Origin of the sequence: Providencia sp. PROV261 (assembly GCF_028477945.1) — a bacterium.
Lineage (GTDB): Bacteria > Pseudomonadota > Gammaproteobacteria > Enterobacterales > Enterobacteriaceae > Providencia > Providencia stuartii.
In genome coordinates this window covers 1-57,671 of sequence record NZ_JAMPMC010000013.1, presented here as the reverse complement: position 1 = coordinate 57,671, position 57,671 = coordinate 1, and the positions used below count along the sequence as shown (strand labels likewise).

The 57,671-nt window shown below is 37.8% G+C and carries 52 protein-coding genes and 4 pseudogenes (1 of these 56 running past the window's edge); 35 read left to right on the top strand and 21 right to left on the bottom strand.

Annotation, left to right across the window (positions count from 1 at the left end; translation table 11 throughout):
• Nucleotides 1-793: the 3' portion of an MFS transporter gene (locus tag PR675_RS08775; RefSeq protein ID WP_060561015.1), read on the top strand. It extends 629 nt beyond the left edge of the window; 793 of the gene's 1,422 nt are visible here — the last part of the coding sequence; its start codon lies off the left edge, out of view; it ends in the stop codon at nucleotides 791-793.
• 61 nt (nucleotides 794-854) lie between these two features.
• Here the strand turns inward: PR675_RS08775 and yghU are convergent, their stop codons facing one another.
• Together yghU and PR675_RS08765 are read right to left on the bottom strand one after the other, a co-directional pair.
• Entirely contained in the window at nucleotides 855-1,694 is an 840-nt protein-coding gene (gene yghU / locus PR675_RS08770) for a glutathione-dependent disulfide-bond oxidoreductase (protein WP_004919841.1), read from the bottom strand.
• Between the two features lie 48 nt (nucleotides 1,695-1,742).
• The gene (locus tag PR675_RS08765; protein ID WP_272582729.1) at nucleotides 1,743-2,900 is read right to left on the bottom strand and encodes an iron-containing alcohol dehydrogenase; all 1,158 of its coding nucleotides are present in this window, start codon (nucleotides 2,898-2,900) and stop codon (nucleotides 1,743-1,745) included.
• Between the two features lie 273 nt (nucleotides 2,901-3,173).
• Between PR675_RS08765 and PR675_RS08760 the strand changes: the two genes are divergently transcribed.
• From PR675_RS08760 to PR675_RS08740, 5 genes are all read left to right on the top strand, one after another.
• Nucleotides 3,174-4,370, top strand: coding sequence for an anthrax toxin-like adenylyl cyclase domain-containing protein (locus tag PR675_RS08760; RefSeq protein ID WP_040133136.1), 1,197 nt, complete (start codon nucleotides 3,174-3,176; stop codon nucleotides 4,368-4,370).
• Between the two features lie 138 nt (nucleotides 4,371-4,508).
• Nucleotides 4,509-5,774: a M24 family metallopeptidase gene (locus PR675_RS08755; protein ID WP_004919852.1), complete on the top strand. Its 1,266-nt coding sequence runs from the start codon at nucleotides 4,509-4,511 to the stop codon at nucleotides 5,772-5,774.
• 21 nt (nucleotides 5,775-5,795) lie between these two features.
• The gene (locus PR675_RS08750) at nucleotides 5,796-6,458 is read left to right on the top strand and encodes a CerR family C-terminal domain-containing protein (protein WP_004919855.1); all 663 of its coding nucleotides are present in this window, start codon (nucleotides 5,796-5,798) and stop codon (nucleotides 6,456-6,458) included.
• A gap of 383 nt (nucleotides 6,459-6,841) precedes the next feature.
• Nucleotides 6,842-7,726 (top strand): 4Fe-4S binding protein, encoded by an 885-nt coding sequence (locus tag PR675_RS08745; protein WP_040133138.1) that lies wholly within the window; start codon nucleotides 6,842-6,844, stop codon nucleotides 7,724-7,726.
• A 339-nt stretch (nucleotides 7,727-8,065) separates the two neighbouring features.
• Entirely contained in the window at nucleotides 8,066-13,006 is a 4,941-nt protein-coding gene (locus PR675_RS08740; RefSeq protein WP_060561017.1) for an RHS repeat-associated core domain-containing protein, read from the top strand.
• 62 nt (nucleotides 13,007-13,068) lie between these two features.
• Here PR675_RS08740 and PR675_RS08735 read toward each other — a convergent pair whose 3' ends face one another.
• Nucleotides 13,069-13,554: a MarR family winged helix-turn-helix transcriptional regulator gene (locus tag PR675_RS08735; RefSeq protein ID WP_060561018.1), complete on the bottom strand. Its 486-nt coding sequence runs from the start codon at nucleotides 13,552-13,554 to the stop codon at nucleotides 13,069-13,071.
• Between the two features lie 81 nt (nucleotides 13,555-13,635).
• On the opposite strand from PR675_RS08735, the gene PR675_RS08730 reads away from it, so the two are divergent.
• Nucleotides 13,636-14,517, top strand: coding sequence for an EamA family transporter (locus PR675_RS08730; protein WP_400494660.1), 882 nt, complete (start codon nucleotides 13,636-13,638; stop codon nucleotides 14,515-14,517).
• 86 nt (nucleotides 14,518-14,603) lie between these two features.
• Here the strand turns inward: PR675_RS08730 and PR675_RS08725 are convergent, their stop codons facing one another.
• A complete protein-coding gene (locus PR675_RS08725; RefSeq protein ID WP_036940279.1) occupies nucleotides 14,604-16,793 on the bottom strand; it encodes a glycoside hydrolase in 2,190 nt (729 codons plus the stop codon).
• Between the two features lie 418 nt (nucleotides 16,794-17,211).
• On the opposite strand from PR675_RS08725, the gene alkB reads away from it, so the two are divergent.
• The 4 genes from alkB to PR675_RS08705 all read left to right on the top strand — a co-directional run bounded on the left by alkB (nucleotide 17,212) and on the right by PR675_RS08705 (nucleotide 20,591).
• Complete coding sequence (gene alkB / locus PR675_RS08720; protein ID WP_060561020.1) at nucleotides 17,212-17,844, top strand: DNA oxidative demethylase AlkB; 633 nt, start codon at nucleotides 17,212-17,214, stop codon at nucleotides 17,842-17,844.
• A gap of 220 nt (nucleotides 17,845-18,064) precedes the next feature.
• Complete coding sequence (locus tag PR675_RS08715) at nucleotides 18,065-19,090, top strand: threonine aldolase family protein (RefSeq protein ID WP_060561021.1); 1,026 nt, start codon at nucleotides 18,065-18,067, stop codon at nucleotides 19,088-19,090.
• A gap of 202 nt (nucleotides 19,091-19,292) precedes the next feature.
• A complete protein-coding gene (locus PR675_RS08710) occupies nucleotides 19,293-20,048 on the top strand; it encodes a DUF4184 family protein (protein ID WP_060561022.1) in 756 nt (251 codons plus the stop codon).
• Between the two features lie 81 nt (nucleotides 20,049-20,129).
• On the top strand, nucleotides 20,130-20,591 hold the full coding sequence (locus PR675_RS08705) for a YaiI/YqxD family protein (protein WP_004919887.1): 462 nt from the start codon (nucleotides 20,130-20,132) through the stop codon (nucleotides 20,589-20,591).
• 94 nt (nucleotides 20,592-20,685) lie between these two features.
• Here the strand turns inward: PR675_RS08705 and PR675_RS08700 are convergent, their stop codons facing one another.
• From PR675_RS08700 to PR675_RS08690, 3 genes are all read right to left on the bottom strand, one after another.
• Entirely contained in the window at nucleotides 20,686-21,258 is a 573-nt protein-coding gene (locus PR675_RS08700) for a class I SAM-dependent methyltransferase (protein WP_004919889.1), read from the bottom strand.
• A 36-nt stretch (nucleotides 21,259-21,294) separates the two neighbouring features.
• Nucleotides 21,295-21,537, bottom strand: coding sequence for a zinc ribbon domain-containing protein (locus PR675_RS08695; RefSeq protein WP_004919892.1), 243 nt, complete (start codon nucleotides 21,535-21,537; stop codon nucleotides 21,295-21,297).
• A 359-nt stretch (nucleotides 21,538-21,896) separates the two neighbouring features.
• Nucleotides 21,897-22,319 (bottom strand): VOC family protein, encoded by a 423-nt coding sequence (locus PR675_RS08690; protein WP_036940287.1) that lies wholly within the window; start codon nucleotides 22,317-22,319, stop codon nucleotides 21,897-21,899.
• A 306-nt stretch (nucleotides 22,320-22,625) separates the two neighbouring features.
• On the opposite strand from PR675_RS08690, the gene hxsD reads away from it, so the two are divergent.
• The 5 genes from hxsD to PR675_RS08665 are packed head-to-tail and all read left to right on the top strand — an operon-like array spanning nucleotide 22,626 to nucleotide 26,280.
• Nucleotides 22,626-22,901 (top strand): His-Xaa-Ser system protein HxsD, encoded by a 276-nt coding sequence (hxsD, locus tag PR675_RS08685; RefSeq protein ID WP_004919898.1) that lies wholly within the window; start codon nucleotides 22,626-22,628, stop codon nucleotides 22,899-22,901.
• Nucleotides 22,898-24,283, top strand: a complete 1,386-nt coding sequence (gene hxsB, locus PR675_RS08680; RefSeq protein ID WP_060561023.1) for a His-Xaa-Ser system radical SAM maturase HxsB — start codon at nucleotides 22,898-22,900, stop codon at nucleotides 24,281-24,283. Before hxsD ends, hxsB begins: the two co-directional genes overlap by 4 nt.
• The gene (hxsC, locus tag PR675_RS08675) at nucleotides 24,276-25,379 is read left to right on the top strand and encodes a His-Xaa-Ser system radical SAM maturase HxsC (RefSeq protein ID WP_060561024.1); all 1,104 of its coding nucleotides are present in this window, start codon (nucleotides 24,276-24,278) and stop codon (nucleotides 25,377-25,379) included. Before hxsB ends, hxsC begins: the two co-directional genes overlap by 8 nt.
• Nucleotides 25,376-25,945, top strand: a complete 570-nt coding sequence (gene hxsA / locus PR675_RS08670; protein WP_004919908.1) for a His-Xaa-Ser repeat protein HxsA — start codon at nucleotides 25,376-25,378, stop codon at nucleotides 25,943-25,945. Before hxsC ends, hxsA begins: the two co-directional genes overlap by 4 nt.
• A gap of 32 nt (nucleotides 25,946-25,977) precedes the next feature.
• Nucleotides 25,978-26,280, top strand: a complete 303-nt coding sequence (locus tag PR675_RS08665; RefSeq protein ID WP_004919911.1) for a hypothetical protein — start codon at nucleotides 25,978-25,980, stop codon at nucleotides 26,278-26,280.
• Nucleotides 26,281-26,360: 80 nt separating this feature from the next.
• On the opposite strand, the gene PR675_RS08660 is transcribed toward PR675_RS08665, so the two are convergent.
• A complete protein-coding gene (locus tag PR675_RS08660) occupies nucleotides 26,361-27,368 on the bottom strand; it encodes a DUF481 domain-containing protein (protein WP_040133142.1) in 1,008 nt (335 codons plus the stop codon).
• A 357-nt stretch (nucleotides 27,369-27,725) separates the two neighbouring features.
• Between PR675_RS08660 and PR675_RS08655 the strand changes: the two genes are divergently transcribed.
• A complete protein-coding gene (locus PR675_RS08655; RefSeq protein WP_014658383.1) occupies nucleotides 27,726-27,989 on the top strand; it encodes a DUF3811 domain-containing protein in 264 nt (87 codons plus the stop codon).
• An 82-nt stretch (nucleotides 27,990-28,071) separates the two neighbouring features.
• Here the strand turns inward: PR675_RS08655 and mnmH are convergent, their stop codons facing one another.
• Both mnmH and aadA36 read right to left on the bottom strand, forming a co-directional pair.
• Entirely contained in the window at nucleotides 28,072-29,166 is a 1,095-nt protein-coding gene (gene mnmH / locus PR675_RS08650; RefSeq protein WP_004919920.1) for a tRNA 2-selenouridine(34) synthase MnmH, read from the bottom strand.
• 641 nt (nucleotides 29,167-29,807) lie between these two features.
• The gene (gene aadA36 / locus PR675_RS08645; protein ID WP_072197214.1) at nucleotides 29,808-30,602 is read right to left on the bottom strand and encodes an ANT(3'')-I family aminoglycoside nucleotidyltransferase AadA36; all 795 of its coding nucleotides are present in this window, start codon (nucleotides 30,600-30,602) and stop codon (nucleotides 29,808-29,810) included.
• Nucleotides 30,603-30,879: 277 nt separating this feature from the next.
• Between aadA36 and PR675_RS08640 the strand changes: the two genes are divergently transcribed.
• The 3 genes and pseudogenes from PR675_RS08640 to PR675_RS08630 form a co-directional block, all read left to right on the top strand.
• Nucleotides 30,880-31,479 carry a TetR/AcrR family transcriptional regulator gene (locus tag PR675_RS08640; RefSeq protein ID WP_004919929.1) on the top strand — a complete coding sequence of 200 codons (600 nt, stop codon included), beginning with the start codon at nucleotides 30,880-30,882 and terminating at the stop codon, nucleotides 31,477-31,479.
• A 53-nt stretch (nucleotides 31,480-31,532) separates the two neighbouring features.
• On the top strand, nucleotides 31,533-32,630 hold the full coding sequence (locus PR675_RS08635; protein WP_053110187.1) for an alkene reductase: 1,098 nt from the start codon (nucleotides 31,533-31,535) through the stop codon (nucleotides 32,628-32,630).
• 164 nt (nucleotides 32,631-32,794) lie between these two features.
• A pseudogene (locus tag PR675_RS08630) lies at nucleotides 32,795-32,911 on the top strand (ArsR family transcriptional regulator); the annotation flags it as partial.
• Nucleotides 32,912-32,920: 9 nt separating this feature from the next.
• Here the strand turns inward: PR675_RS08630 and tnpA are convergent.
• Nucleotides 32,921-33,184 (bottom strand): annotated as a pseudogene (gene tnpA / locus PR675_RS08625) (IS200/IS605 family transposase); the annotation flags it as partial.
• Nucleotides 33,185-34,094: 910 nt separating this feature from the next.
• On the opposite strand from tnpA, the gene PR675_RS08620 reads away from it, so the two are divergent.
• The 10 genes from PR675_RS08620 (at nucleotide 34,095) to PR675_RS08575 (ending at nucleotide 43,559) form a co-directional block, all read left to right on the top strand.
• Nucleotides 34,095-34,622 (top strand): fimbrial protein, encoded by a 528-nt coding sequence (locus PR675_RS08620; protein WP_004919941.1) that lies wholly within the window; start codon nucleotides 34,095-34,097, stop codon nucleotides 34,620-34,622.
• Nucleotides 34,623-34,702: 80 nt separating this feature from the next.
• Nucleotides 34,703-35,431, top strand: a complete 729-nt coding sequence (locus PR675_RS08615; RefSeq protein ID WP_004919944.1) for a fimbrial biogenesis chaperone — start codon at nucleotides 34,703-34,705, stop codon at nucleotides 35,429-35,431.
• Nucleotides 35,409-35,963 (top strand): fimbrial protein, encoded by a 555-nt coding sequence (locus PR675_RS08610; RefSeq protein ID WP_014658388.1) that lies wholly within the window; start codon nucleotides 35,409-35,411, stop codon nucleotides 35,961-35,963. The genes PR675_RS08615 and PR675_RS08610 overlap by 23 nt, the downstream gene beginning before the upstream one ends.
• 21 nt (nucleotides 35,964-35,984) lie before the next feature.
• Entirely contained in the window at nucleotides 35,985-36,515 is a 531-nt protein-coding gene (locus PR675_RS08605) for a fimbrial protein (protein WP_014658389.1), read from the top strand.
• 19 nt (nucleotides 36,516-36,534) lie between these two features.
• Nucleotides 36,535-37,284 (top strand): fimbrial biogenesis chaperone, encoded by a 750-nt coding sequence (locus tag PR675_RS08600; protein WP_014658390.1) that lies wholly within the window; start codon nucleotides 36,535-36,537, stop codon nucleotides 37,282-37,284.
• Entirely contained in the window at nucleotides 37,275-38,024 is a 750-nt protein-coding gene (locus PR675_RS08595) for a fimbrial biogenesis chaperone (protein WP_004919958.1), read from the top strand. Before PR675_RS08600 ends, PR675_RS08595 begins: the two co-directional genes overlap by 10 nt.
• Complete coding sequence (locus PR675_RS08590; RefSeq protein ID WP_060561026.1) at nucleotides 38,021-40,588, top strand: fimbria/pilus outer membrane usher protein; 2,568 nt, start codon at nucleotides 38,021-38,023, stop codon at nucleotides 40,586-40,588. The genes PR675_RS08595 and PR675_RS08590 overlap by 4 nt, the downstream gene beginning before the upstream one ends.
• 17 nt (nucleotides 40,589-40,605) lie before the next feature.
• Nucleotides 40,606-41,664: a hypothetical protein gene (locus PR675_RS08585; protein ID WP_042116599.1), complete on the top strand. Its 1,059-nt coding sequence runs from the start codon at nucleotides 40,606-40,608 to the stop codon at nucleotides 41,662-41,664.
• A 439-nt stretch (nucleotides 41,665-42,103) separates the two neighbouring features.
• Entirely contained in the window at nucleotides 42,104-43,159 is a 1,056-nt protein-coding gene (locus PR675_RS08580; protein ID WP_014655981.1) for a hypothetical protein, read from the top strand.
• Between the two features lie 103 nt (nucleotides 43,160-43,262).
• Nucleotides 43,263-43,559 (top strand): hypothetical protein, encoded by a 297-nt coding sequence (locus PR675_RS08575; protein ID WP_131728125.1) that lies wholly within the window; start codon nucleotides 43,263-43,265, stop codon nucleotides 43,557-43,559.
• Between the two features lie 126 nt (nucleotides 43,560-43,685).
• On the opposite strand, the gene PR675_RS08570 is transcribed toward PR675_RS08575, so the two are convergent.
• A complete protein-coding gene (locus PR675_RS08570) occupies nucleotides 43,686-44,321 on the bottom strand; it encodes a GrpB family protein (RefSeq protein ID WP_036940309.1) in 636 nt (211 codons plus the stop codon).
• Between the two features lie 359 nt (nucleotides 44,322-44,680).
• Here PR675_RS08570 and PR675_RS08565 point away from each other — a divergent pair.
• Nucleotides 44,681-44,833 (top strand): annotated as a pseudogene (locus PR675_RS08565) (helix-turn-helix domain-containing protein); the annotation flags it as partial.
• Here the strand turns inward: PR675_RS08565 and PR675_RS08560 are convergent.
• The 5 genes and pseudogenes from PR675_RS08560 to PR675_RS08540 form a co-directional block, all read right to left on the bottom strand.
• Nucleotides 44,830-45,858, bottom strand: a pseudogene (locus PR675_RS08560) (fimbria/pilus outer membrane usher protein); the annotation flags it as partial. The pseudogenes PR675_RS08565 and PR675_RS08560 overlap by 4 nt on opposite strands.
• A gap of 1 nt (nucleotide 45,859) precedes the next feature.
• Nucleotides 45,860-46,948 (bottom strand): extracellular solute-binding protein, encoded by a 1,089-nt coding sequence (locus tag PR675_RS08555; RefSeq protein ID WP_088499265.1) that lies wholly within the window; start codon nucleotides 46,946-46,948, stop codon nucleotides 45,860-45,862.
• Nucleotides 46,949-46,971: 23 nt separating this feature from the next.
• Nucleotides 46,972-47,814, bottom strand: coding sequence for an ABC transporter permease (locus PR675_RS08550; RefSeq protein WP_014656019.1), 843 nt, complete (start codon nucleotides 47,812-47,814; stop codon nucleotides 46,972-46,974).
• Entirely contained in the window at nucleotides 47,811-48,674 is an 864-nt protein-coding gene (locus PR675_RS08545; protein ID WP_004919984.1) for an ABC transporter permease, read from the bottom strand. The genes PR675_RS08550 and PR675_RS08545 overlap by 4 nt, the downstream gene beginning before the upstream one ends.
• A complete protein-coding gene (locus PR675_RS08540) occupies nucleotides 48,671-49,753 on the bottom strand; it encodes an ABC transporter ATP-binding protein (RefSeq protein WP_040133177.1) in 1,083 nt (360 codons plus the stop codon). Before PR675_RS08540 ends, PR675_RS08545 begins: the two co-directional genes overlap by 4 nt.
• Nucleotides 49,754-49,975: 222 nt before the next feature.
• Here PR675_RS08540 and PR675_RS08535 point away from each other — a divergent pair, with 222 nt between their 5' ends.
• Nucleotides 49,976-50,806: a glycerophosphodiester phosphodiesterase gene (locus tag PR675_RS08535; RefSeq protein WP_060561030.1), complete on the top strand. Its 831-nt coding sequence runs from the start codon at nucleotides 49,976-49,978 to the stop codon at nucleotides 50,804-50,806.
• 22 nt (nucleotides 50,807-50,828) lie between these two features.
• Complete coding sequence (locus tag PR675_RS08530) at nucleotides 50,829-51,938, top strand: ROK family transcriptional regulator (protein WP_060561031.1); 1,110 nt, start codon at nucleotides 50,829-50,831, stop codon at nucleotides 51,936-51,938.
• A gap of 193 nt (nucleotides 51,939-52,131) precedes the next feature.
• Here the strand turns inward: PR675_RS08530 and PR675_RS08525 are convergent, their stop codons facing one another.
• From PR675_RS08525 to PR675_RS08510, 4 genes are all read right to left on the bottom strand, one after another.
• Nucleotides 52,132-52,500 carry a hypothetical protein gene (locus tag PR675_RS08525; protein ID WP_060561032.1) on the bottom strand — a complete coding sequence of 123 codons (369 nt, stop codon included), beginning with the start codon at nucleotides 52,498-52,500 and terminating at the stop codon, nucleotides 52,132-52,134.
• A 730-nt stretch (nucleotides 52,501-53,230) separates the two neighbouring features.
• A complete protein-coding gene (locus tag PR675_RS08520) occupies nucleotides 53,231-53,770 on the bottom strand; it encodes a hypothetical protein (RefSeq protein ID WP_004920003.1) in 540 nt (179 codons plus the stop codon).
• 334 nt (nucleotides 53,771-54,104) lie between these two features.
• Complete coding sequence (locus PR675_RS08515; protein ID WP_239686462.1) at nucleotides 54,105-54,530, bottom strand: hypothetical protein; 426 nt, start codon at nucleotides 54,528-54,530, stop codon at nucleotides 54,105-54,107.
• A 223-nt stretch (nucleotides 54,531-54,753) separates the two neighbouring features.
• Nucleotides 54,754-55,203, bottom strand: a complete 450-nt coding sequence (locus tag PR675_RS08510; RefSeq protein ID WP_060561034.1) for an NUDIX hydrolase — start codon at nucleotides 55,201-55,203, stop codon at nucleotides 54,754-54,756.
• A gap of 339 nt (nucleotides 55,204-55,542) precedes the next feature.
• Here PR675_RS08510 and PR675_RS08505 point away from each other — a divergent pair, with 339 nt between their 5' ends.
• Nucleotides 55,543-56,085, top strand: coding sequence for a dihydrofolate reductase family protein (locus PR675_RS08505; protein ID WP_060561035.1), 543 nt, complete (start codon nucleotides 55,543-55,545; stop codon nucleotides 56,083-56,085).
• 1,266 nt (nucleotides 56,086-57,351) lie between these two features.
• Complete coding sequence (locus tag PR675_RS08500) at nucleotides 57,352-57,594, top strand: hypothetical protein (protein ID WP_004920016.1); 243 nt, start codon at nucleotides 57,352-57,354, stop codon at nucleotides 57,592-57,594.
• Nucleotides 57,595-57,671 lie beyond the last annotated feature (77 nt).

The following is a 57,671-nucleotide window of genomic DNA, read 5'->3' as shown; positions in this document are numbered from 1 at the left end:
TTTATTGCCATTGCTTATGTTACCCGTATGGGGTTGGTTAAATACAAGTAGCCTATTACTCAGCAGTGGGGGCTTACTGTTGGCCATCTTTGCTTATTATGAAATCCGATTAGAGAAACAAGGAAAAGCGCCATTATTCAGTATGCAAATTCTGCGTAATCGCCCCTTTGTTATTGGATTACTGGTAGTAATGAGTGTTTATGCAACATCTTCCGCTTTCCCTTTAATGTTATCTCTATTACTGCAAAAAGGGATCGGCTTAAGCGCGTTTTTGTCAGGTATGATTTTTGTACCTTCTAGCATTGGATTTGTAATTTCATCGGTAATCACCCCTCTTTGGGTTAATCGCTATGGTGAAAGAACAATATTTTGGGGCGCGCTATTTTATGGCTTAAGCTATATGCTGTTACTTGTGATGCTATATTGGTTTTCATCGAATAGCTCAGCACTATGGTTGACGCCGGTTTTATTCCTTGTGGGGTTTACACAAGGTATGATCATGACACCGATGCTAAATTTAGTTCTTGCTAAAGTGAGTGTTCAGATAGCGGGACAAGCTTCAGGCTTTACTGCAACATTGCAGCAAGTCGGAGCCGCGATAGGTGCCACTATGGTTTCTGTGATGATGCAGTACGGATTAACTCACTTTTCGGCTCAATTTCCCTTTGAACAACTTAAAAATGCGGTCAGCTTCGGGTTAGGTTTTAACTTTTGCATGGCGATATGCTCTGCAATTTTATTGCTAATGATCACTCGCCGAACGCCCACGCTGACCATTTCATCCTGCGTATAAATAAAAGAGCCTTATACAAATCGCATAAGGCTCTTAATAAAGTCATACAGGTTAAAACGCGCTATCGAAGATCACTTGCATCATGGCGTTCGCGGACTTGTTGTGCGGGGTCGCCATGTAAACGGTTAACTCGACGCCCTCGTTGTACCGCTGGGCGTGCATAAATTTCGTCAGCCCAACGGTTTAGGTGTTGATATTCGTGAGTACTGAGGAATTCATCAGCATCATATAACCAGCCTTTGACTAACGCGCCATACCATGGCCAGATTGCCATATCCGCAATAGAGTAGTGTTCGCCTGCAATATAGTGGTTATTGGCTAAACGCTGGTCTAATACATCAAGTTGACGCTTGGTTTCCATCGCAAATCGATTGATGGGGTATTCAAATTTTTCTGGTGCATAGGTGTAAAAATGACCAAATCCACCGCCAACAAAAGGCGCTGAACCCATTTGCCAAAAGAGCCAAGAGAGGGTTTCTGCTCTTTCCGGTTGGGTGGTTGGTAGGAATGCTGAAAATTTTTCAGCTAAATAAGTCAAAATTGAACCGGACTCAAAAACACGGATAGGTTTTTCGCCACTTCGGTCAACTAATGCTGGAATTTTAGAGTTAGGGTTAATTTCGACAAAACCTGAGCTAAATTGATCACCTTCTCTGATATTGATCAGCCAAGCATCATATTCGGCTTCTTTTATACCCAGCTCGAGTAATTCCTCTAACATGATGGTGACTTTTTGCCCGTTAGGTGTTCCTAAAGAGTAAAGCTGTAGGGGATGTTTACCAATCGGTAGCTCTTTTTCATGCGTCGCACCTGATACTGGTCGATTGATATTTGCAAACTGTCCGCCATTACCTTGTTCCCATTGCCAGACTTTCGGTGGGGTATAAGTTGAATTATCCATTTTTACCTCCAGTTAGTGATCCCACCACAAGGGTGGGAGCGGGGTTTATTATAGAGATGCTACATAAACTCGGCGACTGACTTCAGGCGTAATATCATGATGCTCACCCAGTGCCGTCATTCCATTTTGGGTCAAACTTTCAATAAGAGGATCAATCACGTCGTCATTGAGGTTATAATCGCTAAAACGCGTTTTGACATCCATGCGCTCAAAAAACGCTCTTGTTAGCTCAATAGCTTGCAGAGCTTTTTGCTCCTCAGACCCTTCGTTGATCCCCCATACTTGCTGAGCATATTGAACCAGTTTAGCTTGTTTCTGCGGTAATTTTTCCTTCAACATAGAAGGTAAGACTATCGCTAGCGTTTGAGCATGATCTAAGCCGTATAGCGCTGTAATCTCATGGCCTAACATATGTGTCGACCAGTCTTGTGGTACACCCGCGCCGATAAGGCCATTTAGTGCCAAAGTGGCTGTCCACATTAAGCTTGCACGTAAATCATAGTCATGCGGAGTAGCTAACGCTTTTGGCCCAATATCAATTAGCGTTTTTAATAAACCTTCTGCAAATGCATCTTGTACATAAGCATGAGTAGGATAAGTTAAATATTGTTCCATTAGATGAACAAACGCGTCAACAACACCATTGCTGATTTGACGTGGTGGCAGCGTAAAGGTTTTTACAGGATCTAAAATAGAAAATTGTGGATAGAGGCTGTCATGCATAAAGGCGCGTTTAGATTGCGTCGCTTCACGGGTGATCACTGAGCCTTTATTCATTTCGGAGCCTGTGGCAGGGAGCGTCAATACGGTGCCAAAGGGTAAGGCGGATGTTACTTTGGTTCCACCACTGGTCAAAATTTCCCAGAGGTCACCCTCAAAATTAACTGCCGCAGCAACAAATTTGGTGCCATCAATGACTGAGCCACCACCAACTGCGAGCAGATAGTTGTAGCCTTCTTGGTGAATTTTATCTACCGCTTTGATTAAAGTTTCATAGCGAGGGTTCGCCTCAATACCGCTGAATAGACCAACTTCACGTTCACCCAATGCTTGTTCTACTTCGTCTAATGTTCCTGTTTTACGTGCACTTTCACCACCAAAAAGAATTAGAACTTTAGCCTCTTTGGAGACCAATCTATTCAATTCAGCAATTTTCCCTTTACCAAATACAATACGTGTTGGGTTATAAAATTCGAAATTGTTCATATATAGACCTTATTTCAGAATTGAAAGAGACGTTCTTTGCTTGTCATATCGTGCTGACAAGCGGGGTAAAGGACGACGAGATAATGAGAATACATTAACTAACATAACTATATTATACATGCATAATTTGGCTTTGTATTATCTCTATATGTCATTTTAAACAATTAAATAATTGATTTTGAAATCAAATGTCAAGCATTGTTTTATTAAAGAAATGAGGTGAAAAGTTTGATAGAAGGGAGGGAATTAGGAATAAATAAGTAAGGAAAAGTAATGATACAAACACATAAGAGCTACAACAAAATCGGTTATGAGCCTCTTCAAGCTGTAAATGAGCCTACCGAGCAAAAAACAACGCATTCTATAGCGCAGTTAACCGAGTGTATTAGCCAAAATACTGGATTGGTATCAAGCCATTTGCTCCCATTGCAGCAAGTTGCTAAGGAGCAAGATAGCATTATAGGCGTTCGGCCTGTAGACCGCTTTGCGACAGATTTAATTGCGGCGGGCTACCCGACAAAAAACTTTCATATCAAAGGTAAAAGTGCTTCATGGGGGGCTCAGGCAGGGTTGATTTGTGTTGATCAGCGTTTTAGTAAATTAGAAAACAAATCTGAAGATCTCATTGATAAATATAACGGTTTTATTCGTCGTTGTATTGAAAAAGGTCATGCTCGGCCGATTCCTCTTGAAATAACAGAGGAGCGATTACACACCTTACTGCAAATGGGAGCGATTGATAACCTTAGTTTAGAAAATTCACAAGGGGTCAAACAATTTACCGCGAAAGGGCCTAGTTTGAAAAGTTATCAATTTGAGGCCAAATGGGAGCCTCAGCAACAAAAGTACCGAATTTATTTTGAGAAAAAATATCTTCAAGTATTAGCACCTATTGATAGTTGCCTACCTATCACTGCTGATTATGATTTATTGTTAATTGGCCCACACATGAGAGATTTTGGTCATCAAGATATGCTCCCTGTACCCGATGTTGCCCATTCGGTATATCGCCAACGTGTTGAAAAGTATCAACGCTTACCAACAGATGCAAATTTGAGCCAAGCTTATAGAGATGAAAACCATTTTTATCAAAATGAAGACAGTGAAATTGGTAATGCATCACCACGAGTGAGAGAGATGATTTCTTTAATTAATCGCGCATTAGTGGGTGAGGCAGAGAAAGTCGTGCATCACAGTGTTGATGCAACAAGTCCAGTGACGGATTTAGATGCTAATTTTCCAGCAACGTTTGCTTTACCCAAAAAGATAGGGCGTTTTGATGAGTTATGCATCATAACGAATAAAGAAGAATTAGTTGAGTTGATAACAACGTCTAAAGCGGAGGGTTATCACATTAAAACTAACCCGTTATGGGAAAAAGAGTTACCCACGATCAGGCGGCCAAGTTTTGAATATGCGAAACGGAGGTTGTCGACAGTCAGTTTAAACTCAAAAATAACACATTTTTAAATGTTAATTTAAGTTAGTTTAAACAGAAAGTTAGAGTCATTTATCTCGTTCATTGTATAGGATGGTGAAAATATTTTTGACAGGAGAGCAAATTTTGATCTATATTTAATTCATTCAAATGAATTAAATGAGGTTGTTATGAAAAATAGAGTGATCCCAAACGCATTTACAATTAATGAGCGTGATAGAAGGTGGGGGCTTGCGCGCCAAATTATGCAAGCCAATGATCTAGAAGTATTAATGGTATATGGTGACAGAGAGTCTGCTGCACCAGCCCCATTTTGCATCGATCATTACTTTACCAATGACCGACTAGGATCAGTGGTTTTATTCCACCTTGATAAAGCGCCTGTCGTTGTCACGTTTGCACCTATGATGGTTGCTGATCATATGCAAGCTGCCATGCGTGGTGATATGCAGTGGATTGCGCCTGAACAAATCGTTGTTGGCAAAACAGGGCATAACATTGCACAAGTATTAATTGATTTAGGTGTATCTTCTCGCGCAAATATAGGCGTAATCGGTTTGGAACCATATCCCCCTTTTTATTTTGATGGTGCAATGCCGTTTAACACCTTAACAGGAATTAAAAAAAGATTGCCAAATGTCAATTTTGTTCCGGTATATAAACAGTTTTTCCAGCTCGCTTCCGTTAAAAGTGAAGAAGAACTTGAGCATATTAAGCATGCGGCCATGATCGGTGAAGCTATGAGCGAGGCCATGCGAGCAACCGCTATTCCAGGTAATACGGAAGCCGATATCGCTGCGGCAGTAACCTCTACATGTTTGTCTATGGGAGGATTCACCGCGGAAATATTAATGGGCTCAGGTCCTGAATATATCGGTTGGGGGCAACCTGCGTGGCAATACCGTTCGCAAAAGCCTCGTGAAATTCAAGAAGGTGATATTGTATTAACTGAGATATTTGCATTATATGGTATGTATGAGACACAGCACCAAGCTGCTGTCGCAGTAGGTAAGGTACATCCAAATATTGAAAAAGCGGCTGAAATTTCACGGGAATGTTATGAAATTGGCGTCGAATATCTAAAAGAAGGGGTCACCTTCGGCGAAGTTGTCGATAAAATGGAGCAACCATTATTAAGATCAAAAGGTTGGCATGTGCATCCTCTGATCCACAGTATTAACCCTTACGGGCCAATTGGTTTTGGTACTGCACCCGGTATTGAATCATTGCCGATTGCACAAAAATATCGTCAATTGGAGAGATTACCCAACCCAGGCAGAGAGTTAGTGCTAAAAGCAGGTATGACGTTTGCGTTTGAACCTAATTGTGCGTTTGGTTATCATTTATGTAATCTAGGCGGAACAGTTGTCGTTGGCAAAGAAAAAGGGATCGAATTGAACAAAAATTCCACCTATTTGATGCGAGCCGATATTTAACCCATAGGGCCACAGCGGGATATGACAGAGACCAATAAAAACACGCTTTCATCTGAGTCAACAAAAGAAAAATTGATAAACGAAGGGATCAAATTATTTGCTCTTCATGGAATTGCTGGAGTGAGAACCCGACAATTAGCAGATAATGCCGGGGTCAACCAATCAGCCATTCCTTATCATATGGGAGGAAAGCTGGGCGTCTATTCCGCTGTTATTCAAAAAATTGCCAATGACCTCGCGGCCGCTAGCAATACTCATGAATTTGACCGTACTTTTGCAGAGCTGACAGCGCAACGTCCTATACAGACGGAACGGGCTAAAACATTACTTCATATGTTAATGGGGGGCCTTGGGCATGCTCTGCTGCTCCCAGAACACAATTATTACTCTGTACTGATCTTAAGAGAACAGCTTGAGCCGACAGAAAATTACGAAATTATTTATCGTGATTTCATCGAACCTTTCCATATGCGTTTATCAAGTTTGATTCAGTTTATCAATCAAGTTGATGAACAAACCGCAATTATTCGTGCACATGCACTTATTGGGCAGGTATTGGGTTTTGTCGTCGCTAAAAAACCGTTATTAAAAAGACTTAATCAATCCCAAATTACTCAGTCATTGCTTGATGATATTTTGCAGCAAATAGGTTTATTGGCTAGTCGAGCGCTACTTAGTGATTAACCTGTCATTCAGGGCGATAGGGATAAATTTAGGATATATAATGGCTGTTCTTATAGTGCAAAAATGGTAGAGCCTAAGCATTTATATGTTCAATAAGTAAATGTTAGTATTGATGAGTATATAGTTTGATAGTCTACTTGTATCGTATTAGGTTACAAAATGGTGACCGTTAGGTTATAGGCAATAATCGAGGTTATTGTTACCTGTCCATGATCAATCATTTACCTACTATAATTCCCCTAAATTCTGATTAGTAGGTATAATAAAGTCCTCAGCTTAAGTCGCATTCGCTCATATTACGAGAAGAAAGCGATTTTTTAACTCGGTTACTGAGGGTATTCAGTCGTTTTATATTTTATCGTTACATCATGGAGTTTGGTTGTATGAGGCATTTTATTAGGATGGATCTTCCTCCTGAACCCATTATCAATGATAAATGTGTGAGGAAACGCCTCAAAAATAGTGTCTGTGATAGTTGTTCACAAGTTTGCCCTGTAGGGGCTATCTCTTTTGAGACGATGAATGCAACTATCGATAACCAGCTTTGTTACCAATGTGGGAACTGTTTGTTTTCATGTCCTGTCGATGCAATCGAAAATATCTCGCCGCATGAACGTACTTATCATAACAATCATCTGGTTATTAGCCATGATGAGCCTTTGGCAAGTGTGGAAGAGTTATTAGTTTGGCATAAGCAATACCAGATAAATGGGGTAGAAATTGCGGAGCCACTGGTAGAAAAATGGTTGCCGGTGCTGGCGGCGCTTAATATTCAGCTAAAAACGTTGCAAGAGCCTATTTGGCAATTGGTAGTAACACAACCACCAGAAATTGATAGTGGCCGTCGCTCCTTATTCTTTCGTCAAAAACTGGATGAGAATCCATTAAATAAAGGGCAAGTGAGAACGGGTTTAAATGCCCGCAAACAACTCTATCCGCAAGACAGTTGGTTCCATATTGAACTTGATGTCTCAAGCTGTATTTTATGTGGTGCGTGTGCCAAAGTTTGCGATGAACAAGCGATCCTTATTGAAGAAAATCAATTTATCTTTGATGAAAAACGTTGTACTGGCTGCATGAGCTGCCAAGTGGTGTGTTTTCCAAAATCAATTGAAGTCAAATCCCAAGTCGCCAAAAATAACCAGCCTACGGTATATCACTACTATGATGCTCAGTGCGAAAAATGTCGATTGGCTTTCTTGTCTTGGCAGCCCAACGCGCATTTATGCCCGATTTGCGCACAGCATCAGAAGCAGGGATGGTTATAATAAAAAAGCGAAACGTGCTTTTTTATTTTTTCTTGATTAGTGATCTATTATGAAAACTTCTTTATTCGATAGGTGATGAATAAGGAAGTTTGCTATTCCCCCTAGTAAGTATTCAACCCTATTGATTGCTGGCATTAAGTCTGAATTTAAAATAGATAAGATAGCACCAAGACAAAATTAATATTTTGTGTTGTTTTTTATTTTTTACTTTAAATTGAGTCGCTGATTATCATGATAAGAGAAAATGGATATTATCATGTTTGCTATTTGATTTTAAACATTAAATATCATTCTAACTAAATTTAGTGCTACTTTTCTATTTTTTATTAAAGGGGAACTATGAGTACTCAATTCAGCAGCGAGTCGGGTAATTTCTTAGGGAAGTTAAAGACAAATGTTGATGTCAGAACAGGACAGTTTCTTGTCAGCATACCTTTCGTTAATATTATTGCTAATCAGCGTTCTGGGCCGGATCTTGCTCTATCTGTATCCTATTCGCCACTGCAAGATGCTAACTATGGTTTTGGAAGAGGGTTTTCAATAGGGATAACGATGCTCTGTTTGCGTAATAATACATTAGAGCTAAGCAGTGGCGAAAGTTATAAAATAACACCAGGAACAGTAAATGTTATAAATAAAAGGCTTAAACACTTTATATTAAAATATACAAATAATACCAATAGTCATGATGGTTATACTGTTATTTGGAAGGATGGGAAATCTGAGAGCCTCACTCTTATCGGTGAGGATTATTATGTTACCACAAAGATTATGTCAGAATTAGGCCGTGAATTATTCTTATCATGGTCATGGAGTGGTGAATACCCATTATTAAAAAGGGTTAAAGACGAATTTCAAACACTTTGTGAAATAAACTACTCGCATTATGTTAGTATTCGTGTTTTTCCAGAAACCAATGATGAGTACTTAATAAAATTTTCATTAATTAATCATGAGCAACTTAACTATATTGCTTGTGAATATGAAGATAATGCGTTTATTTATTGGCGTTTTGGCTATGAGGCATTAACTGAAAGCAATAAGCATTATCTAACGCAAATTATTTATCCTACAGGACTGACTGAGCAGGTCGAGTACAGTGAGCTGTTTGGTTTTCGTTTCCCAAGTAGCTCGGGTAAAACAGGGCGGTTACCGGTTGTTACATCATATATCATTAATCCAGGTTTTGGGCAGCAAAAAACGGTTAAACGCTACAAATATAGCGAGCATAATTTTTTAGGTTTTAATGGCGACTTTGGTGATTGGACGAGTGATAGTGATTATATTTATAAACTTTTAACAGACTATACTTATAGCTCTACAGAAACAATTTCTGATGGCAGCAGTGAAATTAAAACCACTCGTGTATTTAATAATTATCATCTGCAAATTAGTGAGGAAATAGAGCGAGATGGCTGTAAAACAAAAAATGAAATAGAATATTATGCTCAAAAATATACGCCTATTCATTTTCAGCCTGAACAGTTCCAATTAATGAAAACACAGGTTATCACGATCACTGATAACGAGGGTAACCAAAGAAAAGAGATTAGCGAATATGAATTTGATGAACAAGGCAATCAAACTTTACAAGTAACACCCGATGGCACTCGAGTGGTCACAACATGGTATAAAGCCGAAGGGGAGGAGGATTGTCCTGCCGAAGTTAATGGGTTTATTCGGTATATGAAAGAAAAAATCACTTACCCATTAAGCAGAAAGCATAATGAGCCGATTAATAAAATCTATTATAGATATGAAAATTTGGCGAATACCTCTATTGCAGTAATCGCAAAACAACTATTTTATTCAGATGAAATACTATTTAAGTGTCTCTCTTTCAGTTATTTTCAAGATGCTAAACGCCTAGGATATGGTACGCCATCATTAATTAGAAGTACTCAATATACTTTGGGTGAAAATTCACAATATTTCACATCCTATCAGCAATTTGATTATCAGTTAAATGGCGATACTATTATAAAAAAGAATACAGATATTAGCTTTGATAATATCATTACCACCACCACTCAAACGATGTCGATATTACGAGGTGTTGTACTTGAAGATATAAATCAGCTTAATGTCGTTCAAATTTATACCTATGATAAATTAGGACGCCCATCTTATAAAAAATCGGCAGTAAATACGCCTTATGAAACCTCAGTCTCTTGGAAATATTTAAAAATAGAGGAGGGTGTTATCACCATTGAAAAAGATAAATGTGGGAGTCAGTTTAAGCACTATTTTGATGGTTTAGGGCGGAAAATTCGTACAGATGTATTAGATGCTTATGATAGTAAAAAGTGGCATAAAATAGAATCTTGCCAATATGATGCATTTGGTAAAATAGTTAAACATTTGCAATATGATCACCATTTATCTGGCTTAAATACAGCCGAATTTATCTATCAAACGACGGCAAACTATGATGGCTGGGGAGAGGTTACCGCATTAACACAATCTATCGGCGTTACGGATATGATAAAGATAGACCCTATCGCCTTAACCAAAACAACATATCCTATCAATACAGAAGTAGCCTCAGCATCCCGCCACGGGAAAACGGTAATTACGCTGAATAAACAAAATCAGCAAATTGAATCTGAATATTTATTAGGTATCGATGGGAAAGTCGCTGCCGCCAAATATTATAAAAGTGACTCCCTTGGGCGCCTGTTAAAAATAACCGATGAGTTAGGGCACAGTATTGAGAACACTTACGACTGTTTTAATCGCATCGTGACTCAAAAATATGAAGATGGCACAGTGATCCATCGACAATACGCTCCCCATTCCCAGAATGAACTGGTGACGGCAATAATCGTTACTGATCGCTCCCAACAAATGTGGTTACTTGGTGAACAACAATTTGATGGCTTAGAGCGCCTAGTAAGTCAAACTGTAGGAGGAAGAACAACGCAATTTCAATATGAAAACGTTTATCCGGAACCCAGTGTAGTCATATTGCCTTCGGGAGAAAAAATTCACTTCGAATATATTCCTGAATTAGATTGTCTGACAAAAAAAGTGATGACGAGTGAAACGACACAGCAATTTGATTACGATGTAGCCACACAAAAAATAGTCTTTGCAAAATCGGAGAGCACACTCAATATAAATAAATTAAATCAACAAGGTGACTTAATAGAAGAGTATTTTTTGATTGATGACCAAGTGCGAAAAACACAATATGAGCGCACTGTTTTAGGGACCGTCGCCAAATATACAGATATTGATAACAATGAAACTCGGTATATATGGCGAAAAGACGGGCAAATAGAATCCATAATCGATGCAAATATCATCGTCACTTTTGAATATGATGAATTAGGGCGAACCGCTATCCGTAAAGCAAAAAGCACTAAAGCAGATGAATATGTAGAGATTAAATATGCTTATGATGAGTTTAATAAGGAAGTGACACGGGAAATTATTGATAGTAATGGTACGCATTTTATTATCAATAAAAGTTGGTTAGCGAATGGGTTACTCGCAACTCAAAACACATTTCGAAATACACGATTAATCCGCAGTGAGCAGTATCAATATGATGTGAGGAATCGTTTAACAAATTATTTTGTGCAAGGCAGTGAGCTTCCAAAAGATAGCACGGGAGCGAATGTTATCGAACAATTTTTTGAATACGATGCACTGAATAACTTGCGTCAGGTTGTGTCTGTATTTTCGGGGCAACAAGAAAATATCAGTACTTACCATTATGAAAATACGTTAGATCCAACTCAATTAACACGTATCACTCACTCTAACCCTCATTATCCTGCAACTGTTTTTACATATGATGCTTGCGGTAGAATGATATGTGATGAAGTAGGAAGAACATTAAAATACGATATGCTGAACCGACTCATGGATGTCAGCGTCAATGATTTAGTGAGTGCTAAGTATGGTTATAATGCCTCTAATCAACTCGTTAAACAGGAAACTCACGATAATGGCACCTATTATCTCTATTATCGTGATGATGAACTAGTTCATGAAATTAATACAAGCAAAAAGCAAAATACTCGCCTGATTAAGTCAGATCATGAGTGCTGTGCGGTGGTTGATGATAATCAACTGGTCTTTATGGCCGCGGGTCATAATGAAAGTGTGTGTTGGTCTCGTCATTCGAAAATGGAAGAAGGGGATACACATACATTTTTGCCCTATGGAGATAGTGAAATTAAAGAAAACACCTATGTGGCTTTTAATGGTGAAAGAAAAGATCCGCTGACTGGCGTTTATCATTTAGGTAATGGCTATCGTGCTTATAATCCAACGATTATGCGTTTTAACTGCCCTGATAGTTTAAGCCCATTTGGTGAAGGGGGGATCAATCCCTATGTTTACTGTAATGGAGACCCCATTAATTATACTGATCCTACGGGCCGAGCACCGGCGGCTGCTATAACTGGAATACTAGCCAACTTGGCATCTGCTTCGGCGAATATTGCATTTGCTTATATTACCTCATCATTTGCTTGGTTTGCCGGTACTACTTTTTTAACTGTGGCAGGCGAGGCACTCGGAATTGCTAGCATAGCGACCCATGATGATTCACCTGAAGCATCGAATCGGACATCAGCAAATTTGGGATGGGCTTCTATTGCACTTGGAGTGACTTCCGTTATAGCGACAAGTGGCATGTTTATATGGCGGCTAGAGAGAATGCCTATGCCAGCACCGCGTTATAGAGCACATTCTGTAGGAAACGGTCAAATTCAATTAAGAAGAGCCTCGGAAGTAGAGCATCACGACTTTTTTGCACGTAGAATGGGGCGGCGCGGCGCTATCGCTGGAGGGGAGGGAACAAGCGCAGAGAGTGGTATCTCATCAATGTCATCAAGACGCTCTTCTGTATCTTCTAATCGTGCTCAAGCAGGCTCTTTCGGATCTGATAGTGCACACTCTCATGATAGCGGGCTTTCTAGAGTTAGCCACTCGGGCGTTTCCTCTTCATCCCAAGAAGTAGAAATGATCCCCCCTTCAGCTAATAGGCGTTTAAGTGCAGAAAGTTTAGGCTCATTACAGCCAAGCCAGCAGTATGCTCAAGCATCAACTTCGCGTGCGGTTCCCTCAACATCGCGCAGTATGTATACAAATAATAGCCATATTGGCCAGCAAAAAATTAGTAATGACAAGTTAATGGGAGGAACAGCGAAAGTACAATTGGAGCGTGCGAGTGGCTATGTGACGTTGTACCCTGAAAATAGGGGGAACACACAGTTGAGTTTAATACGCCCTGATTTTGATATTTTCCGTCGAGCCTCATTTTAGTGAGGTTGAAAATATTTCAGAGATGAGTAATAAAGGAAAACAGTCGTTATTTGGCTGTTTTTTTATTTTTCTAAAGATACTAGAAATACTTTAAGAAGCTGATTTAATGCGTTTTGTTCGTCAGTGCTCAACCCCGCCACTAATCTTGCTTGATTAGCGACATGTGCTTCAATCGCTTGGTTAATTAAGGATAAGCCATCATCGGTTAATGACACCAAAAAGCCGCGTCCATCTTCTGGATTGGGATGGCGTTTAACTAACCCAGCTTTTTCAAGTTGATCAATACGATTGGTCATTGTGCCAGATGTCACCATCAGTGTAGCCAACATATCACCTGGTGAGAGAGTGTATGGGTGACCCGCGCGACGTAGTGTCGCTAATACATCAAAACTAGAGCGGTTAAGGCCAAATTGTGCGAAAACCTTCTCCATTTCACGGGTGAGGTGGAGAACAATATTACCTAGTCGACCGATCAGCCCCATCGCGCTGATATCTAAATCAGGGCGTTCACGTGCCCATTGTTGAATGATTTTATCTATACGATCCATAGGCCAATCATGACAACTATTTATCTTGACGTCAAGTTAGTTTAAAACTATCTTGATATCAAGATAAATGAGAAGGGTTTTATGATGAACCGATATACGGCTTTGTTATTAACGGCATTAGCGCCGATTGTTTGGGGAAGTACCTATTTGATTACTACTGAGATGTTACCATCGGGCTTCCCGCTAACATTGGCAGTATTAAGGGCATTACCTGCGGGATTGCTATTATTGATTTGGCTGCGTAAATTACCTCAAGGGATTTGGTGGTTACGAGTAACGCTATTAGGGATTTTAAACTTCTCGCTGTTTTGGTGGCTCTTGTTTGTTGCTGCCTATCGTTTACCCGGAGGCGTCGCGGCAACAGTAGGGGCGATACAACCACTGATTGTATTATTCTTAAGTTATTGGTTATTAAAAAGCCCACTTTCCGCATTGTCTATAGCCTCGTCTTTTGCAGGGATTGCGGGTGTTGCAATATTATTATTGACCCCTAATGCTGCACTAGATCTAACGGGAGTGATCGCGGGTATCGCCGGCGCTTTTTCAATGGCGGCAGGTACCGTGCTGAGTCGTCGTTGGCAACCACCAGTAACGCCATTGATATTTACAGCATGGCAATTAACTGCTGGCGGGATCGTTTTATTGCCATTCGCTCTGTGGTTAGAGCCTTCATTACCATCATTAACGGTTATTAATATGATAGGGATAAGCTATCTGACTTTAATTGGTGGCGCATTGACTTATGCTTTATGGTTTAGAGGACTTGCCTTGCTAGGCCCAAGCTCAGTCGCTTCTTTAGGGTTTTTAAGTCCAGTTAGTGCTGTCATATTAGGTTGGGTAGTATTAGATCAGAGCTTAAGTTTATTACAGCTTTTAGGTATGATGGTGATATTAGGCAGCGTATGGACAAGCCAACAATCAGAAAAACGATTAGCACAGCGTAGATTACAGCAGCTAGCATAACTAGCTAAACGACGTAGTATCTATGTGGCATAAAGGGTAAGTTGCATATGAAACTTACCCTTTAATGTTATTTGAAGATAATGAAGCTAACGAGCGTAGTTCTGCTTAATGACCCGTCCGTCAGACAAAATGGCTTTTAACGATTGTGGAGGTAAATCTTTAAATACTTGCTTAGAAAAATTGGCCATGATTATTGAGCCATCACTGAAGCGAGTTTCTTGTACCCAGCCTTGATTATCAAGCCATTGAAAGCCGACCATTTTTTGATCCCATAAAGCCTCGTGTAGTGGCCGATAAACACTGTTAGATTTCATCATGGCGGGGAGGCGCTGGTGAAGGGTGCTACGGCTTAAATTGTATAAAGGCGCGGTATTATATAACTGGCTGAGTAACTCTCTCGTTACCTGTACTTCGGGGAATTTGAGGTTATCAAAGGTCCAGTGATGAGTACTAATAATAGTATCATGGAAGACAGCTTGGTACATTGGGAGACGCCAACGGGGATCAAATACAACGGTTAAATAAGGTTGTTTTAATTTTGCTTGTTTAAAAAAGGTCGCTGGTTCACTTTCAGGCCACCAGGCACCTAAATAGTAAGGAGAATGCTTATCTTTATGGATACTAGGATCGCCCCAACCAAAACCCCACGTTTCCATCCCATGGGCAAACATTAAATGCTTTGCTGTTAAGGCATTGCCATCTTCAGATCCTAAAGGAATTCTAAGGTTTTTTTCAATCCACTGCATACGTGCATTACGGGCGTGTGTCATTTGCTCTGCACTTGTGCGATTTTCTGGATTATAGTCATTTGTTACCATCGCTGTACCATCGACATCAAGGAATAAACTATTCGTTGATGAAAGCTCAAGTAATTTTCTGATCCTATCTTGTGAATAACTTAACATGCAGCCTGGATTCAGGTAGTAACCTTTGCCACTAAACCCAGCTAATTTGGTGCCTTTTTCCTGCACAATGGCGCATTTTTCGCGTAATTCGTTGGTGACTTGAGCGGTAAGCCATTGGTCATTTGTACCAACAGGGATCCCGGTATCATAGGAGTCATAACTGCCAATTAAATAACCCAGCTCGATGGCTTGTTCAACTGCTTGAGGCTGATAAAAGGTTACGGTCCAATTATCAACTCCTAACCAAAGTTTATCTAGTCCTCTAATGTTGAGCTGGTTAATCAGTGGAATTGATAAACCTTGCCCCCAGTTTTCGCTTGCGATTAACCATGGCCCTAACTGCTGTGTAACAACTTGCTTTATTTTTTGTGCTTGTAGCTTCTGAGAGTATAAAAAATCACTATCGTCAGGTGTTTTTTGATTAGGAACGATACGCTTGAAGGCTTCATTCAAAGCTCCAACTAAGTATGGTTGCTGCCATTTTTCAGGCGGTGAGAGCTTAATCTTTTTGAATGCTTCTTGCGCTTCTTGTTCTAGTGCATCCCAAATAGACTGACCATTCGGAGATTGTAAATATTGGCTTAACCCTTGCCAATCTTTAATATCTTGCTGATCAAGCAACCCTTTACCCCATACATAAATGTGAGTCGCACCAATTAGCTTTTGTCCATCGGGGATATCCGCGAATTTTTCTCGTAATGTTTTAATTTCACCCTTTGATTCTAAATATTGGCGGTAAGCGAAAGCGCCATCCAATGGGGTATCGCCAATTGAGAGTATTACATCAAAGGGACGGTTTAGATTAAATTGGTCAAAGACATGACGAGCAGACATTTTCAGCTGTTTAGATTGGGTCGTAAAATCAATCTGATTACCAAATGGATTTGCCATTAACCAGCTATAAACGTGTTTTTGCTGTTGGCCCCATAATGGGAGTTTAAGGTCATAGTTAGTATCAATCCCATTTTGTTCATTGATTAAATACTGTTGCCATATGGGATTGTCAGTGGGGATGTGACTGCCTTCACCTAACGGCAAATATAGCGCTGAAACTGTGATAGGAGATTGATACCAAAAGAGTTGTTGAGTTTGTGTTGTGGTAAAGCGTAAATGAAGTTGTTTACCTTCAAGATGAGCCGTCACTTCCATCTGTTTATCTGGCCAATACCACTTGGCGCTATCTGCACCCGAGTTAAGCTTTTCAACAGGGGTATACTGAGTGCCTTCATTAATGATCTCATCTTGATAAGTCATTTTTAAGGTTTCGGGTTCAATGGCGATAGAAAAATCAGTATTTTCTAGCGTTATGCCGTGAGCGATTGAGCTAATAAATAGTAGGGCTACGGTAATTTTGCAGGAGTATTTGGTCATTTAATTATAAACTCTACTTTTATAAAATATTTTAATGTGATTAATGAAATTCTAACTTGAGCGAAAAGAAATCAAAATCAGATTTAAGTATAGATAAAAACTCGAATTAATCGCGTTAAGTTGAATATATTGGCTAATCAAATTATTGCTTATTAAACAATAACTGTGACATTAATCGTCGATGTCTGCTGTTAATATCGGCCGGAATGTTTGAAATGATTAATTTTTGTTTACCAATAATGGGAGAAAAGTCGGGATGTAGTACTATAAGAAACGAGAAAATAGCTTGGTATACCTGTGCTTAATCGCTTTGAACCATCAGATTAAAAAGCAATGATAATGTAGTTTTGTGAGAAGCGGATCACTCATTACCGGTTATACTATGAACGTTATTTAGTTAATTTGGATTGAGGTGAATATGCTGTTTTCGGATGAAGACAATAGGTTGTTAATTGCCGAAGATGCTTTCTTATTAAAAGGTTTTTTATTAGGGAATGGGCAGGCATTGATATCAGCACTTGATGAGGTGGTAGAGCAATCACCTTTTCGATATATGGTGACACCGGGTGGATATGGTATGTCAGTGGCGATGACCAACTGTGGCCCTTGGGGATGGGTAACTGATCATAAAGGTTATCGGTACCAAAAGAGTGACCCTGTCACAAATAAGCCTTGGCCCGAAATGCCGACAATTTTTATCGAATTAGCAAGGAAGGCCGCTGAAATGGCTGGTTTTTATCATTTTTCACCAGATGCATGCTTAATCAATCGTTATTCTGTTGGGGCAAAATTATCACTACATCAAGACAAAGATGAAATGGATTTTTCTCAACCGATCGTCTCTTTTTCTCTAGGGCTACCTGCAACATTTGATTTTGGTGGCTTAACTCGTGAAACGCCCAAGACAGCACTACTATTAGAGCATGGTGATGTGGTGGTTTGGGGGGGAAAATCTAGGCTAAATTACCATGGCGTACGTAGCATTAAAGCAGGATGCCATCCGGTTTTAGGGGAATTTAGAATCAATATCACTTTTCGGCGTTGCCAGTAAAAAAGGACGTCGCTGATAAGCTAATAATGTCTTACAGATAAAAAGAATATAACCCCTTATTTTGCTCATAAATTTTTGTTGTAATAATTTTAAAAACTACTTGAGAAAGTTTAAACAGCATTAAAACGACTGATGTCGTTCAGGCTATTGAAGATTGCTGTGTATCCGAATATAAATAGTGCTATGAAAAATATTAACAAAAACAGCACTGGGAATAATGATGTACAGTTTTCAAAATGATTATAATGAAATAGCACACCCCGCAGTCATGAAAGCGCTAAATGATTTAGTTGGAAGCCGTTTTGATGGTTATGGAACAGATAAATATACTCAACAAATTGCGGAGAAAATTAAGTCTAGAATAGGGCGTACAGACGCAGATATTCACTTTTTTAATGGTGGTACGATCACCAATTTAACAGCCATTTCCCATGTTTTGCGTCCACATCAAGCCGTAATTGCCGTCGATTCTGGGCATATTGCGACCCATGAAACAGGGGCTATTGAAGCAACAGGCCATAAGGTCCTCACCGTTAGCTCAGACTCCGGTAAACTTGAACCAAAGCATATTCAGGCGGTACTTGGCGAGCATAGTGATGAGCATGCAGTACAACCCAAATTAGTCTATATCAGTAACTCAACAGAAATAGGTACTGTATATCGTAAACATGAACTTCAGGCTCTAAGGGAGGCCTGTGATCAATATGGTTTGTGGCTATTTATGGATGGGGCGCGTTTAGCATCTGGATTAATGTCGAACAAGAGTGATTTAACAATCGAAGAAATCGCTCAAATGACGGATATGTTCTATATCGGTGGAACAAAAATAGGCGCTTTTTCAGCAGAAGTATTGGTGCTTTTAAATCCTGCACTTAAGTCTGATTTCCGCTATACCCTAAAACAAAAAGGCGCTTTGCAAGCAAAGGGTTGGTTGTTGGCGGCACAATTTGATGCACTGTTTAGCGATGACCTATTTTTTCAATTGGGGGCATATGTTAATGATAAAGCGACACAGCTAGTGAACCTTTTTGAGGAAAAAGGTTTTGGTTTCCTTGCGCCACCAGAATCTAATCAAATTTTTGTGGTTTTACCTAACGAACTTGCGACTAAATTGATGTCTCATTACGTATTGCGTAAGATTTGTGAGCCTGAAGCAGGGAAAAGCTGTTTGCGCCTTTGTACTTCCTGGTCAACAACTCAGGAAGATGTTGATAGATTTATTTCAACATTTAACTCATTAATTTAATGGCAATTTATCAACCCTGAAATTAAATTTGGGGTTGATATGCTTAATGCTATAAGAGCGAATGGAGTTAGCTTGTTAGCTTAGCACTCATAGCGTAATAGGAAATAAGCTTAATATATCAATGGCTTTACGATTTATCTCATAATACAAATCGGATCATGAGTGCAAAATAAACGTTTTTCTGTTGTAAGGGATTGTTTGTATGCCATGGACTTTTTCTCACCCAGCAGTGGTGTTTCCATTAAAACAATCTAAGCTTGGTCGATGGCTTAGTTTACCAGCACTAATTTTGGGGAGTTTAAGCCCAGATCTGCTTTATTCTTTTGGGCTGTATCAAATAGCGGCACAAGCCCATCATGTCGTTGGATGGTTTTATACGGGGCTGCCAATTTGCTTGATTATTTATGTTGTGACTTATTGGCTCCGAGTTCCGTTATCAAAGGTGGTACCATTTCAGTTTCCCCAAAATTGGCGGTGGAGCACAAAAAATGGCGCCATCCTGATATTTTCATTTTTTCTCGGAGCGCTAACACACATTATTTGGGATTCATTTACTCATGATACAGGGGCTGTTGTTCGTCATTTTACATTTCTTAAATCAAATTTAAATATTATGACGGATAGCCAAGAGATTGCTATTTATAAGCTATTGCAGCATGCGGGCTCTTTATTCGGTGCACTGTATCTGTGTTATAAATACTGGCAGTACCATTATCGACAAAGCCAAGAAAATCAATGGGAAAATATTCATAGACTTAAAAACCTTTTTGTTATTGCTATTATTTCGGCCTTTTTAGCGGCACCGCTCGCGTACTATTTAGTGCCCAAAGAGCCACATTTGCATATTAACCGGTTGGTCTACCTCGAATTAACATTAGCGGTTCCATTTTTCTTTGGTTTATTAACTGTGTTTGCCTTATGGAAACAATATACCCTCATCACCGTGAACGAAAAGTAAAAGTGCTATGTAAAATAAAACTCACCTTGCTGTTATATCTTGGTAAGATAGCCTTTAATATTGTAGTTACGGGGTAACTTTATGTTTATTTGGGTAGATGCTGACGCCTGTCCGAAAGTGATTAAAGAAGTGCTGTACCGCGCGGCAGATCGCGAGAAAGTTCAGATAACGTTCGTCGCTAATCAACGGTTAACCGTTCCTCCTTCAGCCTTTTTGCGTACCTTGCAAGTTCCAGCAGGGTTTGATGTGGCAGATAATGAAATAGTACGTCGTGCACAATTGGGTGATTTAGTGATTACTGCTGATATTCCTTTAGCGGCGGAAGTGATGGAAAAAGGCGCTATTGCGTTAAATCCAAGGGGAGAGCGTTATAGTGAAGCGACCATTCGTGAGCGTTTAACAATTAGAGACTTTATGGATACGATGAGGGCAAGCGGTGTACAAACAGGGGGACCTGCAAGTCTAAGTCAACGTGACCGGCAACAATTTGCAAATGAACTAGATAAATGGTTATTGCAACGTAGGAAAGCATTAACCCAATAATGGTTGGGGTTTATGATGTCACCTTAAAGCCGTTAAAACCGTTCTAAGGTGACATGTCATATATATTCATTACGGTACTCTTATTATCCGAAGATCAGTCGTCACTGTCTAATTTTGGTTTACAGGTGTACACCCAGGCTGGTGGAAAATTTAGATAAACCCTCTTTTTGGTAAAGGAAAAGTAACGTGAGAACATGGACTCACACCCTTGAGTATATTGAAATAATATAAGGCTTCCGTTGTTTTTTATTAACCTCTCTTGTACCTTTTTGAGAATTTTCATCCCCATCTTCTTTCTTAGTGAACGAAAAGGGATCCCTGAAATAACAATATCATAATCACCCGATAGATATTCTGCTGAGCAATGATGAATTGTTGTTCGATGATCGTCTATCTTCTGCAAAATTTTAATGAAATCATTATTGATTTCATAGAGTTCTAAATATGCTAACGATGACATTCGTTGCAAAATATATTGCGTTATAACACCGTTACCCGCACCGATTTCTGCGATTTTATAACTGTTTCTCCAATCAATATTGTTGAGCATGGTATTACATAACCAACGAGAAGAGGGCAAGACAGTTCCCATCTTAGTTGGCGATGCGATAAAATTTTTCATATAAAGTGGATAGTGATTTATTTGGTAAAAAAAAGATATTTTCATATTGTGTACCTATAGTAGGGTTTTTTAGGCTCTTATTTATACCGGTAGACCACATTCACTACAGAATTTCGCTTCTTTATTTAAGATTGAGTTGCACTGTTTACATCGCATAATATTTTGATATTGCTGATTAACATCAGAGTAGCTATCGCGATTTTGATATTCATATTGGTCATGTTGGCGACCATGTTTAGAATAACCGCCATGACCTGAATAACGCCCATGTTTTGAATATCGAGAATGCTTGCCTAAGCCAAATAACCAACTGAGAAATGACATGATACAGTCCTCCATCGTTGAACAGGTTTATACTATAAACCTTGGATATAGCACCAAGCTCAATAATTTTTATGCATAATTACAATTAATTACACTGAAAATTTATTTAATAACAAAATTTGACGCTAATAGTTAAATCTCTATAAGAAATAAGAAAGATAAAATATGAGGTAGGCTTAATGGCAGGAATAGATTAATTTTATATCAGTGTATGGCGTACATATTAGGGTCATTTATTTAACTTATGCATATGAGATATAAAGTCTCAAAGCGCTTATTGTAAAACAGTTATAAGCGCGAGAGAAATTAAGCGCTGACGCTATTAAGATGTTGGGTTGTCAATGTGTTTTGTACTGCGGTTATTGGCCCTCATGATTTGGGCGGTGATGAACATATTCAATAACTGTGCCATCGGGATGAACTGCATTAAAAGCCCTTCCGGTTGGTACATCTTGTAGTGGGAAAATAATTTTCGCGCCTTGTTCGACTAATTTATCGTAATAAGGTTGCACATCATCAACGAGGAATGTCGTATGAGTACTCGTAAAGGGGGCCAATTTGTCATCTGGCCCTTCAATGATCAAGAAAGCACCTACCATGGCAAGACGCAGTTGGTGCTCAGGGAAAGGGAAAAAACCGTCTATAGTGACTTGTTGCAGTTGTTCGTAAAACGCAATGCTACTTTCTAATTCACCTTGCTTCACGAAAACACGAGCCATCACACGTGGGGTAGTTAAATGCTCGCTTGAAGGGTGCTTGCGCCAAAGTTGTGTTAATTTCATTGCTATCATTTCCTTTTTGGGATCCAGCCACTTTGAAAATACAAGCAAATTAATAAAATATCGAGGGCGTTTTGAGTCAATTTTATTCTAATATCTATCAATAAGGTATAAGTTACCCATCGATGTTATTACGCTATTGAGAATGGCAGATGAGCAAAATTTAAATAGATTTAAGATGTTGGATTTTATTGTTAACTATAAGTAAAAAATTGGTTGGTATTATTTGCCTTAGTCTTTAAGAGAATTCCAAATTAAATCCCCTTAAACTTAAGGTATATTTTTTAATTTTATAACTAGTTATGTACAATGAATAGACTAACCCTACAAAAAGAACAGTATTCGATCTCTGTCATAAGACAGTCGTTATACTGGATGACATCAATAACAGAATGGACATTGACAGAAAAAGACACTACGTATGAGGTGTCCTTTAAAGACTGTAATGATGATACTTTATTTCAATTTAATCGCCTATTGAATGATTATACTTTAAGAGAACAGATTGATATAAAGACAAGAGATATCAGAAGCTCGATTATGAGTAAAGTATTGGCCAGTATTGATGAGCGTTTATCTCAATGAATCTTTTACCTTTTAATTTTGAAAAAATAAGTGAAGAAGATTTTTTCATAAGTAATCTTGCAGGTTATTCGACCACGCTAAAGTCTGAAAATTTTTTTGAGTTAGTTAACGAACATGCAACATCGAATGAGCAACTAAACAAAGAACTAATAGAAAAGCTATTTATTAGCAATAATGTTTTGTTAGCAGAGAAGATGCTTTCTTCAGCACTTGGAAAAAAAATAACAAATGAGATCAAATTTTCTCCTATTTTTATGATAGTACCGACTCTCAGATGCGATCATACGTGTAAATATTGCCAAGTTAGTCGCGCCTCATTATCAGCCAAAAATTTTGATCTTAAAGAAGAAAAAATCCCTAAAATAATATCATTAATAAAAAAGCTTTCATCTAAACCATACAAAATAGAAATTCAGGGAGGGGAGCCTCTACTACGTTTTGATTTAATAAAAAAAATATATCAAGAAGCCGTGATAGTACTTGGGGAAGAAAATATTGAATTTGTTATTACATCAAGTCTATCTTTGCTTAACGATGATATGATTGATTGGTCTATCAATAAACCTATCTATTATTCGGTTTCTCTTGATGGAACGGAATCTATCCATAATAAGAATAGAATTTTACCCAATGGCAATTCATTTCAACTCGTTGAAAACAATATTAAAAAATTACAGAGAGCGCTTGGTAAATCACATGTTGCAACAGTGACCACAGTGACAAAAGCTTTACTTGACTCCCCACATTTGCTACTGGATGCACATCAATCGTTAGAAATATTCGATATTTTTATTCGGCCTATTAGTCCTTATGGATTCGCTAAAAACAAAGAGGATTACACTATTGATGAGTATCTTGCTTTTTATTCCAAACTATTAGAGCTTGTTCTTGAAAAAAATAAGCAAGGAATTCCATTTGTCGAACATTCTGCTGCAATCCACATTAAAAGAATAAATAATCCAAATTTTGCTGGATACGCAGATTTGAAATCACCTAGTGGATTGATTTTCAATAGCTTACTATTTAATTATGATGGAAAGCTATATGGTAGTGATGAGACTAGAATGTTACAAAAAGTCCATCCTGATATTGATTTTTCCATTGGAGATATAGAGCAGCTTATATTTTCACAAAATCCTATCTACCATCAATTGCTGTCTGACTCACTGAATATGCTCCATGTCGGATGTGATAATTGTGCGTATCAACCTTTTTGTGGCGTTGACCCATGCCAAAATATTAGCCTATTCGGTGAGCCTATCGGTAATAAAAGCTTATCGCGTTTCTGTTTATATCATAAAGGTATGTTTAATCTCTTATTATCTAAAATAATAAAAAACAATGAAGATGCAAAGATTCTAAAGGAATGGTCTTATGCCTAACGTTGTAAGAAATGATCAATTTATATTACTTGAGCCAATTCCTGCTGGATATTACCAACTATATAAGGACCAGCTATCGAGCCCTGAATTTTATTTTGATAATATCCTAGTCGTTAAGGAAAAGAGTGCAGAATACCATACTGCTGGAGTGAAACATGTTATAGCGGATGAAACATTATATCATTCAATCGAAAGTGGTGATATTGCTTCTGTAACAATGAACAAAATGAGAATTATTCTTTCTAGAAAAGCCAATCATAATACGCTATTGCTGACAGAAAGATGTAATAACTTATGTTTATTCTGCTCTCAGCCACCTAAGAATATATCCGATAGTTGGTTATTAGATGTTGCTACACAAGCGTTAGCTGCATTTAAATTAGAAGGAGTTATTGGAATTAGTGGTGGTGAGCCTTTGCTTTATGGAATTGAATTTATTGAGTTTTTGGAGGATGTTAAAAATAATACGCCAAAAACAGCATTACATATTCTGACGAATGGCAGAGCATTTAAAGATTTAATGTTTACAAAACAAGTAGCAAATATTGCAAAAGAGCTTCCTATTACTTTTGGGATCCCGCTATATTCAGCCTCAGCAAGTATACACAATAAACTAGTATCAAGTGATGGTGCATTTGAAGAAACAATATCAGGCATTATCAATGCTGGTAACAGTGGATTAAACATAGAATTAAGATTTATTCCTACAAACTATAATTATTCAGATCTATATGCTGTTGTTGAAATGGCAGGACGTGTTTTTTCAAACATCAATCAAATTTCAGTGATGAATTTGGAAGCGACAGGGTGGGCTCGTAAAAATTGGAAATCGCTTTACGTAAATCCTGAGACCTATCTTGAATCACTACAAAAAGCGATTGATATCGCAGAAAGATCTCAATTACCTATTGTATTATTTAATTATCCTCTCTGTCATATCTCACAGGATCTATGGCAGTATAGTGTTCAATCAATATCTGATTGGAAGAATTACTATCCTGATGATTGCCTTCACTGCAAAATGATGGGCGAATGTGGAGGGTATTTTAGTTCATCTTATGGTCAATACCACCAACCACCGAGAGTTATAGTATGAAAAAATGGAATTTAGCAGCATTATTACCTGGGTTTCTTGTGCTAAATAATCAAGTATTTGCAGACTCTGCGATTACGTTTAAAAATGAACAATCTTATCAACCCGATGATCTTATTTTTGCTCCTTTAAATACTGAAACGCCAATATATATTGCAGGTCATCGAAGTCATAGTTCACATCGAAGCCATCGTAGCCACAGTTCTCATCGTTCTTCCTCGGGTGGTGGTTATTATCGTTCGGCTCCTGTAACACCATCTTATTCGGCTCCAGCGACAAATAATCAGCAGCGTAATTTATCTGGAAATGCACAAAATTCAGCTAACAAAAATGACTATGCAGCAAATATTAGGCAATCAACACTAACAGCAGAACAACGTAAAAGATTGGTGATGCGGGTTCAATATGCACTTTTTGAGAGAAATTATTTTGATGGGGTAATAGATGGTGTGATGGGGCCTGCAACTAGAAACGCGATAACGCGTTATCGACAAACATACGGGTTACCGCTTAATGTGTTTATAGATGCAGAACTACTGAATTCCTTGGGAATATATGCATCAAACTAATCAAGGCTAATGTTGCCATGTAAGGATATTTAATGAAGGGCTATTTTCTTTTTATATTAACATTCTTTTTTTCTGGCATCGTATATGCTGATGATTACCTCTACAATTATCGTTATGGTACAGGTTCACCATATGGGTATAATTATGATGTTTCTGGAACTGATGATTATGGTGAAAGTGTCAGCGGGAATATTGATATTCAAGGGAAATACGGAACAGGTATAATAACTAATTCAGATGGTGAAGAAGTGGATGTTGATGTTGAATGGGATGGTTATGGCGAACTTATCGCTGAAGATGCTGATGGCAATAGCTATGAATTATCAGTTGATTAACCTAAGATCCAACATAACAGATATTAACTAAATATCACTCAGTGTAAACATCGTATGTATACGATAAACAATGATAGCAGTTACCATTTATATCCAACACCGATGGTATAGTTGGTATTGTTAGAATCACCTTTATCTGCATTGATTTTTTCTCTAATAATACTGGCATTCAAATTTAGTCCATCGGTTAAGTGATACATCATGCCAAGTCGAGCATTTAAATCGAGGCTCACATCATTATTAAATCCTCGACCAATACGACCTTTGGTGTAGATGCTTATTGTTTTAGCAAATAGGTATTGGTTAAAATCCCAAGCCAATGACCCTTGCATATAATTATCATTGACCCCATTGCGATATGTCATGTGTTGATAACTGAGAAGGCCAGTAAATGAAAGCGAACTTAGCTCGGTATTCCATACTTGCCAACCAGGGCCTGTGCCAACACCACCTTTGGATTTTATGTCTTCGATCCAATCATGTTGATAATTAAGTGAGCCACGCCAGAAGAAAGATGGATTAATAAAATAGTCTAATTCATAACCTAAATTGTAGTAATAACTACTGACGTTATGGTCATCTTTATTCCGGAGCATTGCACCATTTAATCCATGGCGCCAATCTTTCGCCGATATTTGCATATTGGCATCGAATGAATATTTCTCACTGCTTGAGGCCCCTTTATTATAGGTAGCGCCTGCATTTATTCCACCCGTGATTTTTGTTTGTTTTAGGGGAGTACCCTCTAGTTTTTTACTTAAAACCAAATCATCGTTAATTCTCATTTTTTGATGCTTATCACCACTAATTAGGATTATTTCGCCTTCTTTTGACGCTTCAATTGCATCGATTTGTTGCCATTTATCTGGAGAACGCAGTTTGATAACGACCGGTTCATCAATATCAAATGTCTTTATATCATTTAGTTTGACCCTTAATTCTCCAGCATAACTGGTTTTAATAAGCACCTTATTATCATCAATAATACTTATCATTCCTGACAGAGAATCTCCATTTTTCAAATAGATATTATCAGCATAAGCAGAGGTTGTAATTGAACCTATAATTAAAATTGCTAAATATCGCATTAAATTAAACCTCATGCTGTGCTAGTGATATCAATCACTTAACCGTAACGCCGATAAAATTCGATATCAATAGCCTTTACTCAACTAGGCGGTATATTTATTTTCATTTACTAAAGTATAAATTTATTTAACTCTCAAAGAGGGTGAAAAATAAATATCACTTAAGTATTTTTTGGTTTGGCATTAATAAAAATCCCATTGGTTTGCTTTTAAAAAATCACGGGTATTTATCAAGCTAGGGTCAATAAGGCCATCAGAAAAAGAATGATTGATATCGTAAAATTGATCTATATGACCACCTTTTTAGCAGTTTGAGTGCTATATTATTAACTCCTACGCGATGACAGAGGTGAACCAATGAAAATGTTAACGCTGCAAGAAATGACCGATGCTCAACGGGTTAGAGTAAATACGCGGCTCGGTCAAGAGAGAAAGAAATTGGGGCGTGAATTAACCAATGCGGAGCACAGTAGGGTAAAAAATGAAATTGTTGCTGAAATATCAAGGGAAGTTGAATTAGCAGCGAAAAAAGCGAGGGCACAAAAAAGGAAAGACAAGTTAGCTGCTAGTGATGAAACATACAGTTGGTCAACACATAACCATCGGCGAGGTTTCCGTTAACTGTACTACCTTGAATTGACCAATAGAACTTATTACTACTTACAGAGGGATGAGATTGGCTCTGTAAGTAGGCTCATTTCTTTTAAAACGCATTAGCGGTAAGCCACTGTAAAACATCCTCATAGCAACCACGATATATAATTCGATCTTGTTTTTTCTCGAGTTGATAGTGGTACATTGGGTCGTAATATTCATGAAGTAGGGGGCATAACCAAGCAAAATGGGCCTCTGTTGAGCCGCTTTTTTGTTGTTCGATTAATGCGCTATCTAGCAAGGTGCTGAGTTCTGCCGCGCGTTGTGTGCCTAAACGACGACGAATTGCCGATATGCCATGATGCAAGTATTCACTGTAAGCCTCCCAGCCTTGCTCTTCACCATAAGTACTTAAAAAGTCGTGAGTCATACGATCAAAATACTCAGCTTTAAGCCGCTCTAAGCGTAATTCAAATGGATCTTCAACGACCACTAATGATGCTTGTGCCATTTGGGTACGTAAAGGTTGAGGGAGGCTATTTGCACCAATTGCACGGCCTTCATCTTCGATGACCCAGCGGGAATATTGTTGTGATTTTTTCAGCAGTTCAACAGCAAGATGATTTTCAAATGTAGCTTGCGAATATTGCTGTTGTAGTGTGCGACCAAAAGAAGAGCCTCTATGATGAGCGATACCCTCAAGATCAATACCATCGGGCAGTTTACGTACCATTGTTGTTTTTCCACTACCAGTACACCCACCAATAAGGACAATCGGTCGTTGTACTAACTCTTTTGTTAACTCAATAACTGTCTGTCGTAAGGCTTTATAACCACCAACAATTAATGGGTATTCAATACCGATTTCACGTAGCCATTGCTGAACAATGTGTGAACGCATGCCACCTCGAGCACAGCAGATATAGCCTTGGGGAAATTGTTGGCAAGCTTTATGCCATGCAGCTAGTCGTTCTGAGCGAATGGCACCATTAACCAATTGGTGGCCTAATTCGACCGCTTTTTTCGAACCTTGCTGTTTGTAACAGGTCCCAACAGCTGCACGCTCTGCATCATTCATTAAAGGCAAATTATGAGCTGCTGGCATTGAGCCTTGTTTAAATTCAATAGGCGCGCGAACATCAATTATTGGTGTATCTGTGGCTAGGATCTGTCGAATATTTTTCACTAAAGGAGTTAATTCCATAATAAAAACGGTGATATCAATCCAATCGAAGCGACTACTATACTCCCATGTTGGAATGAAGGCACGCAATCATAAGGCTGGCTCTTAGACAATCAGCCAGCCACATTAGTGACGCTGTCACATTTGTTATGCTATTTTGTATTTTAAGAGATCTTTTCTAAGATCAATTTCACTATTTCTTCTAAGGGTAACATACCGTCAATAATGTAATCACTGTCTTTTTTTTCTCTTTCCTGTATCGCAACATAAGAAGGCCGCGAAACTATTCGCTGATATTTGCAAAAATTTCATGGCGAATTGCGTTTTGGCGGTTCCGTAAAATGCGTCGAGATAAAGTGATATCTAATGGGGTTTCTAAAAGAAGGCATATGAAATTTTATTAGCTAATACAGGATGTGCTTTTGCAAAAGGGTAACCTAAGAGGATGTAATTAAATTTACCTTAAGCAATTTTGTCATCAATACAGTGGATGAATGGTGTAATATCCCATTCATCATAATTTACACCACAGGTAATCCAGTCATCAATATCTGACGGGGCAGTTGGATAATCATAACCGTCAGCAACTATGAGGGCGTATTTTTGCTAGCCCTTGTGTTTTTGTATCATATAAACGCCATAGAAATGATTTTTTTGAGTTTTTACTTTGCAAGCCGCTCTTCACATTGAGATTTTATTGTAAGAATAAAATCTTCGATTGCTTTTGAGTTTGAAACATCAAAGGTCTCACCGGTTAAATAGGTTCGTTGTGCCGCTGACAACAATTGATAGTGTGAGGGGGTATTAATCCTATGTAATAACCAATCCGCAGCCTCTGATTTGGAGGCAATTTTTTGTGTCGACAAGGTATACAAAATGCGTGCTAAGGCGAGAATAATATTACATTCATCATGTTCCCAGTCGTCCTGATCGTTCCATTGTTCTAGTGTCGCTTTTAGCGCTTTTGATAAATCACTGAACGGAATAGGCGGAAAAGAGTGAGCAGCATCGTTACCTAGTATTGCAATGCTGTGCTGGTGAACTTTAGTCAGTAAAATAGCGATATCAGGGTCGATTTGAGGCGGCTCAAATATCCCTGAAACAATATCATCTCTAAGCCACTCGCCAAATTGTAATTCACGGCGAGGAGGGTAATGCCATTTCTTAACTGATTCATTAAGTAAGACTGTTACCTCTAACGCGCGTTGTTTTGGATCGGAACCTGGCCAAGCCGAAACCGTTAAAAGTTCGCTCATCAATTGTTGACGTTGCTGCTCTGAAAGAGGGGTATCGACAGTAACGAGTAAGTCAATATCACTAAGAGGTTTTAGGCCACCATGTAATGTGGAGCCATAAAGGTAAATACTATTTAGTATCTCGCCAAGGTGTTTGTCAATGAGCTGACAGGCGGATTTAACTTGTTGCAGTATGCTAGTATCAATATGTTCAAAATTCATATTAGCTTTAGTGTCTTTGTTATTAATTTTATCAACAGGATCATACACTAATAAGTCATCAACAAATCAGAATATGGCAGAATGAGGATTTGGGTAATTACAGTATTACATTTTCAAAATACTGGCGCGTTTAATACACGCCCATGCTACCACGAGTAGTACAAATAAAAAATTTTACCTTTGAAAACCTGTGATATTTTCAGAGTTAATAATTTTGTCATGTATAATAAACAAAATAAATCTTGCATCAGACCGATCGGTCTATTACATTGTCGATATGAACAGAAAGACTGAACATGATACCCGGGAACATCTTCTTGTCACTGGTGAGCGCCTTTGTCTTCAGCGTGGTTTTACTGGAATGGGGCTAAGTGAGTTGCTAAAAACGGCAGAAGTACCAAAAGGGTCGTTTTATCATTATTTCCGCTCTAAAGAAGCTTTTGGTGTTGCGATGTTAGAGCACTATTACGCCGGCTATCTACAAAAGTTGGTGAAGCACTTCGAGCATGGAGCAGGTAATCATCGTGATCGTTTACTTGCCTATTATGGAAAAATGTTAAACAACACTTGCCAGTTTGATCATACAACAGGCTGTTTGACGGTGAAGTTATCAGCAGAGGTATGTGATCTATCAGAAGATATGAACATTGCGATGGATCAAGGTGTGAGCCAAGTCATCGCGCTACTGGCACAAACACTGGAAAATGGGCGTGATGAAAAATCACTGAATTTTTCAGGGGAGTCGCTATCTATCGCACGGGTTCTTTATTCTTTATGGTTAGGTGCAAATTTACAGGCAAAAATATCGCGTAGTAATAAGCCGATGGAAAGCGCACTGGCCTATGTGGAAAAAATGATTGCAGCGCCTGAAAGTTAATAGGCGTTTTTATTTACTCAATTACTAGTCGACCGGTCTAATCTGGAGCTTTTATGTCACAGAAAAAACTATTTACACCTCTTAAAGTGGGTACACTAACCGCACCAAATCGTATTTTTATGGCACCACTAACCCGTTTACGTAGCATTGAACCCGGCGATATTCCGACTCCATTAATGGGGGAATATTATCGCCAACGTGCCACCGCTGGGTTGATCATTTCAGAGGCGACTCAAATTTCTGCACAATCAAAAGGCTATGCCGGAGCTCCAGGGCTACATAGCGCCGAGCAAATCGCTGCATGGAAAAAAATCACTTCAACGGTTCATGAAGCAGGAGGGCGTATTGCTGTTCAATTGTGGCATACCGGGCGAATTTCTCATGTTAGCCTTCAGCCTAATGGGTTAGCTCCCGTCGCACCTTCAGCAATAAGTGCAGGAACACGGACATCATTACGCGATGAAAATGGCCGCGCTATCCGTGTCGATACATCCATGCCTCGTGCATTAGAAACAGAAGAAATTCCAGCGATCGTTAATGACTTCCGTCAAGCGGTTGCTAATGCACGGGAAGCAGGTTTTGATATGGCTGAATTGCATGCTGCTCACGGTTATTTACTGCATCAATTTCTCTCTCCATCCGCGAATCACCGTACTGACCAATATGGTGGAACAAGGGAAAATCGTGCTCGTTTTCTTTTAGATGTTGTTGATGCAGTTTGTGCGGAATGGGGGTCTGAACATATTGGGATCCGTATCTCACCTATAGGTACATTTCAAAATACCGATAATGGGCCGAATGAAGTTGACGATGCCCTGTATCTCATTGAAGAGCTAGACAAACGTCATATTGCCTATTTGCATCTGTCTGAACCTGATTGGGCGGGCGGTCAACCATATACTGATGATTTCCGTCAAAAAGTGCGTGAACGCTTCCACGGTGTGATCATTGGTGCTGGCGCTTACACTACAGAAAAGGCAGAAAATTTAATCGAGAAAGGGTTGATTGATGCTGTTGCATTTGGTCGTGATTTTATTGCTAACCCTGATCTCGTCGTTCGCCTTAAAAATAAAGCTGCACTCAATCCTCAGCGCCCTGAAAGCTTTTATGGTGGTGGCGCAGAAGGGTATACAGATTATCCATCTCTCTGAGTATTAATGTTGATAGCGGCGATAACTCGCCGCTAATATTTAACACTCACATATATATGAATTAACGTATATGTTAGGTTGGTATAAATTGATAACATGATAAAGAAGTGGATGTGGAACCATTACAATTATTCAAATTATTAAGTGACCAAGCGAGATGAGATATTGTACTGCGGCTAAACGTATCGGGAGAGGTATGCGTATGTGATATTTATACGGTATTAGATTTTTCTCAGCCAAAAACATCTCGCCATCTTGCAATGCCACGTAGCTCCGGTTTATGACTTGATTCAAAACACGGTACATAGATAAGGGGTCGACAATTGTTTACCCAATTTATCCTGTTCTAATTGATGTTTTATGTATTCTTGTATTCGTTTCGTATTCTTACCCACCGTATCAACAGAGTATCCTCCGCACCAAAATTCTCTTTTACGATATTTAAACTTTAAATCGCCGAACTGTTCATAAAGCATTAGGCTACTTTTCCCTTTTAAATATCCCATAAAGCTCGAAACACTCATTTGAGGCGAAATGTCCAACAGCATGAGTATTAGCAACTGATTACTAATACCTTATCTAACTAGAAATGCTTTCGATACACTACATAATAGTAACATTACTTCACTATATGATTTTTTTAAATTTAAGGATACGGATTGAGTATTTACACATCATTTTATACTTAAGGGATATATTCTGATATTTGGCAGTAAAAAAATTCTAGTTAAATTAAAAAAATACTCAGAAAATAGGTTATTATATTTATGTGTTAGTAAATAAATGTAAACATATATTTCAATAAAACAATAAAAAATTTTAAGAAAAATCTGTTTTTAATTCAATACTAAACCTTAATAGCGGGGTTTATGAGTTTCAATTTTTATTATGCATTATGTGTTGTTTTTTTGTTGATGATAATTTTTTAAGTCAAATCATTTTAAAGTTAAAAGATTAAAAATGTCTTTTTATTCATATGATTATTGTTCATTGGTGGTGGTGCGCACAATATGAGCAAGTTAAGTGGGTGTTAAATTATAGTTAAGAACAACTATAGGGACAATTGAACGTTTAACTCTCATTTTTAATGAAGAATATTTAACGATTGAATTATTAAAAATAAAAGACAATTACATTTGCTTACTCACTGCATGAATATTCACTCTAGAAAAAAATTTTTTTTGGATTAGAATCTTCGCCAATCCCGTTAATTAAGTAAGTTAAGTTTTTTTCAATTAATTAAACGTGGATGTCAATATGGAAATATGAGTGTATATGGAAAACATGAATTTAGAGTTTAAAAATAAATTTCTTTAAAAGAAAACAGGAAAAGAATCGATCAGCCTATTCATTAAGTTGAAATCAATTCATTTCTATTTAAGTCCTGCGATTAAAAAGGGTGTTGTAATCGTAGGATAAATATTAACTTACACCCAATTATTAATAAATATTTAAGGTCTTATTATGTTTAATCAAAAAAATATGATTGCTCTATGTGTTGCTGCTGGCTTAGGATTCGCTGGTGCTGCTTCTGCAGGTCAAAACGCTCAAGTAAATGTTTCAGGTCAAATCGCAGCTGCAACCTGTGATTTAAGTGTTAGCAATCCTAATATTGACTTAGGTACTCACATTTCTGCGGATATTACAGCAGCTGGTGATATTGCTTCAAGTGCAAAAGACTTCACTCTACAATTAACTAATTGTAGCAAAGATCAAACCGGTGCATCAGTTCAATTATTTGCTAAAGGAACTGCATTGGACGCGAATGGTGATTACTTCAACAACACTGCAAATGCAACTGTTGGTGTTAAATTAACTGCTGATTCTAAACCAGTTAAACCTAACACAAGTGTTGATTTAACTTCTGTGACTGGATTAGCTCAAGGTTCTTCTGCTTCAATCGCAATGAACGTTGGCTTATATTCAACAGTAGGAACTCCTGCTTCACAACGCATTGATGCTCCAATTACATTCTCTGTAAGCTACGAATAATAATTATTTAAATGAGATGGCAGAAATGGCCATCTCATTTATTACTTGTTACTTAATAGAATGACTATTGGAGATAAATTATGAATTTGATGTCAACTATCAGATACTCAATAATTGGAATGATGATATTTGGTCTTGAAATTACAGGACTATCAGCTGCTGGGGTAGGCCTTAATACTACTCGAATTGTTTTTCCACAAAATAGCCAATCTATTCCGGTAACTGTTCGCAATAGTACAGAGAACGAAGAATATCTGGTTCAGGTATATTTAACGAAAACACCTAGTGATTCTACCCAAGAGAAGGTATTTGATATTCTTCCTCCTATGCTCTATTTGAAACCGGGACAACAGCGAGATGTTCGTATTACTGAAACCTCTAGCTCAATGAATTTACCGAAAGATCGTGAATCAATTTATTACTTACATGCAAGAGCAATCGCACGCAGTGAAAAAAATTCAGAGTTGGATGTTTCAAATATGAAAGGTGATGTAAAAATTGCAATAGAAAATGTGATTAAAGTATTTTATCGCCCAACTGGGTTAGTTCAGACTTCTGATAAAGCACAAGAAAGTTTGACGTTTTCAGCAGTTCAAGGCGGTGTGCAAGTCACAAACAACTCTCCTTATTATATTACATTAGCATCTTTAAAAGTTGGTAATAAGCATATAGATATTTCAGCTAAAAAGAACAACACGATGGTGGCGCCTTTTAGCAATATAATTTATCCGACAACTGTGAATACAGGCCCAATCACTTGGGTAACTATTAATGATTTAGGGGGCTATGTTGAACATACGAAACCATAAATTATCCACCTTAGTCGCATGTTTATTAATGGCTTCTACAATGCAATCTTTTGCAGGAAATAAACTAGAAATACTTGCAGATATACAAAGTATTGGTGAATGTGACATTGAGGTAACGCCATCAAATATCGAAATGACTCGTCGTCCTGTTGTCGGAGATTTTAGATTAAATGATGCTGTAGATATTACGCCAATAAAACTTTCATACCAATGTCGAGATTATGAAACAACGGTGATGCCCGAAGTAATGGTAACAGGTGATGTATCAAATGACCCTAATCTATTTTTAACAGAGAACCCTGCTGGAGCAAAAGGGGTTGGTTTTATGCTGAAAAATGGCGAAGTGTCAGAGTTGGTAGGGTTCTACTCTAAGGGAAAAACCTTAAAAAATAATGAAAGCTTTTATTTACCTGCTGGAAGTACAAAAGGTTCTTTACCAATGACCATCGGATTTGTACGTCAAGCAGACAATAGCACCGTTACAGCGGGTTCTGCAAAAGCATCAATTTTATTAACCGTTGTAATGCCATAATTCAAAAAAGAGGATACCAATGTGCTGCGGTTAATTTTATCTTTTGTATCGATTGTATTCTGCCAATCAGTATTAGCACAAGTGAATACTGTTGCTGTCGATTTTGAAGCGACTTTTTATAAAAAGACTTGTGAAGTTGATGTTTCAGAAGCTGTGATTGATTACAAAAAAGTTTCACCAGTTGATATTGTCAAAAACGATTCTGGTGAAACCACAAAGTTAAATCGAGATATAACTTTGAAGCTAGCAAAATGTACAAATGTTAGCGATTTATCTAAAAGCAAAATTTTTGTATCTGGACAAACAGAAATTTTCAATGGAAAACCTTTATTCAAAGAAAGTGGAACCTCAAAAGGTGTCGGTATTAAGTTATTAGTTAATAACATTGCGAAAACAGATGGTGATGTTCTTTTCCGGCTTAACTCTAGTAATGCTATCGGTGATACCTTTACAGTGACAACAGCATTATCTTGCGGTGAATGTAACGATACGAATCAAATAACAAAAGGTAGTTTTAAAGCGTCAATGATATTCACCGTACTCACTGACTAGCTAATCTAGGATATATAATATGCGTAGAATCATATTTTCATTATTTTGTTTGGTTGGTACTTTAATTTTATTAACAGACTTATCTTCTAATGCTTATGCAGGGCTACTATTAGAACAAACAAGAATTATTTGGAATGGTGATTCAACGCAAGAATCCATTACCTTAAAAAACGATAGTGACAGTGTATATTTAGTTCAATCAGGGGTGTTTGATACGCCTATTGGGCAGAAAGAATCAGGCGTATTTTTAGTTACACCACCACTATATCGATTGAATCCAAATAGTCAGCAGGCAATGAAAATTTTGCCTGAAGAAAAAATAACTCAACTGCCTAAAGATAAAGAATCCTTATTTTATTTTAGTGTTATTGGTATACCAGGTGTTACAACTAACAATAATGAAGAACAGGTGGCAAAGTTATCGATAGGTACACGTTTAGTTATAAAACTATTTTATCGCCCCAATGGATTAACACAATCAAGTGAAGATGCAATTAAAGGGCTACAGTTTTATTTACATAAAAAGAATGTATGTATAGAAAATCCATCTCCATATCATATAACATTAAGCTCTCTAAAAATAAATAATAAACAGTATCCGAAAATATCTGGAGTAATAATTCCACCAAAAAGCAGATACTTAATAAACAATACTGGTGAAGTAAATCAGTCGAGTAAAATAGTATGGAAAGCAGTTAATGATTATGGTGGTGATAGTGAAGATAATACGGCTTCACTAATATTAGGCGAGAGGAAAACATGTCAATAGTTAAAAAAATCATTATTTTAATTGTTTCTTTTGTTTATTATATGGGATCGTCTTTCGCAAATACCGATATCATGAATGGTTTGTTATTTTCACCTGAACGTATAGTTTATAAAGAATCGGAAAAAAATGGTGTTTCAACCATGTTAGAGAATGCGAATAGCGAGGCAATACTCGTCCAGTCTCAAATCATTGCTGCAAATGAAAAAACGTTGAAGCCACTGATTAATAAAGAATCAGATATTTTTTTAATCACACCGCCATTACATCGTTTAGATAGTGGCGTTCGCTATAGTTGGAAAATACAACGGGTTGCTGATGGCAATTTAGCAAAAGATAGAGAAAGTGTATTTTATGTTTCATTAAGAATTATTCCAGAAGTATCAGATAAGAACACCTCGGAGTTTATTGTTACTCCAACACTCTATTTAAAAATGCTTTATCGACCTAAAGCAATTGAAGAATTACGGATTGACAAGGAAGTGGAAAAAATGCGTTTTTCTATAAATAAAAATAAACTGACGATCAAAAACCCGTCAGCTCTTTCAATAACATTGACCTCATTAACTATTGGTTCATATAAAGTGCCAATGAAATTAATTGATGACAGTATTCCTCCATTTAGTGAAAACCAAATTGAATTACCTCAATCTGTTTCTGGTGAGGTTACTTGGCAAGCTTTAAATGAATATGGATTAATAACAAAACTGAGCACTGGCGTATTGGATGAGAGTATATTATGAACAACAGAATATTTATCTTAAAACCTATCTCAATAGCGCTTATGTTTTGTCTGTTTGGGGGGGTAACTAGTGCTGAGCCTTATTTTGATCCCGCTCTTTTAAACCTGCCGGCAGGAACAGATAAAGATAGTATCGATTTATCTGTATTTGCACGTTCTGATACAGTAGCTCCTGGCCGTTACATAGTTACTATGAAAATAAATAAAGAGGAGATAGGCCAGAAGGAAATATATTTCACACAAGATGGTGAAGGTAACATTGTTCCTGAATTTACTCCCGCTATGCTAGAGGAGTTCGGCGTAAATATTCAAGGTAATTCTATATTGAAAGGAATGCCTGCGACTCACAAAATTACCTCTCTATCATCGGTAATAGAAAATGCACAAGTTCAATTCGATGTTTCAAAATTAACACTAAATTTAAATATCCCGCAAATCTCTATGAACCAGAAGGCTAGAGGTGCTGTACCGATAGAGCTTCTTGACCAAGGTTTACCTGGCCTGATATTAAACTATCAAGTCAGTGGGAGCCGACAAGAATTTACGGGTGGAATTGGCGGTAAAACAAAGAATAACTCAATTTTTGCCAACATTACAGGCGGATTAAATCTTGGTGCGTGGCGTTTACGTTCCCAATATTTTTACCTTGAAAATGAAAATAAATTTGACGGTAAGACGGTACGTAATCACCAAAGTGATTTTAATAACACAACCGTTTCAAGGGATATTCAGCACTTAAATTCTGAAATTGTAATGGGTGAAACGAGCACACTCAATGATGTACTTGACAGTGTCCCAGTAAAAGGGGTTCGTTTATTATCCAATGAGCAGATGTTAGCACGAGGTGATAGGGGATTTGCGCCACAAATTAGAGGTGTTGCATCATCTAATTCCCGCATAACTATAAGCCAAAATGGTAATACCATATACCAAACATACGTTGCACCAGGACCATTTGTGATTAATGACCTTTATCCAACAGGTACAGCTGGGGACTTGGAGGTTTCAATTCATGAGGAAGATGGCTCTGTTCGAGTATTCACTCAAGCATTCTCATCATTGCCCGTAATGCAACGAGCTGGAACATTTAAATATGAAGTTGCGGCAGGTCAATACAATGGTGGCATAACCGATGGTAATAAAAAAAGTAATTTCTTGATGGGGACACTCATATATGGATTACCAAAAGCGGTCACATTGTATACCGGTTTTTTAGGGGCTAATCATTACTGGACTGGTATTGTTGGTACAGGTTTCTCATTAGGTTCATTTGGTGCCATGTCAATCGATGCTACCCATGCCTATGCCACAATTAGAAATGAAGATAAGCAAGGTCAATCCTTCAGACTTCGTTACTCAAAGAACTTATCTGATTTTGGTACATCTATTGACTTGACCGCGTTGAGGTACTCAACAAAAGACTATTATAGCTTTTCAGACTTTAACCATGCAGGTTATCGTTTGAAAGATAATGTTGCACCGTGGTTAAACGGACGTCAACGTAGTAGCTTTCAATCTTATATAAACCAATCTCTTGGTAAATGGGGTTCAATTTATTTTAGAGGTATGCGTAGTGATTATTGGGGACGTAAAGATACGATAACGACCTTAGGGATTGGTTATAGCGGTTTCTATAAAGGTTTATCTTATGGTATTGATTACAGTATTAGCCGTACACAAGGTGACGGAAACTGGCCTGAAAACCGCCAAATTAGCTTCAACGTTAGCGTGCCATTTAGTCTGTTTTCAAATAATAAAAATATTGAAAATATTAGTAGCAGCTTCCAGATAAGCCACGACAATAGCGGAAGAACTTACCAACAGCTTGGTGTTAATGGGCAGCTACTAGATAATAAGTTTACTTACCAATTAAGCGAAAGTGGTGATAACCGAGACCAAAAATTATCCAGTTCGGTTAACGTCGGTTATCAAGGAAGTAAAGGATATGTGGGAGGCGGATACAGTTATAGTCGTGAAAGTCAGCTAACTTACGCGAATGGAAATGGTGCTGCCGTCATTCACCCTGGTGGGGTTACATTGGGTCAGTTCATTGGTAATTCTGCTGCTGTAGTGTATGCGCCAGATGCTGCGGGAACAAGTATCAATAATGGGATGGCCGTTATTGACTCTCGGGGTTACGCTATTGTGCCTAATATGATGGAATACAGCCAAAATATTATTAATCTAGATATTAATACATTACCAACAGATGTTGAAAGTAAAGAAACATCCGTTAATGTGTATCCAACAAAAGGCGCTTTAGTTAAAACTCAGTTTAATACCTTGAAAGGGTATCAGGCGATGCTCACCTTAACGGGTCCAAAAACTATTCCAATGGGAGCTGTAGCATCACTACAACAATCAGAACAAGATAGTTCTAGTTTAATATCAGGAATTGTTGGTGAAAATGGTCGTGTATATATAAGCGGGTTACCTGAAAAAGGGACATTATCAGTAGTATGGGGAAGAGCAAACTCTGAGCAATGTCAAGTTCCATTTGATATGAGTAAGTCGACTGAAAACACCTACTCGTCGCTGCGCAATTTAGCTGTTACATGCCAATAACTAATTTGAGTAATATGATGAAAAAAATTTTATTCGCAATCATTTTGACAAGTATAACAATGTCATCATTAGCCGCAAACGTTAAGGTGTTCAATGGGCGTGGCTTAGTTGGAGTGTTTGGGAATTACACTGCAAAAAATAAAATGGTAACATACGGTAACGTTGGAGATTCTTATTTCTATGTTACATTAACCAATTCTTTCAATGGTTCATATAACCTTTGCTATCAAGCCGCTCTAATGCAAATTGATGGTATTTACGGAATACCAATTAGTAATGATCTAATGCTAGTGCCTGAGTTTACTTTTACAGATGAGCGAAGAAAGGGATTAATTTATCCTCGGCCTGCTCCATTCGATATAGTAACAGGGCATTTCAATGGCTGGGGTTCAGGTACAAATCAATTTCCATGGTATCGGAATTGTATTTTTGAACCTTATCAAACAACGCCAGAAACTATTATCGAACATGAGGTTTTCCTAACAGGTCGCTTGCTAGTATATGGTACTGGGAATCAAAAAAGTGGTACGTATTATTTAAAAGATAATATAGGCACCTCGATCAAAGACTGGCGTAATCTTAATGAAGGGTCATGGGTAAAATTAGTAGATAAAGCGGATCCCATCAATGTCACTGTTTCTGGGCTAACATGCAGCTTGCAGACCCCGAATAAAATTAATTTTGGTATTCAAGATTCGAATGCAGCAGCAGGTACTCTATTAGCATCTGTTCAACGTCCGATAGCCATAAGTTGTAGTCAATTTAAGGATCAAGTTGATGCATATATTGGAATATCTGCTAACGTTAAACCCGAGTACTATTCAGGGAATAATTACGACGTTAATTTAATTAATTCAAGTAATCGAGCTGCTGCGTATGTAAAATTATTTGTTCACCACAATGGGGCTAAATTACCGATACGTTTAGACCAGACTATGGTCGAGCTTGGTCGTATTAAAGCAAATGAAAACAATGTCAATATAACGAAAACTCTTGAATATGAGTTATATTCAAAGGGGGCAGGGATAACCGGTTTAGCACGTGGTTCCGTAGAACTTTCGGTTATTATGCGTTAAGCTTATCGTAAGTTAATTTTAAAATTAATTATAGTTCATCAATAATTATGACGGTAAATTTAATACTGTGATTAATCCTAAAGAAAAGTGTGTTGAATATCGAGATAAAATCCTTGATGGTATTAATTATCCGCTAAACCATTTATGTCAATATATGTAACTTAGATGCATATATTGACTTTGCCGCATTGAGATAATCTACAAAAAGACGACGATAGTTTTTCATAATTTAACCATACGGATTATCGTTTGAAAGATAATGTAGCATTGTGGTTAAACGGATATCAATACAGTAGTAATCAATCTTATATAATTGATTACTTGGAAAATGGGATTCAATTTATTTTAAAAGTATACATAGAGATTATTGAGGGCGTAAAGATATGATAATAATCTTAGGAGTTGATCATAGCGGTTTCTATGACATTAGGGTAATATGATGAAAAAGATTTTATTAGCAATCATTTTGACAAGTATAACTTTGCCAACATTAGCTGCGGACGTTAAGGTATTTAATGGTCGTGGTTTAGTTGGAGTATTTGGTAATTACTCTTCATCACATTCAAAAGTTAATACAACTGATAATATCGGTGAAATAGTTCCGTATGTTTCATTAACCAACTATTACAATGGCTCATACAACCAATGTCATCTGAATAGTCTGATGGAAATTGATGGTATATATGGAATGCCAATCAGTAATGACCTAATGCTAGTTCCTGAGTTTACTTTTACGGATAGACGAACAAGAATTGACTGGCCTTACCGAGAGATCGATACTGTAACAGGGCATTTCAATGGTTGGGGTTCTGGTACGAATCAATTTCCACATTCTAGAAACTGTATTTTTGAACCTTATCAAACAACGCCTGAAATTAGTATACAACATAATGTATATACAACGGGTCGTTTGCTAATATATGGCACTGGGAATCAAAAAGGTGGCACATATCACTTAAAACACGATATAGGTACCTCTGTTAAAGACTGGCGTACCCTTTATGAAGGGAATTGGAAGATGCTAGTATCCAAAACAGAAGCGATAAATATCACTGTTTCTGGACTAACATGCAGCTTGCAGACTCCGAATAAAATTAATTTTGGTATTAACGATTCTAGTGCAGCCAACGGTACTTTATTAGCTTCCGTTCAACGCCCTATGACGATAAATTGTAGCCAATTTAAGGATCAAGTTGACGCATATATCGGAATTTCAGCTAACGTTAAACCAGAGTTCTATTCTGGTAATGCTTTTGATGTCAATTTAAATAACGCAAGTAATCAAGCTGCTGCGTATGTAAAATTATTTGTGCACCACAATGGGGCTAAATTACCGATACGTTTAGACCAGACTATAGTCGAGCTTGGTCGTATTAACGCAAATGAAAACAATGTCAATATAACGAAAACTCTTGAATATGAGTTATATTCAAAGGGGGCAGGGATAACCGGTTTAGCACGTGGTTCCGTAGAACTTTCGGTTATTATGCGTTAAGCTTATCGTAAGTTGATTTTAAAATTAATTATAGTTCATCAATAATCAGGACGTTAAGCTAATACTATGACTAACCCTAAAGTTTATTTACTCGGTATAGCCGATGTACAGGATTTTCGTAACATCCGATTGTGTGTCACTCAGAACCTCGGCTGACACTGATGGTGTTATGACAATTCATGGTATGACATCAGGTGATTACGTTTCTCATAAAATGTCGATCACTGAGCCACCAGTTACACCGGATGGCCGTGTACTGCATTCAGAAGTCGAACTTCGTTATAAAGACGGAAATGTGCAGGAAGATTTCACAAAGAAATATGGTATTGCATCAGTGTCTGAAGGTGATCCTTTTGACAAAGGATTTATGCATCAACTGAGTAGTTGCCGATTATTGTAGAAGCGTAATGCTAATGTCTAATAATAGGAACCATTCTTTATGCAATAAATCCGCTAAAATAGCTGACGATTGACCTATATCTTGCTTATCAAATTGATGAATAACTCTATGCATGCATTCCGCTTTTTAGCTATTTTTTTGTAAATGGGCAAATAGCTTTGCATAAATCTTTTGAATAGTATCATTTTTCTTTTGATTGTAATCCATCATTGTATTAACACCTTCTTTTGCTTTCATTTTGCTGACGGCATAGGTAGCAAGATCGTCAGGGTGGGTCATTAGCCAATCACGGAATAACTGATGACGTAAATGTTCAGGGCAGCCAGGTGCAAATACATGTAAATTAACCTGTGGTTTATCAAGGTATAGCATTCGGTGTTCATACCAAGATGGTTCGCGAATTGTATGAACATACCCCAAGGCAGTTAGTTGAGGGATATAACGGTTCTCAGCAGTAGGATCCTCAACGATTAAGTCAATATCAATAATAGGTTTAGCTGCTAGATTTGGAACCGCAGTTGAGCCAATATGGTCAATATGCAGTGCTGCTTCGCCTAGTGCGGCTTGGATACGTGCTTTTTCTTGTATAAAAAGTGTTGCCCAAATAGGATCATAGTCACGGATCTCAATTTTAAGTGTAGGTGGTTTTCCTAAAACCCATGGGTTTTCATTCGGGTCACCATCTTCAAATTTCATTACAGCACAGATATCTTCGGGAGATAACGTATCTAATGAGGCTCTTTTTGTATTAAATTGTGTCATATCTTTGCTTATTCGTAATAAATGCTGTGAAATCGGGTTGTTGCATGGTTACGCAATGAATTCCGCCACCACCAATAACAATATTACCGGCAAACGTATTTACGTGGTAGGGTAGTAAAAATATATATAAGCATACACTAATACTAGGAGCACTGGTTAAACTACCAGTAGCTATTTCGCATAGTAAATCAGGAGGTAATGATAGTGATAATGAGGCTATTTATAAAGTTATTAGCTCCCCACACTCTATTTAACATAATACACATTATGCGAACCTAAATTGTAATAGCAAAGTTGTAATGTCCGCTCTGGGATAAGTTAAGATGTCCGTCACGTAGGCTCACCATTAAGGGGTTCGCATGACGGCTTATAGAGCGGAGTTTTTTACCTTGGAAGATGTTAAACGACTAAAAGTAATCCAGGATGTGATTGACCAGCGCCTGCCAACCAAAATGGCAGCACAACGATTAGGCATATCTGCTCGCCAATGCCGACGGCTATTAGTTCGCTATCTTTTTTTATGTGGGTCATAAGCTAACCTTTTAATTCTTTCTAAATCAAGCGATTCTTGTATTTTAATAGTCCGAATCCCATTTTTCATATAAGAAATATATATCTTAGCGATAAGGTATTGAACGAGTTTTGTTTCACTTGTTGGAATTCCACTCGTTACAATTTCTGCTGCTGTTTTCGCATCTAATGGTTTATTTTCCATTATAATATTTAAAGGAATTCCAACCATATTCCCCCAAGCAAGAACAAATTGCTTGGCTGGGTCCATACTCTCTGAATGGAAACCTTTTAATGCTCTCGCCATTGCATCAACAAGGTCTTCACCTTCCAGTTCTGACTTCATAGATAAAGACTCGAGTGCAATGAGGTTATCTCCGCTATTCATCATCCAACGTATATAATGTTGCTGATTGTATTTGGTCACTATTTCAGCTGAGTTTGTACCACTATAAACACCCCCTGCTTCACGATAACCTTGACTATTAAATTCACTAAAGCTGTAAAAATGCTCGGTTGAGTAACGCAATGCGGTAAGATCGACCGATGTGCCCGTCGACATCAAACTTTTTGAATAACGAATACGGTAAGATTGACCAGTTTGACGATCACTGCCTTGCTGCGCTGCACCACTAAATTTGGCTGATGAATGGGTCACATCCGTTGACAGCGCCCCGAAGTTCCCTAAAGAGAATCCACTTCCCAAACTCAAGGATTGATAATCTTTCGCCAATAACGTTCCACCGTACAAAGTGACATTATTGTGTAAACCGTATACCGCGGTGCCTAATACAAAATCTGAACGGCGAGAGTCTGTAGTCAAATTCCCATCATAACGGCCGGAGGCGAGTTCATATTTCCAGCCCCCTGGCCGTAGCATCACTGGCAATGAGGAATAAGGCACTACAAATTGACGTTCGCTACCATCCGCTTCGGTGATAGTCACATCATAGTCACCCGACAATCCTGCTTGTTGTATGTCATTAATATAAAATGCACCGGGAGCCACGTAGGTCTCATAAATAACTTTACTTCATTGTCACATTTCGCACGAACTCCTTGCGGAATAGCATACTATAGTCTTTCCCATAGAATTTCACGTCTGACACCTGATTAGCAGTAGCCATTTTAGTCATGGGGGAAGTGCCAAAGGTCTCTTTCAGCGCTTGCTGAGTTTTAGGTTGAATCAACCAGTTAATAAAAACAGCGGAGGCATTTGGGTGTTGACTATTTGCAGCGATGGTTACAACATTCCCTCCCCCTGGCATACCAAATTTGGGGACATAAAATTTTAATCTTGAAGTTATTGCTCCATTGTGTTGCAAGCCTAGCATATGATCTTCCCAAGCTGGAACCAACATCAACTCTCCATCATTTAAACGTGTGAGACTATCGGCGCCAGATGCGGTTTGCGTAATACTAGATTTGTTTTTAGTAAACCACGCCCAGCCAGAAGACCAACCTTTAATCACCTTTGGATCAATCTTCGTTGCACTGCTATCAAACTCACCGCTTTTGAGTGTGACAATACGCTGAATGAAGGCTTCACCAGCGCCTCCGTTATTGGGATCGTTATATCCAAAACGATTGGGATTTGCATCGATAAACGCCTGAAGGTCATTGAGCGTTTGAGGAAGAGTTTGATCGCCAAATTGTTTGGGGTCATAGGCGAATCCAGTTTGATTTCCCCAAAAAGCGACGGCATACCCCTGTGTATCGATGTTTTGTATTGTATGAACTCCATTCTCATAGCCTGGGAGCCAGTCAACTTTACTGATTGCATTAGCTTTTAAAGTAATAGGCAGTTGAGCAATGGATAAGGCCATTACATCAATTTTACCACTCTGTTTTTTTGATTCGGCTAAAAGTTTATTCATATTTCCATCAATGGTTCCTTCTGAGATTTGTACTTTTATTCCATATTCATCTTCGAATCCCTTCACAAAATTACGCCACTGCGGCTGCAAGTACCAAATGTTAAATGTAACCTCTCCTTCTTGTTTTGCTTGCTTTATCACCTCATCCCAGTTAGGAAAGGAATTTTTATCTACATCTTGAGCGTAAGAGGTTGATATAACTGCGACTCCCAGTAAGAGCGCCAATGATATTTTTTTCATAATTTGACTACCTCTAGTGAATGTTATGCTTTTCCTGTGGATTGAGACAAATAATTGCCTTTTAACAGGCGCTCAATAATTATCATCAATATAACGTTGGGTATCACCAAGATCATTGAAACAACAGCGGCATCTGGACGTACAAAGGAATACCCTAAGAATGAATACAGTATCGTGGGAACAGTGATAAAATCTGGCGAGCCCAGTACAAATGAAATACTAAACTCTTCTAAACTTCGAACCAGACAAAATATTAATGAAGCCAGTAAACTTGGCTTTAGCATGGGTAAAAAAGCATTGCAGAACGTCCCCCAAAAACTAGCTCCCATGTCACGCGACGCGTCGATTATGTCTTGTGGTATCGACTTGAACCCCGCTGACATTATGCGAATTGAGTAAGGGAGCGTAAGAACGGTATGGCCAATTACAATGCTCATAAAAGTATTGCTGATATTTAAACTTATTAACATTGAACTGAAAAAGATACCGATAATCATGCCCGGCATAACCAGTGGAATGAGCGTTAGCATTTCCGCAACTGCTTTGCCTTTAAATGTCATTCTTCCGAAAGCATAAGCTGTAGGTGTCGCAAGCAATAAGCTCAAAATAGCAACAGCAGGAGCGATGGTATAACTATTGAAAAGCGCGGTTGCTAGCGATGTTTGTTCCCAAACAATTTTCCACCGCGCTAAAGATAATTTTTGAGGAAAAAGGTCTGGATAACTCCATGGGTGTTGTGGGTCAACCAAGGACCACAAGATTGCCATAGTAAAAGGCAAACCTAACCAAACAACATTAATGAAGATGAAAAAAATCAATGAAATTTTTACAACTTTCCGTCCATTATTGGTCTTTATAGTGTTCATTTAACCTCCCCCTTCTTGGTAGCCAACGGGGTTAACACAGTCGCAATGAGCAGCGTTCCAATCGCGGAAATTAACATTATTATGACGGCAATAACGGCTGAGTTATTCCATTCACCGTATTCCATTGCGGTAGCTTGCATCAGGCGCGCAAGGGAGTAAGTGTTACGGGGACCGGCCACAGAGAAGAATGCAAAATCCCCTACCGCACCAATAAAGATAAGTATTAGAGAAACTTGTACCGCGGGGAGTGTTAGAGGGAAGACGACATCTACGAATCTCCGCCATCTATTAGCACCGAAATTACTTGCCGCATCAAGTATCTCATCTCTAATCGAATTGACAGCACCGCCAACTAAAATCAATGCAAAAGGAAGGTTTTTCCATATTTGAAGAATGATAACCCCCCATCCAAAATCATCATTTTGCATACGCAATGGGGAGTCTGTTATTCCCAACAGTTGAAGTAAACTGTTTATCACTCCATGATAGGCGATGATATTTACAAACAAAAATGCAGCCACTAAACCTGGAATGAACATGGGGGCTCGAAGCACTCCGATCACAACCTCTTTTCCGTACATGGGTTGTCTTAGCCAGAGTGCGATCGGATATGAAAGCAGAACTGCACCAAACGCACCAAGCACCGAAACTTTTACGGTGTAATACAACGCACTAAGTAAGACGGAGTCACCTATGATGTTTGCCCAAAACGCCAGTGAAAATTCACTTTCCCCCGTCATGTTAAATAAACCGAAGCTTTGAGTAATAACGACATAAAAAGTTGATCCCATCAGAAGAAGGATCGTTCCAAGCCCTGTGCTCATTAATAGCCATGCCTTTACCTCATTTTTCCAATTCATCTCTTCCCCTCCGTAACCGGCTCTAAAAAGTGAATTGCATCCTCTGGCAAGTAAAATTCGGCACGCTCTCCGATGGCAATAGGCGGTTTCTTCACAAGCTGCAAACGAACTGAGAGTGATTTATTATCGTTGGAACCCCACGCTTCAGTGAGATTGCCCATAAATGCCATTTTTTCTATGACCAAAGAAAATCTATTTTGGATAGAAGATGGGGCTTGAACAAATTTCACATCCTCAGGACGCCAACAAATATAGCAATGTTTTGCTGAGGGAGGATTTGCGGATTTAACATAGAAGTTACCAAGCTTACAGGCGATACGGTAGTATTCTGGCTGCTCAGCGGGTTCAACATGTGCCTCATCAATATTCGCTGCACCAATAAAATCCGCAACAAAGCGGCTGTTTGGGTGGTAATAAACGTCCTCTGGCGAGCCCACTTGCGCAATACTCCCTCCATTTAGCACAACGATTTTATCTGATATAGACAAGGCCTCAGCCTGATCGTGCGTGACATAAATCGAAGTTAGTTGGTAGAGGCGTTGTAGCTCTTTAATTTCAAACCTCACACTTTCGCGTAATTTCGCATCTAAGTTAGATAGTGGTTCGTCAAACAAAACCAAATCCGGCCTAGTGATCATCGCTCTAGCCAAAGCTACACGCTGTTGCTGTCCTCCTGATAGTTGTGATGGCATCTTCAAACGCTGCTCAACTAAACCGACTTGTTTTAGGGATTCTTCTAATCTTTCTTGTTGGTTGCTAATGGAGACTTTTTTTTGCTTCAAGCCAAAACAGATATTGTGTGAAACGTTGAGATGCGGAAACAAAGCATAAGATTGAAAACACATGGCCGTGTTTCTTTTTTCTGGTGGAAGGTTTGTTATAGGCTTGCCATTTAAAATGATCTCTCCACTATCTGGTTGGTGAAAGCCACTTATCATTTTTAATAAAGTGGTTTTTCCACAACCACTCGGCCCGAGCAAAGTGACAAATTCCCCCTCTTCAGCGGTAAGACTGATATCGCGGGCGGCATAAAAATCGCCAAATTGCTTTGTAACACCTTTTAATATCAGGGTAGACATTATCGGCCTTCCTTAATCGAAATAATTTCTTATTAAATTTACATATTAAATGTTATATTAATGTGATTTAGCTCATCAAAATAAAACAAAAGTAGAAATTTAATTTTAACCCTATTGAAATCAACTATATACATGGCACATATAAAGTTAAAGACTTAAATGTTATTTTACATATTAAATTTAAATGATAAACTTAATCGAAAATAAATTGAGGGTTTTATCATGGATTTTGAATTTCATAGAGCAAAAGAAGGTGTTGTTTTAGCAAACAGTCACCGAGGGTATGCCAGCAAATACCCTGAAAACACCATGCCTGCATTCATTGGTGCATTGGAAGCTGGTACACATTGCATTGAGATAGATATTCACTTAACCGTAGATAATCAAATCGTGGTTACTCATGACCATCGTATAGATAGAGTCTCAACAGGAACGGGTTTTGTTGAGGAGATGACGTACACACAACTGTCTCGGTATGATTTCGGCGTAAAATTTAATAATAAGTTTGAAGGCACAAAAATACCGCTACTGAAAGATGTTATAAAATGGGCTGTGGCCAATCAGGTTGGATTGATTGTTGAAGTTAAGCAGCGGCGTAGAGTTGATGAATTTATTGAACATCTAGTCGACGTCTTAAGTTCAGTTCCGAATGCGATATCACACATTCAATTACTTGGATTTAATCACGTATTAATCAACAAAGTAAAAGAAAAGATACCGCAATTAGCATTGCAGGTTGTCACTATTGAGCGATACAATGACCAATTAGCTGCCGTTTCTGCCTCAAATGCAAGTTGTGTTTGTGTGGAATATGAGTATACACATATCGACGATTTGAGAGCATATAAGGCGGCGGGGTTGGGTGTACGGCTGTACTTGCATGAAAATAAAAACGGCATCTCCCCTTTAGAGCAATATCTACTTAAATTTGGCTGTGACTGTCGTGCTGAAATCATTGAATGGCTTCAAGAAGGCCTTATTGACATTCTCAGTCATGATGATATTCCGTATTTACAATCTTTAATTGAGGATGCAGGGCTACAATGGAATTAATTTATAGTATCGGAAGTTGTCAATGACAGATAAACCAGAAGTATTGGACCTAAAGCCAACTCAACGGTTACTACTGGAATTAATTCGCAGGTACGGACCGATTTCCCGGGCCGAGTTAGCTAAATTATCCAACTTAACACCTGGCGCGATAACACAACAATGCCGTGAGCTCATTTTTTCTGGGTTAATTGTTGAAGGTGAGAAGAATATTGGACAAAGAGGCCAACCTTCTCTTCCTCTAAAACTAAATCCCGGAGGAGCTTGCTCAATTGGCGTCTCCTTTAGTTCTGGTTTTATTGATCTTGCGCTTGTTGATTTTTGTGGAAAAAAAATTTTCAGCACATCAGAAGTACATCTAGAAAACCAACCTCTCATAGCCACTCTTGACCAAATTAAGAAAATGGTTAATAGCACGCTAAAAAAATTGAAGCTTCAACATGCCAGGATCCTTGGCGTAGGATATGCTGTACCCGGTTTCGTGAAATCAGATGGAAAAAAAAGACAATGCGTTACTTGGCTAAAAAGCTGGCGCGATGCCGATCTGCAAGCTGAATTTCAGGCTAACCTCCCTTGGCCGACTTGGGTTGAGAATAACGCTAATGCTGCTGCTATTGGAGAATTGTACTCAGGTCAGTGGAATCAATACCGAGACTTAACCGTATTAGAACTAGGATATGGTATAGGTGCAGGGATTATTGCAGATCATAAATTACTGACGGGCGGCTTTAGAAATGCTGGCGAAGTTGGTATGGCCTTTCCTACTGGAACCCATCGGCCATCTTATAAAGATTTGCTCGGCACTCTCAGTGCTGCGGGTTACGATGAAGAGGAATTGCTTGGTCTTATAAAGAAAAAAGATATAGTTATAGAGACTTGGTATCAACGGTCATTAAAACAACTTGAAGACACTGTTTTAGGATGCCTTCAATGGTTAGACCCACAACTTATCATAATTGGCGGAGCAATGCCGAAAGAGATAACTTCTCGCTTTGCAGAAGATATCACGGATTGGTTGCAGTATCGTCTTGATCCGGAAAGACCTATGGTTAAAGTAGTTCATTCATCAATAGGTTCAGAGAGTGCCTCGCTTGGTGCTGCCATGCTATCTCTATATCAAATAATTAACCAATGATTGAAGTGCCTCGATGTGTAAAAACGAGCATCTAATCTATATAGGCAAGGTTTTATAGACTTTATACGGGGTATCAGTTTAGCGACAAATCGCTGATTACCACAGTGCCTTTTGAATCACTGACGCACGACAGAATAATCTGGCAGGTACCAGTATAAATAACCGGTAACTACCAGAGCAGCTTAAGCACAAATTAATTATTACTTGGTGCAAGTTCGATTAGCCATTTGTTCCAATTATTTTCATCTAATTGTTGAGTTGCACGTATTTTCCCATAAAACAAATCATAGTAAATTGAGTGGTTAAATAAATACAAATATTCATTTGGTTGATTTGGTGATAGCGGATTATCAACGTAGTACATTGCTTGTAAATGACCTTTCATATCCTGTTTAAATAATGTGGCTTTATTTTCTGGGTCGCAATCAGTTCCCCAACTTGCATCGTTGTAAAAACCACTTATTTGTAAGCAATGTGGTGTGTCTGAAATAGGAGAATATTGAGCTGAATATATTTGTATTAAGCTGCCATAGCGAGGCGAATCAACTACCTTTGTGATCAAACTATCTATAAAAATATTTTTGGTGGTTACTTATTATTATTGTGTATTTTTCTTATTTTACAAATTAAAAGGTCAAAAAAAATTATTCGTTGAATATTAGCTATTAATTGATGATTACTTTTTTAAAAGCAATCTTAATTTGAAAGAAATAAAGCCAATTAAACCATTTAATAATGAATATTCCATAACGATATAGGTTTAATTGCTCAATGGAACTAAAATTCGCTATGTATTCAATGTGTGGTTTTTCATGATAAGGGAGTATAAACGGGAAGCCCAAAAATTTTATGGACGGTTTATGGTAACTTTACTCCTGTGAAAATATCATTCTAAGTTATTGCAACCTAAAGCAACTACCGTCAATCGCTTAGAGTATGAAGTTGCAGTCAATATTCCTATTTCAATAAATATCACAAAATAAGCGCTTGTAAATAATTCTGTTTATTTATCCTTCAACAAATGAAACCGTTTAGATAGCCTCATGAATACATGTTTTGCTTTCCCTAATGTTTTGATTATTTATTATTCGTCACAAAATAAATTTGTCTGAATACCGATAAGGTCTTCTCATCGGTACTCTTTCCTGCATTATCGGGGGGATGCAAAGTAGGAAGGCACTGTAGCATTTTACTTGTTCTTTCATGTTTACTGACAGGGTGTAATGCCATTCAGCATAACTATAAACTTCTCATGTTACTCAATGCTCAGCGCCCTTCTTTAAATGAAAGAACTAGTTTTTCCAGCCTAAACTCTTTTTCTTCATTCTTTTAAATTCGTTCCGCACATTTTCAATTATATTTATTTGCCCTTTTGTCGGCTCACCCTCTAACATGATGACTTTCTCCAATAATGATAGGAATGTCTCAACCATTGCGGGCGTAAACTGAGTAATACTTAATTTCAGTATATGAGGGATACTTTGATCAAAGTTTATTTCATTATGTACAAGGTGTGATGATGAAGAAAACAAATCCACCGCATCTTGAGTTTCTAGATTAAAATTCTCTATAAACAGGTTAATAACCGTTTGTTTTTGTTCACGGGATATTTCACCTTCCTGCTTCAATGCACCAACAATAATGACTGCAGCGGCTTCCGTTGCCGTCGACAAATTATAGATTGGTTTTACCCCATATTGTTTTTGCCACTTTCTCCGTCGGGCCCAAGTAAATGGATTAAAGGAATTAAGGTCTACACCTGAGTTTTGTAATGAATGTAGCGCCCATACAAGCGCAGCTAATGCTGAAATTGCTGCTATAATAATATGCATACTAAGACCTATCCGATATCCTTATGACTTTGTTGTTCAATTTATCTTAAATTAGATGCAATAAAAAAGGGATGATGCTTAATGGAATGGGTTCACAAGTTAAGCTCTTTTTCTTCATAAGTCAAATTATTATGGGCAGAAAAATGTGAGGTAAAAGTAACGAAATTAAATCAAAAAATATACACAATATTCACACACTGTTTGTTAATCGATTTTTTAGACCAAATTTTGTCTACATGTGAAGTGTACGTTCTTCATCTGTATGTCCAGACTAGCTTGACTGCAGTTCGACACCACCTGCCTTGTTGAAGATTTACTTGCGGCTACTTTAGTACTAGTAGCCTGTATTTATTTCATGGAAAACAATTGTGCTGTCTTTGTTTTCGATAAAATAATATATGTACTGCTCAATACCGTTATCATAAGTTATCGTTAATCTGAGTTTATTAGGTGGTAACCACTTGTAAATTACCTCGACATTTTCAGTCTGATACTCAACATTATTTTTAGGTAACTGGTTTTTAAGTCGCTCTTGACGATATAGATTAGCTTTGTACGTTGTATAAATCTGTGCAATTTTTTGGCCTTTAAACTCGCAGAGATATTGATAACTTCCGTTAAAGACCAAATCTTCACTCATATTTAGGCAGGATTCATAGAAATTTTTTGATTCAGTGCTTAATTCAAGATTTGAGGCATACCCATTACTTATTACGGCTAACGACACTAACACCCATACTTGGATGATCAACTTCTGCATCATTATCTCCTTATTTTCCTTCTTAATTATCTCGTAGTTTAACCATGTTAAGAAATGCAGAATTAAATGTTTACAAAGCGAAGAGCTTTACTTTTTTGTTATGATAAAGATGAATAAATTACATTGATCTACAGATTGCAGCTTTTACGCTCTCTAATCTACCCACTGTATGGTGATGGTATGCTGAAAGCCATACAGGGGCGAACAAATTAAATATTGGCTATCAATTATCAAAATTATTAGAGATTAACTTTTTAATATCATTAGGATATATTATTTCGTCGCTCCAGGTTAGCTCATCTAACTCCCACCAATAGTAGCGACTAATAACAGATTTTTCGTTATTAGACCATCCATTAGTGTGGATCTCTTCTTCATTGGAAAAGACGATAAAAAAGCGCTCTTTTGCTAGCACCGTTTCGCCACTGGGAAGTGTCATTTCAAAAGTTCTTTGTGAAACACATTTTCCAATATTATCCCTGATAATGCCGGTTTCTTCTTTCAGCTCTCTGATAGCCGCTTGTTCAAAAGATTCACCATACTCAACACCACCACCTGGCGTTGCCCAGTATGATCTGCCAGCTAAAGCATCGTTCGTATGAACAAAGCGAAATAGTAATACTTGTCTAGACGAATTAATAATCAGTAATCGGGATGAACACCGAACACGCATAGCTGATATGACCATAGTGAGTTAATAAGATATCACAGCTTAAACAAATAGTTATGAATGTAAAGCGAAATCAATCGAGATAACGGAATGGTTTGTTTATAAAAAATAACTATCATTTTAGCTTTATTAACGAGTGGGCTTGACATAAGAAAAGCGACATTAGTCATAATACTACTAAACAAGCCTGAGATTTCAATAATACATCTCTATGTGGTTCTTTAAGTGCTCTATTGTGACATTATGGATTCATTCGCATTGATGTAATGCTAAAAAATGAGATACTGACAAATAGAAAAACTTTCACTGATTTAACTATTTTATTTTTCAGGAAGCTACTATATGCATCGTAACATCATTTATATTGCAACGAGCCTAGATGGTTATATAGCAGATGCAAATAACCAATTAGATTGGTTATTCTCTATCCCTAATCCAGATCAAAACGATATGGGCTTTTCGGATTTTATGCAAAGAATTGATGCTGTTGTTATGGGTCGAACGACTTTTGAAACTGTATGTGGTTTTGATGGAGAGTGGCCATATGATAAACCAGTGTTTGTCTTGTCGAACTCAATCAGAGAAATACCAGTAAAACTCATAGGGAAAGCTGTTCATTTAGTGCGTGGCGAGATTAAAGATGTAATAAGCTCAATACACTGCGCTGGGTTTAAAACGCTTTATATTGACGGAGGTTCTGTTGCGAAACAGTGTTTGGCAGAAGATTTAATTGATGAAATGATAATCACTATTGTCCCAATTCTGTTAGGTGATGGAATACCTTTATTTGGTAATATGAAAAAACCGCTACAGTTTATTCATGTTAAATCAGAGCGTTATTTTGACTATATGGTTAAGAATACTTGGCACCGCCAGAGAAAATAATTTTGTCAATGTCGCTTTACATATTCGAATTAGAACTATCTTTATTTTTCTGTCGAATACTCGATGTGTACGGCAAAGTCCTCATCATTTATGAAAAATGAAAACAGTGAATTTGTCTGTATGTCTGTTATGCGCCACTTCTTGGTTTGTTGAGGATGTGATTAAATATCATAGAACATTAGAGAGTTATATCTCAGTGCTTTTTGACGCAAAATTTACCCTTGATGCCTTAAAAGAGCCAAAAGTCATAGACTCAGCTCTGACAGAAAAGCGGGAAATAGCTATTTTTAACTGCGAGTGCCCGCTTAATTTTAAGTGCATATCATTAATTTTGAATGCCATACCTTTCACTTGAAAACTCGAGAGTTTCTAATTTTTAAGGCGAAAATAAGCCTCTCATCAGAGGCTTTTCTATTTCTCGGAAACAACAGCGCTTTAGCACATGATAATCACGCTAAATAAACTGAACCATAAGAACTAGAGCAATGGCAGCATGATCACAAAAGCAATTTCAAGCACTGTATTAAAAATAGCGAGTTGTAAAACTAATCGAAGAAACAAGGGGTAGCTTCATTTTTTATTTAATATTACTAGTCGTACAAACTATCCTTTGTTACTGTTTTATTCCAATTTAATATATAAAAAAATTTTTTATATTGAAAGTGACATTTTTAAATTGGAATTATAGGAAAGGCAACACATTAAGTAATATTCTTTTTTACAACGCGAGTCATTACCCCCCTACTTTCTTGATAGAATAATAACATCAAGAAAAATAATAGCTTTCCATAATACACACCTATGCGAAAGACAGTTTTTTTGAAGCGCAGTAAACTATAACCCCATCCGAAATATCAAAAATTACATATCGTAATTATTCACTTAATGTATCCGTTTATTTTCTAGCTATATGCTGATTTTGATATAATATAACTATATATAAACAATCAATCATTTATTTAATCATTAATATGAAAATGAAAATTCGAGTAATATAATAAATATCGAAAGATTATTTATTATAAAAATAATTATATCTTTCATATGTATACTAAATTTAATGAATAAAAATATATAAAAAACAATCGATTGATAGAATAAGTATTTATACCTATTAAGATTTTTCTTATTCCAGCAATGATTCACTTATTTAATTATTAACGCGGTTAAATTGTGCATTAAAATTTAACTAAGCAGAAAATGAGTTTTTAAAGTATTAAAGATTCATATTTCATTTTAACTTTACAAATAATATGAGAGGATTTTATGAAAGTATTAACACTAAAAGAAGTTAAGTTAGTTTCTGGTGGTACTTTTAATATCTGCAAACCATCTATTAGTAATGTTCAACCTATAACTCAACCTACTGTTTCGGCTACTACAGTGCCATCAGTAAGTGTTTCAGTGCCAAAAGTAACAGGCTCTTCAATATCAACGAGTAAAATTAGTTGGTCCTATAATATTGATGCTTCTGGTAGCACTGTTAACTCTATCAGTATCACGTTTTAAACCTAAGTGAAATAAAGCAACTATCCAACTTGCTTTATTTAAAAAAGAATGAGATGTGGCTAAATAACGGACAAAAA

Coding starts and splice junctions, on each gene's coding strand:
- PR675_RS08500 (WP_004920016.1), top strand. CDS start 57,352: ATGAAAGTATTAACACTAAAAGAAGTTAAGTTAGTTTCTGGTGGTACT.
- PR675_RS08655 (WP_014658383.1), top strand. CDS start 27,726: ATGAAAATGTTAACGCTGCAAGAAATGACCGATGCTCAACGGGTTAGA.
- PR675_RS08520 (WP_004920003.1), bottom strand. CDS start 53,770: ATGCATATTATTATAGCAGCAATTTCAGCATTAGCTGCGCTTGTATGG.
- PR675_RS08735 (WP_060561018.1), bottom strand. CDS start 13,554: ATGGATCGTATAGATAAAATCATTCAACAATGGGCACGTGAACGCCCT.
- alkB (WP_060561020.1), top strand. CDS start 17,212: ATGCTGTTTTCGGATGAAGACAATAGGTTGTTAATTGCCGAAGATGCT.
- hxsB (WP_060561023.1), top strand. CDS start 22,898: ATGAATCTTTTACCTTTTAATTTTGAAAAAATAAGTGAAGAAGATTTT.
- PR675_RS08575 (WP_131728125.1), top strand. CDS start 43,263: ATGTACAGGATTTTCGTAACATCCGATTGTGTGTCACTCAGAACCTCG.
- PR675_RS08765 (WP_272582729.1), bottom strand. CDS start 2,900: ATGAACAATTTCGAATTTTATAACCCAACACGTATTGTATTTGGTAAA.
- PR675_RS08610 (WP_014658388.1), top strand. CDS start 35,409: ATGTTGAACATACGAAACCATAAATTATCCACCTTAGTCGCATGTTTA.
- PR675_RS08690 (WP_036940287.1), bottom strand. CDS start 22,319: ATGAAATTAACACAACTTTGGCGCAAGCACCCTTCAAGCGAGCATTTA.
- PR675_RS08665 (WP_004919911.1), top strand. CDS start 25,978: ATGAAGGGCTATTTTCTTTTTATATTAACATTCTTTTTTTCTGGCATC.
- PR675_RS08755 (WP_004919852.1), top strand. CDS start 4,509: ATGAAAAATAGAGTGATCCCAAACGCATTTACAATTAATGAGCGTGAT.
- PR675_RS08540 (WP_040133177.1), bottom strand. CDS start 49,753: ATGTCTACCCTGATATTAAAAGGTGTTACAAAGCAATTTGGCGATTTT.
- PR675_RS08585 (WP_042116599.1), top strand. CDS start 40,606: ATGAAAAAAATTTTATTCGCAATCATTTTGACAAGTATAACAATGTCA.
- PR675_RS08725 (WP_036940279.1), bottom strand. CDS start 16,793: ATGACCAAATACTCCTGCAAAATTACCGTAGCCCTACTATTTATTAGC.
- hxsC (WP_060561024.1), top strand. CDS start 24,276: ATGCCTAACGTTGTAAGAAATGATCAATTTATATTACTTGAGCCAATT.
- PR675_RS08580 (WP_014655981.1), top strand. CDS start 42,104: ATGAAAAAGATTTTATTAGCAATCATTTTGACAAGTATAACTTTGCCA.
- PR675_RS08595 (WP_004919958.1), top strand. CDS start 37,275: ATGTCAATAGTTAAAAAAATCATTATTTTAATTGTTTCTTTTGTTTAT.
- PR675_RS08570 (WP_036940309.1), bottom strand. CDS start 44,321: ATGACACAATTTAATACAAAAAGAGCCTCATTAGATACGTTATCTCCC.
- PR675_RS08550 (WP_014656019.1), bottom strand. CDS start 47,814: ATGAACACTATAAAGACCAATAATGGACGGAAAGTTGTAAAAATTTCA.
- PR675_RS08555 (WP_088499265.1), bottom strand. CDS start 46,948: ATGAAAAAAATATCATTGGCGCTCTTACTGGGAGTCGCAGTTATATCA.
- yghU (WP_004919841.1), bottom strand. CDS start 1,694: ATGGATAATTCAACTTATACCCCACCGAAAGTCTGGCAATGGGAACAA.
- PR675_RS08715 (WP_060561021.1), top strand. CDS start 18,065: ATGTACAGTTTTCAAAATGATTATAATGAAATAGCACACCCCGCAGTC.
- PR675_RS08640 (WP_004919929.1), top strand. CDS start 30,880: ATGAACAGAAAGACTGAACATGATACCCGGGAACATCTTCTTGTCACT.
- PR675_RS08695 (WP_004919892.1), bottom strand. CDS start 21,537: ATGTCATTTCTCAGTTGGTTATTTGGCTTAGGCAAGCATTCTCGATAT.
- hxsA (WP_004919908.1), top strand. CDS start 25,376: ATGAAAAAATGGAATTTAGCAGCATTATTACCTGGGTTTCTTGTGCTA.
- PR675_RS08660 (WP_040133142.1), bottom strand. CDS start 27,368: ATGCGATATTTAGCAATTTTAATTATAGGTTCAATTACAACCTCTGCT.
- PR675_RS08590 (WP_060561026.1), top strand. CDS start 38,021: ATGAACAACAGAATATTTATCTTAAAACCTATCTCAATAGCGCTTATG.
- PR675_RS08510 (WP_060561034.1), bottom strand. CDS start 55,203: ATGCGTGTTCGGTGTTCATCCCGATTACTGATTATTAATTCGTCTAGA.
- mnmH (WP_004919920.1), bottom strand. CDS start 29,166: ATGGAATTAACTCCTTTAGTGAAAAATATTCGACAGATCCTAGCCACA.
- hxsD (WP_004919898.1), top strand. CDS start 22,626: ATGAATAGACTAACCCTACAAAAAGAACAGTATTCGATCTCTGTCATA.
- PR675_RS08615 (WP_004919944.1), top strand. CDS start 34,703: ATGAATTTGATGTCAACTATCAGATACTCAATAATTGGAATGATGATA.
- PR675_RS08505 (WP_060561035.1), top strand. CDS start 55,543: ATGCATCGTAACATCATTTATATTGCAACGAGCCTAGATGGTTATATA.
- PR675_RS08545 (WP_004919984.1), bottom strand. CDS start 48,674: ATGAATTGGAAAAATGAGGTAAAGGCATGGCTATTAATGAGCACAGGG.
- PR675_RS08530 (WP_060561031.1), top strand. CDS start 50,829: ATGACAGATAAACCAGAAGTATTGGACCTAAAGCCAACTCAACGGTTA.
- PR675_RS08730 (WP_400494660.1), top strand. CDS start 13,636: ATGATGAACCGATATACGGCTTTGTTATTAACGGCATTAGCGCCGATT.
- PR675_RS08620 (WP_004919941.1), top strand. CDS start 34,095: ATGTTTAATCAAAAAAATATGATTGCTCTATGTGTTGCTGCTGGCTTA.
- PR675_RS08700 (WP_004919889.1), bottom strand. CDS start 21,258: ATGAAAATATCTTTTTTTTACCAAATAAATCACTATCCACTTTATATG.
- PR675_RS08745 (WP_040133138.1), top strand. CDS start 6,842: ATGAGGCATTTTATTAGGATGGATCTTCCTCCTGAACCCATTATCAAT.
- PR675_RS08535 (WP_060561030.1), top strand. CDS start 49,976: ATGGATTTTGAATTTCATAGAGCAAAAGAAGGTGTTGTTTTAGCAAAC.
- PR675_RS08705 (WP_004919887.1), top strand. CDS start 20,130: ATGTTTATTTGGGTAGATGCTGACGCCTGTCCGAAAGTGATTAAAGAA.
- PR675_RS08635 (WP_053110187.1), top strand. CDS start 31,533: ATGTCACAGAAAAAACTATTTACACCTCTTAAAGTGGGTACACTAACC.
- PR675_RS08515 (WP_239686462.1), bottom strand. CDS start 54,530: ATGCAGAAGTTGATCATCCAAGTATGGGTGTTAGTGTCGTTAGCCGTA.
- PR675_RS08710 (WP_060561022.1), top strand. CDS start 19,293: ATGCCATGGACTTTTTCTCACCCAGCAGTGGTGTTTCCATTAAAACAA.
- aadA36 (WP_072197214.1), bottom strand. CDS start 30,602: ATGAATTTTGAACATATTGATACTAGCATACTGCAACAAGTTAAATCC.
- PR675_RS08750 (WP_004919855.1), top strand. CDS start 5,796: ATGACAGAGACCAATAAAAACACGCTTTCATCTGAGTCAACAAAAGAA.
- PR675_RS08600 (WP_014658390.1), top strand. CDS start 36,535: ATGCGTAGAATCATATTTTCATTATTTTGTTTGGTTGGTACTTTAATT.
- PR675_RS08760 (WP_040133136.1), top strand. CDS start 3,174: ATGATACAAACACATAAGAGCTACAACAAAATCGGTTATGAGCCTCTT.
- PR675_RS08740 (WP_060561017.1), top strand. CDS start 8,066: ATGAGTACTCAATTCAGCAGCGAGTCGGGTAATTTCTTAGGGAAGTTA.